Source organism: Microbacterium enclense (assembly GCF_001456955.1).
GTDB classification, from domain to species: Bacteria; Actinomycetota; Actinomycetes; order Actinomycetales; family Microbacteriaceae; genus Microbacterium; species Microbacterium enclense.
Genome location: NZ_KQ758472.1, coordinates 80,331 through 132,011 on the forward strand (window position 1 = coordinate 80,331; position 51,681 = coordinate 132,011).

At 71.2% G+C, this 51,681-nt stretch carries 50 protein-coding genes and 1 tRNA gene; 31 read left to right on the plus strand and 20 right to left on the minus strand.

What is annotated here, in order from left to right; genetic code table 11:
* Nucleotides 1-230: 230 nt before the first annotated feature.
* Nucleotides 231-2,747 (minus strand): ATP-dependent Clp protease ATP-binding subunit, encoded by a 2,517-nt coding sequence (locus tag AS029_RS12070; RefSeq protein WP_058232852.1) that lies wholly within the window; start codon nt 2,745-2,747, stop codon nt 231-233.
* Between the two features lie 73 nt (nt 2,748-2,820).
* Nucleotides 2,821-3,651 (minus strand): hypothetical protein, encoded by an 831-nt coding sequence (locus tag AS029_RS12075; RefSeq protein WP_058232853.1) that lies wholly within the window; start codon nt 3,649-3,651, stop codon nt 2,821-2,823.
* A 54-nt stretch (nt 3,652-3,705) separates the two neighbouring features.
* On the opposite strand from AS029_RS12075, the gene AS029_RS12080 reads away from it, so the two are divergent.
* The 4 genes from AS029_RS12080 (at nt 3,706) to AS029_RS12090 (ending at nt 6,561) form a co-directional block, all read left to right on the plus strand.
* Nucleotides 3,706-4,599, plus strand: a complete 894-nt coding sequence (locus AS029_RS12080; protein WP_082642289.1) for an EI24 domain-containing protein — start codon at nt 3,706-3,708, stop codon at nt 4,597-4,599.
* Nucleotides 4,600-4,623: 24 nt separating this feature from the next.
* Nucleotides 4,624-4,773 (plus strand): hypothetical protein, encoded by a 150-nt coding sequence (locus AS029_RS17665; protein ID WP_013585971.1) that lies wholly within the window; start codon nt 4,624-4,626, stop codon nt 4,771-4,773.
* 22 nt (nt 4,774-4,795) lie between these two features.
* Complete coding sequence (locus tag AS029_RS12085) at nt 4,796-5,899, plus strand: class I SAM-dependent methyltransferase (protein ID WP_058232854.1); 1,104 nt, start codon at nt 4,796-4,798, stop codon at nt 5,897-5,899.
* A 107-nt stretch (nt 5,900-6,006) separates the two neighbouring features.
* Nucleotides 6,007-6,561 (plus strand): hypothetical protein, encoded by a 555-nt coding sequence (locus tag AS029_RS12090; RefSeq protein ID WP_139168111.1) that lies wholly within the window; start codon nt 6,007-6,009, stop codon nt 6,559-6,561.
* A 78-nt stretch (nt 6,562-6,639) separates the two neighbouring features.
* Here AS029_RS12090 and AS029_RS12095 read toward each other — a convergent pair whose 3' ends face one another.
* Nucleotides 6,640-7,104 (minus strand): DUF3817 domain-containing protein, encoded by a 465-nt coding sequence (locus AS029_RS12095; RefSeq protein WP_058232856.1) that lies wholly within the window; start codon nt 7,102-7,104, stop codon nt 6,640-6,642.
* Between the two features lie 864 nt (nt 7,105-7,968).
* Between AS029_RS12095 and AS029_RS12100 the strand changes: the two genes are divergently transcribed.
* Together AS029_RS12100 and AS029_RS12105 are read left to right on the plus strand one after the other, a co-directional pair.
* Entirely contained in the window at nt 7,969-8,994 is a 1,026-nt protein-coding gene (locus AS029_RS12100; RefSeq protein ID WP_058232857.1) for an FUSC family protein, read from the plus strand.
* Nucleotides 8,995-9,167: 173 nt separating this feature from the next.
* A complete protein-coding gene (locus tag AS029_RS12105; protein WP_058232858.1) occupies nt 9,168-9,662 on the plus strand; it encodes a hypothetical protein in 495 nt (164 codons plus the stop codon).
* A gap of 87 nt (nt 9,663-9,749) precedes the next feature.
* On the opposite strand, the gene AS029_RS12110 is transcribed toward AS029_RS12105, so the two are convergent.
* Nucleotides 9,750-10,145, minus strand: a complete 396-nt coding sequence (locus AS029_RS12110) for a YybH family protein (protein WP_058232859.1) — start codon at nt 10,143-10,145, stop codon at nt 9,750-9,752.
* 60 nt (nt 10,146-10,205) lie between these two features.
* Between AS029_RS12110 and AS029_RS12115 the strand changes: the two genes are divergently transcribed.
* Together AS029_RS12115 and AS029_RS12120 are read left to right on the plus strand one after the other, a co-directional pair.
* Complete coding sequence (locus AS029_RS12115; RefSeq protein ID WP_228375948.1) at nt 10,206-11,210, plus strand: PfkB family carbohydrate kinase; 1,005 nt, start codon at nt 10,206-10,208, stop codon at nt 11,208-11,210.
* Nucleotides 11,207-12,133, plus strand: a complete 927-nt coding sequence (locus AS029_RS12120) for a nucleoside hydrolase (RefSeq protein ID WP_058232860.1) — start codon at nt 11,207-11,209, stop codon at nt 12,131-12,133. Before AS029_RS12115 ends, AS029_RS12120 begins: the two co-directional genes overlap by 4 nt.
* A gap of 19 nt (nt 12,134-12,152) precedes the next feature.
* Here the strand turns inward: AS029_RS12120 and AS029_RS12125 are convergent, their stop codons facing one another.
* The gene (locus tag AS029_RS12125; protein ID WP_058232861.1) at nt 12,153-12,572 is read right to left on the minus strand and encodes a hypothetical protein; all 420 of its coding nucleotides are present in this window, start codon (nt 12,570-12,572) and stop codon (nt 12,153-12,155) included.
* 63 nt (nt 12,573-12,635) lie between these two features.
* Nucleotides 12,636-12,824: a hypothetical protein gene (locus tag AS029_RS12130; protein ID WP_058232862.1), complete on the minus strand. Its 189-nt coding sequence runs from the start codon at nt 12,822-12,824 to the stop codon at nt 12,636-12,638.
* A 37-nt stretch (nt 12,825-12,861) separates the two neighbouring features.
* Here AS029_RS12130 and AS029_RS12135 point away from each other — a divergent pair, with 37 nt between their 5' ends.
* Nucleotides 12,862-13,347 (plus strand): phosphotransferase, encoded by a 486-nt coding sequence (locus AS029_RS12135; protein WP_058232863.1) that lies wholly within the window; start codon nt 12,862-12,864, stop codon nt 13,345-13,347.
* 196 nt (nt 13,348-13,543) lie between these two features.
* On the opposite strand, the gene nrdF is transcribed toward AS029_RS12135, so the two are convergent.
* The 4 genes from nrdF to nrdH are packed head-to-tail and all read right to left on the minus strand — an operon-like array spanning nt 13,544 to nt 17,394.
* On the minus strand, nt 13,544-14,518 hold the full coding sequence (gene nrdF / locus AS029_RS12140) for a class 1b ribonucleoside-diphosphate reductase subunit beta (RefSeq protein WP_058232864.1): 975 nt from the start codon (nt 14,516-14,518) through the stop codon (nt 13,544-13,546).
* A 35-nt stretch (nt 14,519-14,553) separates the two neighbouring features.
* Nucleotides 14,554-16,710, minus strand: coding sequence for a class 1b ribonucleoside-diphosphate reductase subunit alpha (nrdE, locus tag AS029_RS12145; protein WP_058232865.1), 2,157 nt, complete (start codon nt 16,708-16,710; stop codon nt 14,554-14,556).
* Nucleotides 16,692-17,132, minus strand: a complete 441-nt coding sequence (gene nrdI, locus AS029_RS12150) for a class Ib ribonucleoside-diphosphate reductase assembly flavoprotein NrdI (RefSeq protein ID WP_058232866.1) — start codon at nt 17,130-17,132, stop codon at nt 16,692-16,694. Before nrdI ends, nrdE begins: the two co-directional genes overlap by 19 nt.
* Before the next feature lie 28 nt (nt 17,133-17,160).
* On the minus strand, nt 17,161-17,394 hold the full coding sequence (gene nrdH, locus AS029_RS12155; protein ID WP_055838040.1) for a glutaredoxin-like protein NrdH: 234 nt from the start codon (nt 17,392-17,394) through the stop codon (nt 17,161-17,163).
* Nucleotides 17,395-17,780: 386 nt separating this feature from the next.
* Here nrdH and AS029_RS12160 point away from each other — a divergent pair, with 386 nt between their 5' ends.
* Nucleotides 17,781-18,986 (plus strand): MFS transporter, encoded by a 1,206-nt coding sequence (locus tag AS029_RS12160; RefSeq protein ID WP_058232867.1) that lies wholly within the window; start codon nt 17,781-17,783, stop codon nt 18,984-18,986.
* 443 nt (nt 18,987-19,429) lie between these two features.
* Here the strand turns inward: AS029_RS12160 and AS029_RS12165 are convergent, their stop codons facing one another.
* Nucleotides 19,430-19,834 carry a hypothetical protein gene (locus tag AS029_RS12165; protein ID WP_058233084.1) on the minus strand — a complete coding sequence of 135 codons (405 nt, stop codon included), beginning with the start codon at nt 19,832-19,834 and terminating at the stop codon, nt 19,430-19,432.
* Between the two features lie 72 nt (nt 19,835-19,906).
* Between AS029_RS12165 and AS029_RS12170 the strand changes: the two genes are divergently transcribed.
* The 8 genes from AS029_RS12170 (at nt 19,907) to AS029_RS12205 (ending at nt 27,180) form a co-directional block, all read left to right on the plus strand.
* A complete protein-coding gene (locus AS029_RS12170) occupies nt 19,907-20,659 on the plus strand; it encodes an alpha/beta fold hydrolase (protein ID WP_058232868.1) in 753 nt (250 codons plus the stop codon).
* 192 nt (nt 20,660-20,851) lie between these two features.
* Nucleotides 20,852-22,012 (plus strand): acyl-CoA dehydrogenase family protein, encoded by a 1,161-nt coding sequence (locus tag AS029_RS12175; protein WP_058232869.1) that lies wholly within the window; start codon nt 20,852-20,854, stop codon nt 22,010-22,012.
* Nucleotides 22,012-23,286 carry a DUF445 domain-containing protein gene (locus tag AS029_RS12180; protein WP_058232870.1) on the plus strand — a complete coding sequence of 425 codons (1,275 nt, stop codon included), beginning with the start codon at nt 22,012-22,014 and terminating at the stop codon, nt 23,284-23,286. Before AS029_RS12175 ends, AS029_RS12180 begins: the two co-directional genes overlap by 1 nt.
* A gap of 173 nt (nt 23,287-23,459) precedes the next feature.
* Complete coding sequence (locus tag AS029_RS12185; RefSeq protein ID WP_058232871.1) at nt 23,460-23,813, plus strand: gamma-glutamylcyclotransferase family protein; 354 nt, start codon at nt 23,460-23,462, stop codon at nt 23,811-23,813.
* A complete protein-coding gene (locus AS029_RS12190) occupies nt 23,810-24,868 on the plus strand; it encodes an arginase family protein (RefSeq protein WP_058232872.1) in 1,059 nt (352 codons plus the stop codon). Before AS029_RS12185 ends, AS029_RS12190 begins: the two co-directional genes overlap by 4 nt.
* The gene (locus AS029_RS12195; RefSeq protein WP_058232873.1) at nt 24,865-25,329 is read left to right on the plus strand and encodes a SixA phosphatase family protein; all 465 of its coding nucleotides are present in this window, start codon (nt 24,865-24,867) and stop codon (nt 25,327-25,329) included. Before AS029_RS12190 ends, AS029_RS12195 begins: the two co-directional genes overlap by 4 nt.
* Before the next feature lie 248 nt (nt 25,330-25,577).
* The gene (locus tag AS029_RS12200; protein ID WP_167345269.1) at nt 25,578-26,630 is read left to right on the plus strand and encodes an acyltransferase family protein; all 1,053 of its coding nucleotides are present in this window, start codon (nt 25,578-25,580) and stop codon (nt 26,628-26,630) included.
* Nucleotides 26,631-26,664: 34 nt separating this feature from the next.
* A complete protein-coding gene (locus tag AS029_RS12205) occupies nt 26,665-27,180 on the plus strand; it encodes a hypothetical protein (RefSeq protein ID WP_058232875.1) in 516 nt (171 codons plus the stop codon).
* On the opposite strand, the gene hutI is transcribed toward AS029_RS12205, so the two are convergent.
* Genes hutI through hutH form a run of 3 tightly spaced genes read right to left on the minus strand, consistent with a single transcriptional unit; the run spans nt 27,132 to nt 31,762 of the window.
* Complete coding sequence (hutI, locus tag AS029_RS12210) at nt 27,132-28,355, minus strand: imidazolonepropionase (protein ID WP_082642305.1); 1,224 nt, start codon at nt 28,353-28,355, stop codon at nt 27,132-27,134. The two genes, AS029_RS12205 and hutI, sit on opposite strands and share 49 nt — an antisense overlap.
* 32 nt (nt 28,356-28,387) lie before the next feature.
* A complete protein-coding gene (locus AS029_RS12215; protein ID WP_082642292.1) occupies nt 28,388-30,184 on the minus strand; it encodes a urocanate hydratase in 1,797 nt (598 codons plus the stop codon).
* A 39-nt stretch (nt 30,185-30,223) separates the two neighbouring features.
* Nucleotides 30,224-31,762, minus strand: a complete 1,539-nt coding sequence (gene hutH / locus AS029_RS12220; RefSeq protein ID WP_058232876.1) for a histidine ammonia-lyase — start codon at nt 31,760-31,762, stop codon at nt 30,224-30,226.
* 61 nt (nt 31,763-31,823) lie between these two features.
* Here hutH and AS029_RS12225 point away from each other — a divergent pair, with 61 nt between their 5' ends.
* Nucleotides 31,824-32,597: an IclR family transcriptional regulator gene (locus AS029_RS12225; protein ID WP_058232877.1), complete on the plus strand. Its 774-nt coding sequence runs from the start codon at nt 31,824-31,826 to the stop codon at nt 32,595-32,597.
* Between the two features lie 144 nt (nt 32,598-32,741).
* Here AS029_RS12225 and AS029_RS12230 read toward each other — a convergent pair whose 3' ends face one another.
* The gene (locus tag AS029_RS12230; protein ID WP_058232878.1) at nt 32,742-33,737 is read right to left on the minus strand and encodes a LacI family DNA-binding transcriptional regulator; all 996 of its coding nucleotides are present in this window, start codon (nt 33,735-33,737) and stop codon (nt 32,742-32,744) included.
* A 195-nt stretch (nt 33,738-33,932) separates the two neighbouring features.
* Here AS029_RS12230 and AS029_RS12235 point away from each other — a divergent pair, with 195 nt between their 5' ends.
* From AS029_RS12235 to AS029_RS12250, 4 genes are read left to right on the plus strand one after another with little or no spacing between them, the layout of a single operon-like run.
* Complete coding sequence (locus tag AS029_RS12235; protein ID WP_058232879.1) at nt 33,933-35,171, plus strand: sugar ABC transporter substrate-binding protein; 1,239 nt, start codon at nt 33,933-33,935, stop codon at nt 35,169-35,171.
* Nucleotides 35,172-35,173: 2 nt separating this feature from the next.
* On the plus strand, nt 35,174-36,307 hold the full coding sequence (locus tag AS029_RS12240) for a carbohydrate ABC transporter permease (protein ID WP_058232880.1): 1,134 nt from the start codon (nt 35,174-35,176) through the stop codon (nt 36,305-36,307).
* Complete coding sequence (locus tag AS029_RS12245) at nt 36,304-37,218, plus strand: carbohydrate ABC transporter permease (RefSeq protein ID WP_058232881.1); 915 nt, start codon at nt 36,304-36,306, stop codon at nt 37,216-37,218. Before AS029_RS12240 ends, AS029_RS12245 begins: the two co-directional genes overlap by 4 nt.
* The gene (locus AS029_RS12250; protein ID WP_228375949.1) at nt 37,215-39,164 is read left to right on the plus strand and encodes a glycogen debranching N-terminal domain-containing protein; all 1,950 of its coding nucleotides are present in this window, start codon (nt 37,215-37,217) and stop codon (nt 39,162-39,164) included. Before AS029_RS12245 ends, AS029_RS12250 begins: the two co-directional genes overlap by 4 nt.
* Nucleotides 39,165-39,489: 325 nt before the next feature.
* Here the strand turns inward: AS029_RS12250 and AS029_RS12255 are convergent, their stop codons facing one another.
* Nucleotides 39,490-39,966, minus strand: a complete 477-nt coding sequence (locus AS029_RS12255; RefSeq protein WP_058232882.1) for a YbaK/EbsC family protein — start codon at nt 39,964-39,966, stop codon at nt 39,490-39,492.
* A gap of 222 nt (nt 39,967-40,188) precedes the next feature.
* Here AS029_RS12255 and AS029_RS12260 point away from each other — a divergent pair, with 222 nt between their 5' ends.
* The gene (locus AS029_RS12260) at nt 40,189-41,262 is read left to right on the plus strand and encodes a Glu/Leu/Phe/Val dehydrogenase family protein (RefSeq protein ID WP_058232883.1); all 1,074 of its coding nucleotides are present in this window, start codon (nt 40,189-40,191) and stop codon (nt 41,260-41,262) included.
* A gap of 176 nt (nt 41,263-41,438) precedes the next feature.
* Here the strand turns inward: AS029_RS12260 and AS029_RS12265 are convergent, their stop codons facing one another.
* The 3 genes from AS029_RS12265 to AS029_RS12275 all read right to left on the minus strand — a co-directional run bounded on the left by AS029_RS12265 (nt 41,439) and on the right by AS029_RS12275 (nt 42,989).
* A complete protein-coding gene (locus AS029_RS12265) occupies nt 41,439-41,777 on the minus strand; it encodes a histone-like nucleoid-structuring protein Lsr2 (RefSeq protein WP_058232884.1) in 339 nt (112 codons plus the stop codon).
* 89 nt (nt 41,778-41,866) lie between these two features.
* Nucleotides 41,867-42,613: an acetolactate decarboxylase gene (locus tag AS029_RS12270; RefSeq protein WP_058232885.1), complete on the minus strand. Its 747-nt coding sequence runs from the start codon at nt 42,611-42,613 to the stop codon at nt 41,867-41,869.
* 28 nt (nt 42,614-42,641) lie between these two features.
* The gene (locus tag AS029_RS12275) at nt 42,642-42,989 is read right to left on the minus strand and encodes a histone-like nucleoid-structuring protein Lsr2 (protein WP_058232886.1); all 348 of its coding nucleotides are present in this window, start codon (nt 42,987-42,989) and stop codon (nt 42,642-42,644) included.
* Nucleotides 42,990-43,158: 169 nt separating this feature from the next.
* On the opposite strand from AS029_RS12275, the gene AS029_RS12280 reads away from it, so the two are divergent.
* The 7 genes from AS029_RS12280 to AS029_RS12310 all read left to right on the plus strand — a co-directional run bounded on the left by AS029_RS12280 (nt 43,159) and on the right by AS029_RS12310 (nt 51,178).
* Entirely contained in the window at nt 43,159-44,649 is a 1,491-nt protein-coding gene (locus AS029_RS12280; protein WP_058232887.1) for an amino acid permease, read from the plus strand.
* Nucleotides 44,650-44,883: 234 nt separating this feature from the next.
* Nucleotides 44,884-45,939: a permuted SH3 domain-containing protein gene (locus AS029_RS12285; RefSeq protein WP_058232888.1), complete on the plus strand. Its 1,056-nt coding sequence runs from the start codon at nt 44,884-44,886 to the stop codon at nt 45,937-45,939.
* Nucleotides 45,936-46,775 carry an ABC transporter ATP-binding protein gene (locus AS029_RS12290; RefSeq protein WP_082642293.1) on the plus strand — a complete coding sequence of 280 codons (840 nt, stop codon included), beginning with the start codon at nt 45,936-45,938 and terminating at the stop codon, nt 46,773-46,775. The genes AS029_RS12285 and AS029_RS12290 overlap by 4 nt, the downstream gene beginning before the upstream one ends.
* Entirely contained in the window at nt 46,775-48,070 is a 1,296-nt protein-coding gene (locus AS029_RS12295) for an ABC transporter permease (protein ID WP_058232889.1), read from the plus strand. Before AS029_RS12290 ends, AS029_RS12295 begins: the two co-directional genes overlap by 1 nt.
* A gap of 132 nt (nt 48,071-48,202) precedes the next feature.
* Entirely contained in the window at nt 48,203-48,982 is a 780-nt protein-coding gene (locus AS029_RS12300; RefSeq protein ID WP_058233087.1) for an ABC transporter ATP-binding protein, read from the plus strand.
* On the plus strand, nt 48,964-50,550 hold the full coding sequence (locus AS029_RS12305; RefSeq protein ID WP_058232890.1) for a hypothetical protein: 1,587 nt from the start codon (nt 48,964-48,966) through the stop codon (nt 50,548-50,550). The genes AS029_RS12300 and AS029_RS12305 overlap by 19 nt, the downstream gene beginning before the upstream one ends.
* Nucleotides 50,551-50,749: 199 nt before the next feature.
* Complete coding sequence (locus AS029_RS12310) at nt 50,750-51,178, plus strand: VOC family protein (RefSeq protein ID WP_058232891.1); 429 nt, start codon at nt 50,750-50,752, stop codon at nt 51,176-51,178.
* Nucleotides 51,179-51,257: 79 nt separating this feature from the next.
* Here AS029_RS12310 and AS029_RS12315 read toward each other — a convergent pair.
* Nucleotides 51,258-51,333: transfer RNA gene (locus AS029_RS12315), tRNA-Ala, on the minus strand.
* Nucleotides 51,334-51,681 lie beyond the last annotated feature (348 nt).

Genomic DNA, 51,681 nt, shown 5'->3' on the forward strand with positions numbered 1-51,681 from the left:
CCGGTGTGCCGGACTCCGGAGCGCACAGTCGAAACCCCCGCCGAAATTACCCCGCAGCCTCACCGCACGCCGACCTCTCCGGAGCCCGGCCCACCCCGCCCGCCCGAACGCAGAAACGCACGGCCCCCGCCCCGCCCCGCATACCCCGCCCGGCAGAAACCCCGCCTTCGCCCCGCACGAACGCCGAAACGCCCCCGGCGCCGAAGCACCGGGGGCGTCGAGCAGTCGCGTCAGGCCGCGAGCGCCGCGGCCGAAGCCCGCACGATGACGCGCGAGCCGTCGGCATCCACGTGCACCCGGCCCCCGTCGCTCAGCTCACCCGAGACGAACAGGTCGGCGATGCGGTCGTCGACCTCGCGCTGGATGACGCGGCGCAGCGGCCGCGCCCCGTACTCGGGCTCGTAGCCGACCTCGGCGAGCCGGTCGACGGCCGCCTCGGTGACCTCGAGCGAGATGCCTCGCGCAGCCAGCCGCCGCGCGGAGGCCCCCAGCAGCAGCCGCACGATCTCGCGCAGCTGCGCCTTCTCGAGCTTGCGGAACAGCACGATGTCGTCGATGCGGTTGAGGAACTCCGGCCGCATCGCCTCGCGCAGCTTGGCCATCACCCGGTCGCGAAGGTCGTTCTCGGCGAAGTCGCGCCCGGTCGTGGTGAAGCCGATGGCCCCGGAACGGGATGCCAGCACCTCGGCGCCCAGGTTCGAGGTCATCACGATGACGGTGTTGCGGAAGTCGACCGTGCGCCCCTGGCCGTCGGTGAGGCGTCCGTCGTCGAGCACCTGCAGCAGCAAGGTGAACACATCGGGGTGGGCCTTCTCAATCTCGTCGAACAGCACGACCGCGTAGGGGTTGCGGCGCACGCGCTCGGTTAGCTGGCCGGCCTCGTCGTAACCGACGTATCCCGGAGGGGCCCCGATCAATCGTGAGACGGTGTGCCGCTCGCCGAACTCGCTCATGTCGAAGCGGATCACCGCGCCGTCGTCGTCGAAGAGCGACCCCGCCAACGCCTTGGCCAGCTCGGTCTTGCCGACACCGGTGGGTCCGAGGAAGAGGAACGATCCGACCGGACGGTTCTCATCGCCCATGCCCGTGCGGTTGCGGCGCACGGCCTTCGCCACGGCGGCCACCGCGTCATCCTGCCCGATGACCCGGGCGTGCAACTCGGCCTCGAGCTCGGCCAGGCGACCCCGCTCGGTGGCGGTGAGGCGAGCGACGGGGATGCCGGTGGCCCGGCTGATCACCGCGGCGATCTCGGGCTCGTCGACGATCGCGGCAGCTCGGGGGCCGGCCGTCGCCTCCTCGAGCTGCGTCTGCACCGCGCCGATCTCGTCGCGCAGTCGCGACGCTTCTTCGTAGTGCTCGCCCGACACGGCGGCGTTCTTCTGCGCTTCCAGCGTCGCGAGTCGTTCGATCAGCGACGACGTGTCGACCGACACGCCCAGCCGCAGCCGCAGCCGCGCCCCGGCCTGGTCGATGAGGTCGATGGCCTTGTCAGGCAGCACGCGGTCGGGCAGGTAGCGGTCGCTCAGCTCCACCGCGGCACGCAGGGCATCGTCGGTGTAGCTGACGGCGTGGTGCTGCTCGTACGCCGCGCGGAGCCCTCGCAGGATCTCCACGGCATCCGGGATCGACGGCTCCCCCACGCGCACGGGCTGCAGGCGCCGCTCCAGCGCCGGGTCCTTCTCGATCGTCCGGTACTCGCGCAGGGTGGTGGCACCGATCAGGTGCACGTCACCGCGCGCCAGTCGGGGCTTGAGGATGTTGCCGGCATCCATGGATCCGTCGCCGCTGCCGCCCGCGCCCACGAGGGTGTGCACCTCGTCGATGAACACGACGAGGTTCTCGGATGCCGATATCTCGTCCATCGTCTGGGTGAGGCGTTCCTCGAAGTCGCCGCGGTAGCGTGCGCCCGCGAGCATCGCGGCGAGGTCGATCGCAACCACGCGGGTGCCCCTCAGCTGTTCGGGCACCTCGTTCGCGACGATCGCCCGCGCGAGCCCTTCGACGACGGCGGTCTTGCCGACGCCCGCCTCACCGATCAGCACGGGGTTGTTCTTGGTGCGGCGGCTGAGGATCTCGATGGTCTGCTCGATCTCGTCGGCCCGGCCGATCACGGGGTCGAGCTCGCCCGCGGCGGCACGGGCGGTGAGGTCGGTGCCGAAGCGGTCGAGGTTCGGCGTGGCGCTCGCGTCCTGCGTGGACGGCTCGGGCTCACCGACCACGGTCTCGCGCACGCCCTGGGTCAGGGCTTCGGCCGTGACCCCGGCCTGCGCGAGGATCTGCCCCGCGGGTGCGTCCTGGGCGAGCACGAGGGCTAAGAAGAGGTGGTCGGGGTCGACGTAGGTCGAGCCGGCGGCTCGGGCGACCTGGAACGCGTGGAACAGTGCGCGCTGAACCGACCCGGTGACGACGGCGCCGTCGACGTGCGCCGGGGCGCCCGCGGCCGGCAGGCGGCTCTCGGCGGCGCGGGCGATGGCGGCGGGATCGGCGCCGAGGCGCGCGACGGCGTCCTTCGCGGGTGAGCGGCCGACCAGCACGTGCAGCACGTGCAGCGCATCGAGTTCGCGCTGGCCGCGGCCGAGGGCGTATCGGCCGGCCTCTTGCAGCGCTTCCTGCGTGCGGGCGCTCAGGAACCGGCTGAGGTCGATGGAACGCTCGGCGCGCGCCTGCTCACCGGCCAGGTAGCGGGCGAGGAACTCGTCGAACGACTGGGCGCCGTCTCCGGCGCCGGGGGTGACATCTTCGGGCAATTCCGTCTCCTGTGATACGTGAACGGGGCACCTTGAGTGCATCCGTATCAAGTTCAACGCCCGCGAACCCCACCTATTCCCGCAGGCCCGGATCGGGCTCGTTCCACAGCTCGACCGTCTGCACCACCCAGAACACCCCGAACAGCGCGAGAGCGACCGACTCCCCGACGAGCACCACCGGGAACCCCCCACGTCCCGCACCCGTCACGATCCCCACCGCCAGCAGGACCAGCGTGAGGATGATCCCGACAGCGACGGCGCCGTAGGCCATGCGAAGCGCCCCACGCCGACGCCCACCGGGGTGCGGGCGCCACGCGGCGAGAGCCGCCACCGCCGCGACGACGACGAAGAACGTCACCGCGGCGACCTCGTGCGCCCGCGCGAGGAAGCTCTCGGGCGACACCACCGCCCAGCCGATCGCGCCGAGCGTGAGCGCGACGATGACCCCGATCGTCAGCACCACCCCGCCGCCGGCGGTGCCCTGCACCCGCGCGAGGACGCCCGCGACCACCGCCCCCAGCAGGACGATGGATGCCACGGCCGCGCCGTTGTTGATCACGGCGGCGCGCACGTCGGGCGGCACGCATCGCAGCACCGGTTCGCAGACACCCACGGCGATCGTCGTCGGGAGGTAGGCGATGGCCAGCGCGAGGACGGCGGCGACATCGAGCAGCCCCTGCTCGACGCTGCGCCCCGACAGGGCGAGCAGCGCGAGCGCTATGGCGCTGAGCGCACCGGTGAAGGCCGGTCCCGCCGGTCCGTAGTAGGCGGCGCTGATCGAGGGAAGCGGCGTCCCCACCGCCAGCTCCATTCCGACAGCCACCCCGACGAAGACCGTCGCGCCGATGAGAGCGAGGCGCACGTAGCGGTACGTGCGCTGGGTCGAAGTCGTGCGGACGCGCATACCCGCATCCTGACATCCCCCTCCGACAGCGGCCGCGCCTGCGACACTGATTCCATGCGGGAGTTCTTCACGGGAGCAGGGATGCTCGTACGCGGGCTCGGCCAGTGGCGACGCACGCCCGGCGCGATGGCGCTGGGGCTCATCCCGGGCGCGGTGGTCGGCCTCGTGTTCGGTGGGGCGCTGGTGGCCTGGGGTTTCGCCTTGCCGGATCTCGTCGACGCCTGGACGCCGTTCGCCGACGACTGGTCGCCCGCGTGGGCGGGACTGTTGCGGACGGCCATCGGCGTGGCGTCCTTCGGCGCGGCGGTGCTGCTCGTGATCGTCTCGTTCACCGCTGTCACGCTCGTGATCGGAGAGCCGTTCTACGACCGCATCTGGCGCGCGACCGAGCGCAGCGCCATCGGCACCGTGCCCGACACCGACTACGGCTTCTGGCGCGCCGTCGGCGACAGCGTCCGGCTCATCCTGCGCGGCATCCTGGCGGCCGTGGCGGCGTGGGCGGTGGGGCTCATCCCTCTCGTCGGCGGCCCGCTTGGTTTCGTCACCGGTGTGACGCTCACCGGCTGGCTGCTCGCCGACGAACTGACCTCGCGCGCCCTGTCGGCCCGCGGACTCGATCGGCGCGCCCGGCGCGCGATCATCTCCGCGAACCGCGCACGCGCCCTGGGCTTCGGTGTCGCGACACAACTGTGCTTCCTGGTGCCGCTCGGGGCGGTCGCGGTCATGCCCGCCGCCGTCGCGGGCAGCACGCTGTGGGCGCACGCCGCCCTGCGGCTCGCACCCGCCGGCACCTCCGCGTCGCGTGCCGACGGTCGGACGCTCACTGCCGGCGATGATGACCCGACGCCGGCACCCCGCCTCAGCGACACCCCGGCGCCGCCCCGCACCGCCCCCGTGGTCGAGCGATCCGCCCCGCCCGCGAACCGACCGGCCGACTCGGCACGATAGCCTGGAGCGACCGAAGGGATCCTCATGTTCATCGTCTCGCTCATCCTGTTCGTCGGCGGAATGCTGCTGACCGGCCTGTCGTTCTCGCTCGCCGCTCCCGCTCTGTTCTTCGCGCTCGGCATCATCCTCGTCTCGGCCTCGCTGGCCCTCCCCTTCCACTTCGGCACCCGCTAAACGCGCCGCCTCGGTCGAGCCGGTGCCCTTCTCGTTCGACGCGCTCCGCCGCCGCCCCGACCTCGAGGGCCCGGAGCTGCCGGCCGTCGACGCCGCCGACCGGCTGATCCTCGACGAGTCCGCCGACGCCCGCGCGCACCTCGCGCCGGGCGATCTGGTCGTCGTCGGCGACGCATACGGCGCGCTCACCCTCGCCTCAGCGGATGCCGGTGCTCGCGGCATCCGCGTGCACCAAGACGAACTGCTCGGCGAAGAAGCCCTCGCCGCCAACGCCGACGACACGGGGCTGACCGGCACGTTCCAGTCGCACGGGTTGGACGCCGCTCTGCTCGAGGGAGCCCGGGTCGTCCTCCTGCGCCTCCCCCGCTCGCTTCGCGCGCTCGACGACATCGCAGGACTCATCGCCCTTCACGCGGCGCCCGATGTCGTGGTCTTCGCCGGAGGGCGTCTCAAGCACATGAGCGTGTCGATGAACGACGTGCTCCGCGCACGGTTCGACCGCCTCGACGTCACGCACGCCCGCCAGAAATCCCGCGTGCTCATCGCCCGCGGGCCGCGAGACGGCGCCGCGCCCGTGCCCGAAGAGGCCGAGGTCGACGGCATCCGCGTTCGCGCTTTCGGCGGCGCATTCGCCGGCGCATCGATCGACATCGGAACGCGTCTGCTGGTCGCCCACCTTCCCGAACCGCGCGGGGGTACTGCCATCGACCTCGCGTGCGGCACCGGCGTGGTCGCGGCGGCACTGGCCACACGGCATCCGTCCCTTCGCGTGATCGCGTGCGATCAGTCCGCCGTGGCCGTCGCCTCGGCCCGCGCCACCGCCGACGCGAACGGTGTCGCCGACCGCGTCACGGTGGTGCGCGATGACATCCTGCGCACGAGACCGGATGCCAGCACCTCCTTCATCGCCCTCAATCCGCCGTTCCATGCGGGGGCCGCCATCGACGAGCGTCTCGCTCCCCGCATGTTCGCCGATGCGGCGCGGGTGCTGCAGCCGGGCGGAGAGCTGTGGACCGTGTGGAACTCGGCGTTGCAGTACCGCCCCGCGCTCGAACGCCTCGTCGGACCGACCCGGCAGGTCGCGCGTGACCGCAAGTTCACCGTGACGGTGTCGACGAAGCGCTGACTCGCGCGTTGGTGCGCCTCGCGCACGGGAAGAGCACGCCTCGCGCGCCCCATGGCGCCGACCCCCGGTCGGGCGTAGATTCGCAGACGTCCACAGGGAGGTGCGACATGCGGATGCGCACGATCGCCGCGGCGCTGGGCGGCATCGGCGTGGTGAGCGCGTTGCTCGGGGCGGGCCCGGCGGCCTCCGCCGAGATCCCTCACATGCCCCTGTCCGAGAGCATCTCCTCGCCCCTGCTCGTCGACTGCTCGAGCATGACCGTCAATGGCCGCGGCTACGCGCAGCTCCACGGCATCGCGCTGTGCGGTGCCGACACGATCCCGCTCGATCAGCCGCTGCGCGTCGAAGCCGTCGGCGGCGAGGAGTGCGGAACGGCCTCCCTCACCGTGACCAGTCGCGGCGGGGGGCTCGCCACGATCGCGTGGCGCGTGGCATCCACCTCGGGACCCATCGTCGACGTCGAGCTCGACGCGGCGTTCTCGGGCCGAGCGGGAGGCACCATGCGGCGTTTCTCGGTGCGCGAACCCACGCCGCACGCGGCCGGTGCCACGGTCGCCTTCCTCGGCGTCGGCCGGGCGACCGCGACGATGTCGGGCACGGTCGAGACCTTCGCGGCCACGTGCCGCATCGCCCCGGCCAGCGTGCGCGTGCACCTGCGCTGAGCCCCGCCGCCCAGCCGGGCCTCCTCGTGCCGCAGGCCGGGGTTCGTCGGTCGTATCGGGTGGGCCGGGAGCCTCGGCTCAGCCCTTGCCGCCGGGCGGGCCCACGATGAGCAGCACCACGAACACCAGTGCCACCACGGCGACGAGGGCCCCGGCGAGCGCCCACGGTCGCCGCAGGAAGAACCGCAGCAGCCGGTCGATCGGCCGCCGGTCGCGCGGGTCGGCGGTCTCGTCGAGCCGCCAAGCACCGCGAAGGCGTCCGGTGCGGTGCAGCCAGATCTCGGTCGGAACCGTCGCGTAGGGGATGACGGCGCTGACGATCGCGAGGGCGGCCGGGCCGAGGCCCCACCGCTGATTCAGCGCGACGAGCACGGCGGTCGCGCCGTACGCGAGGAACACGAATCCGTGGATGCCGCCACCGATCGTCACCGCGACGGGCAGGTCGGCGACGGCGCGCAGGATCAGCCCGCCGATCAGCAGCGTCCACGAGACCGCCTCGGCGATCGCGAGCGTGCGGAACAGGTTCAGGGGCGTGCGGAACACGTCACTCCTCGGCTCGGGGTCGGGCTTCCCACCCTACGCAGGCGCGTCGTCGCGCCCCGGCCGCTCGCCTCGACGTCGAGGAGTCACTCGATGGGCTGGTCGTCCTCGTCCAACGACGGGTCGGAGCGCTCGCCCTCGGCGGCCGTGGACGTGTCGGGCTCCGGGCCCGGCTCGATCGGGGGCTTCTCGCGTTCGGCATCCATCACCCCACTCCATCAAGAACCTCGGTCGGATGCCACATCCTTGACGCGCCGGGCGCACCTCGCGACCACCGGTCACCGTCGCTCCGGCCCGCGGCCCGCTCGCGGCGCTCGCGGGCCGCGCTCCGGAGAAGCGTGATGCGCTGCGGCCCCATGCTTCAGGCCGGCCGGGGCGCGACCCCGCTTCTCCGGAGCCCGGCACAAGTCTCGTCCCCTCAGCGGACCCCGGCCCGTCGCCCTCTGTCACTCGACTACCGCGCCCGCTCGCAGCCCCGCCCCTCAGCCCCGCCCCGCAGTCCCGCCCCGCAGCCCCGCCCCGCAGCCCCGCCCCGCAGCCCCGCGCCGGAGTCCCGCCCCGCAGTCGACCGGCGCCCGCGCCGGACTCCGGAGAAACCTGCCGCGCAGCCGCCGTTTCCCGTGGAAGCCCAGGCATCAGCCCCGTTTCTCCGGAGCCCGGCACCAACCTGACGCGGCGCCAACCCCACCCCCCGGCGCGACCCGCCCGCCGCAGACCGACCCCGCGCACCGGCCCGCCACCCCGCCGCGTACCTCAACCCCACCCGCCACCCGGCCCCGCCCCCGCCCACCGCCCGACCACGCGCACCTGACGCCCGGCCCAGGCCCGGCCCCGCGGCCCGCCGTTGCGCGCGCGTAAGGTGGACGGGTGGCGGAATCCCGGGGGCGTGTGTGGACCGGGGTCATCCGCGTGGGACCGCACCGAGGCGATCACCGCGTCGCCGTGCGAGCCGTGCTGAGCGTCGGCGTCCCCCTGCTGACGCTGCTGCTCATCGGACGGCTCGACCTGAGCGTCTACGCCAGCTTCGGCGCGTTCGCCGCTCTCTACGGACGTACCGACGGCCCCCGCGCCCGCGTGCGGATGCAGGCCACCGCCGGCGCGATCCTCGTCGCCTCGATGCTCGTGGGTACGGCGGTGTCGTTCCTGGCCTTTCCCGCGCTCGTAAGCGTCGCCGTGGTCGCCGCCCTCGCCGCCGCCGTCACGTTGTTCGCGTACCGGGCGCAGTGGCATCCGCCCGGCGCGTTGTTCGCGGTCTTCGCGGCCGGCGCGACCGCGAGCTTCCCCGCGACGGCCGCCACGTTCGCGACGGTGCTGATCGTCGGCGGCGTGAGTGTGCTGTGGAGCCTTCTCGTGACGACGGTCTTCGTGCTTTTGCGCCGCGGATCGTGGGCGCGTCCGAGACGGCCGCGTCCACCGATCGGGCCGGTCGCGTGGGAGATGACCGCCACCGTCGGCACCGCCGCGCTGCTGGCGGGCGTCGCGGGTGTGCTGCTCGTCGGCACGCACTGGTACTGGGCGATGGTGGGCGCGGTGGCCGCCGTGGGCGGGGCGCACGTCACCGCCCGGCTGATCCGCGGCGTGCAGCGCCTGACCGGGACGCTGCTCGGTGTGCTGATCGCGGCCGGGCTCCTCGCCCTGCAGCTTCCGCCGTGGCTCGTCATCGTCGTGGCCGTCGCGCTGCAGGCCGGTGCCGAGCTGTTCGTCGGCCGCAACTACGGCATCGCGATGCTGTTCATCACCCCGCTCGCCCTGCTGATGGTGTCGCTCGCCTCACCGGTCGCGCCCGTGATGCTGCTGCGCGATCGGGTCGTCGAGACGGTCATCGGTGTCGCCGTCGGCACGGTCGTCGCGATCGTCTCCGCCCTCCTGCGGCGCCGCTCGCCGCACGGGTGACCCCGCCGCGACGCGGCGGCGTCGGCCGCGTGGATGAGACCCACGGCCTCGGCGCCGCACGGGTGACCCCGCGACGGCCCCGGCGCCGCACGGGTGACCCCGCCACGGCCCCGGCGCCGCACGGATGACCGCGCCACGGCACGGCGGCGTCGGCCGCTAGGGTGACACCCGACATGAACGACACCGCCTCCGCCGCTCGCCCCCGCCTCGGACACGACGCCGCCGAACGCATCAGCGCGGGATGCTACGGCGCCCTCGTCTCGGCATCCACTCTCATCGGTCTCGACGACGCCGACCTGAGCGACGTCATCGCGGTCGTCGCGCTGACGAACATCGTCTACTTCGCCACGCACGTCTTCGCCTACTCCCTCGGCGACACGTCGTCGCAGCGCCCGTGGCCGATCGTCCGTCATCACCTCGCGGTCGGGGCGCCGATGGTGTCGGTGACGTTCCTGCCGCTGCTGCTGGTGGTAGTCCTGTTCGCGGCGGGCGTGGGGCTGCAGACGGCGCTGCTGTGGGGTGTGGGCGTGGCGATCTCCTACCTCGTCGTCGTCGCCACCGCCGGCGCGCGTCTGCGGGGATACTCGCCGCTGGTCGTCGTGCTCACGGCCGTCGGGGCGGCCGTGATCTCGGCGCTGCTCATCGTGGCGAAGCTGCTGCTGCACTGACGTGCGGGCACGGAACCCGCCGGGATCCCGGATGCCGACCCGGCGGGCCCTTGTCCGTCTTCCCACGGCGGCGCGGCCGCTCCCCGCTCAGATCGCCGTCGTCGTGTGATCACCGTGGCGGTGGACGATCCGCCAGCCGTCCTCCTCGCGGCGCCACACATGCGTCACCCGCACGACGAACTCGCGCGGCTCGGCGCCGTCGACCGACAGCACGCCCCGTTCGCGTCCCGCGGTCATCGCCCAGCCGTCCGAGACGAGCACCCTGTCGTATTCCGGAACCAGCGCGCCGCCGCGGAACCGCCGCGCGACCGCCTCGAGCGTCGACGCGACCTCGGCCGCCGTCAGCGCGCGCGTGCCGAAACCGCCCATCAGCGTGGCGTCGTCGGTCGTGGTCCACAGGGCCGCGAACGGGCGCGGATCGCCGTGCCCCATGGCATCCAGGGCCTCCGCCACCGCCCGCAGCGCATCGTCGAAGTCGGTCACGCCTCACATCATCCCGTGTCGCCGCCCCCGGCACGGGCCCTCGTGACAGGGTGGATGACCGTGACCCCCTCTCCCCCGGCTCCGGCCTCCGAACCGAACCGGGCCCCCGCCCCGGCGCCGACCCCCGCCCCGGCCCCCACCGTGGCCCCGGCCCCGGCCTCCGAACCGAACCGGGCCCCCGCCCCGGCGCCGACCCCCGCCCCGGCCCCCACCGAGGCCTCGGCCCCGGCACCCGAACCGCGCCTCACCGTCGTCGGCGCCATCAACGTCGACCTCACCGCCCGTGTCCAGCGCGCCCCCGCCGCGGGCGAGACCGTCGCCGACGGCGTGCTCCAGCGCGGACCCGGCGGCAAGGGCGCCAACCAGGCGGTCGCCGCGGCCCGGCTCGGAGCCGCCGTGCGCCTGATCGGTGCCGTGGGCGACGACGCCGAAGGCCGTGGCATCCGGGATCGCTTCGAATCTCTCGGGGTGGATGCCACCGGAGTCCAGACCACGGATGCCGCCACCGGAACCGCGCTCATCGTCGTCGATGCGACGGGTGAGAACTCGATCGTCGTATGCGCGGGCGCGAACGCGGCGATCGACGCCGACGCGCTCAGCGTCGAGCACGGCGCCGCAGTGCTCCTGCAGTTGGAGGTGTCGGATGCCGTCGTCTCGGCCGCCGCGCGCGCCGCGGGGTTCCTGGCCCTCAACGCCGCCCCCGCGCGTCCCCTCCCCGATGGCGTGCTCGAGCGCTGCGACCTCGTCATCGTGAACGAGACGGAGTACGCGCAGTTGCCCGAGGTGCACGGCGCGCCGCTCCTGTGCGTCACGCTGGGGGCCGACGGGGCCCGGCTGTACCGCCACGGTGAGCTCGTGGCATCCGCCCCCGGGGTCGCCACGACCGTCGTCAACACGGTCGGCGCGGGAGACGCGTTCTGCGCCGCGCTGGTCGTGGGGCTGCTGCGCGGCGACTCCGAGGCCGACGCCCTGGCCCGCGCCTGCGCCGTCGGGGCCGCCGCCGTCGCCGACGACGCCTCGCAGCCCGCGCTGCAGCCCCTCGACGCCTACGAGGTGACCCCGTGAGCCGCCGCCCGATCCTCGTCGACTGCGACACCGGCATCGACGACGCCCTCGCGCTGGCCTACCTGTTGGCCGAACCCGCGGTCGAGATCGTCGGCGTCACGACGGTCTCCGGCAACACGGATGCCGCCCGCGCCGCGGCAAACACCCTGTCGCTGTTCGAGCTGGCCGGTGAACACGACATTCCCGTCGCCGTCGGCGCGCACGACTTCCGCGGCCGGGCGTACGCGGGCGGCGCGCCGCACGTGCACGGCGACGACGGTGTCGGCGGTATCGCACTCACCGCCGCGGCCCGCGCCCACGATGCCCGCGCGGCCGTCGAGCTGATCGATCACCTGGCGGCACGGCATCCGGATCTCACCGTGCTCGCCCTCGGTCCCCTGACGAACCTCTCCGCCTACGCCGAGGCGCCCGGCGTCGCCCGTTTCGACCGCCTCGTCGTGATGGGCGGCGCGTTCGCGCACTCGGGCAATGTCACGGCCTGGGCCGAGGCGAACATCCACAACGACCCCGAGGCCGCGGCCGTCGTCTTCGCGCAGGAGTGGGACACCACCCTCGTGCCGCTCGACGTCACCATGACGCAGACACTGGATGCCACCGACCTCGTGCGCCTCGAAGCGATCCCGGGCGCGCTTCCGCAGGCGTTGGCCGCGATGCTGCCGCTCTACCTCGACTTCTACGCCGGCCGCGTCTTCCCCGACCGGCGCTGTGCGCTGCACGATCCTCTGGCGGCGATGGTGGCTGCCGGTTCCCTGCGCGGAGTGAGCGTCGCGTCCGGTCAGGTCGACGTGCGGCTCGAGCGCGGCGAGCGGGGGCGCACGGTGTCGTCTCGCGGCTCGTCGACGCAACGGTGGGTGCGCGGCATGGAGGGCTCGGCGGTGGAGCTGCTGCTCGCGCGGTTGGAGGCACGGGAGTGGCCGGGGTGACCCTCGACGCGGCCGGTTCCTAGGGGCGCGTGACCTCGACGACCTGCGTGTCGTCGAACTCGGGGAACGAGACGGTCGCCTCGACGGGGACGGTGTCGCCGACGCGCTCGGCGGAGAAGATGTGCGTCGTCGCCGCGAGGTCGGCCGTGCACACACCGTTGCTCGACGTCGAGAACGAGACGACGAGCGATTTCCCGTCGTTGTCGAACGCCGACGCAGTCGGAGGACAGCTGCTGCTCCCCCAGGTCACGACCGCGATCGATCCGTCCGCCTGCAGGTGGACGGCGGGCTTCAGATCGAGACCGTCCACCGGGATGCCGCTGGGCACGCCCGGCGTTCGCGAGTCCGCGACACCGGCGGCGGAACAGGCCGTGAGGACCGCGGCGAAGGCGACGAGCGCGGAGACCGCGACGTATCGGCCATAGCGTCCGGTGATCATGTGCTCATCTTGGCGCACCCGCCGGGCACGCGCGCGGGGAGCACGGGCCGCTGTCCGCGAACGTCACCGTGTCGGCGGGTCGCCCTCCGCACGACGGAGCCGCCGCTTCACCCACGCCGTCATGCGGTCGGTGTGCCGGTCGGTGAACTCGTTCGACAGCGCGAGCGCTTCGGCGCCGACATCGGCGCCGGCGTTGATGGCCTCGATCGACCGGAGGGCCCGGCGCTCCTGCTCGTCGGCGTCGCGTTCCATCTCTTCAGCGTAGGAGGCGAAGAGCTAGCCTGGGCCGATGTCCGCCGCCTTCCCCGCCCGGGATGCCATCGACGAAGCGCTCGTGAAGGCGCTCGTCCGCGAACAGTTCCCGGAGTGGGCGGGGCTTTCGGTGGCCGCGGTTCGGGAGTCGGGCAACGACCACCGCACGTTCCACCTGGGCGACGGACTGGTCGCCCGCCTGCCCGCCGATCTCGGATTCGTCCCGCAGGTCGCGAAGGAGCAGAAGTACCTGCCGTTCCTGGCTCCGCACCTTCCGGCGCCCGTTCCCACAGTCGCCGGCGTCGGGCGAGAGTCGTCGTTGTTCCCGGCCCCGTGGTCGGTATACGGCTGGCTCGATGGCATCCGCCCCGACGCCGTCCGCGTGCGGGACGATGCGGCGCTCGCCGAGTCATCCACTGGACTCAGTTCCGCGGGGCGGCGCGGCGCGTCTCCCGCGACGTGCTCGACCTCGACGATGCCACGTGGGCGCGCGGCGCGGGCTGGACTCTGTAGAAGGGGCTGATCATGCTGACCAACGTGACCACGGGTGAGCGGGAGTTCGCCGAGCGGGTGCTGGGTGAGGTGCTTGCTCGGCGATGAGGGGCTCGTCGACGGACCGATCGTCGTGTCGCGTGTGGAAACCGCTGAGGGCGCGCGAAAACGTAGGACCCGTCCGCGCGATCACGCGAGGACGGGTCTGCCGGAGGACGTTCAGACGCTCAGAAGTCCCAGTCGTCGTCCTCGGTCGCCTCGGCCTTGCCGATGACGTACGACGAGCCCGAGCCGCTGAAGAAGTCATGATTCTCATCAGCGTTGGGCGAGAGCGCCGAGAGGATCGCCGGGTTCACGTTCGTCACGGACGACGGGAACATCGCCTCGTAGCCGAGGTTCATCAGCGCCTTGTTGGCGTTGTAGTGCAGGAACTTCTTGACGTCTTCGCTCAGGCCGACCGAGTCGTAGAGGCTTTGCGTGTAGTGCACCTCGTTGTCGTAGAGCTCGTACATCAGCGAGAACGTGTAGTCCTTGAGGTCCTGACGGCGGGCCTCGTCGACGGTCTCGAGACCACGCTGGAACTTGTAGCCGATGTAGTAGCCGTGCACGGCCTCGTCGCGGATGATGAGGCGGATGAGGTCGGCCGTGTTGGTGAGCTTCGCGCGGCTCGACCAGTGCATGGGCAGGTAGAAGCCCGAGTAGAACAGGAACGACTCGAGCAGGGTCGAGGCGACCTTGCGCTTGAGCGGGTCATCGCCACGGTAATAGTCCATGACGATGCGCGCCTTCTTCTGAAGGAACTCGTTCTCGGTCGACCAGCGGAACGCCTCGTCGATCTCCTTCGTCGAGCACAGGGTCGAGAAGATCGACGAGTAGCTCTTGGCGTGCACCGACTCCATGAACGCGATGTTCGTGTAGACGGCCTCCTCGTGCGGGGTGAGCGCGTCGGGGATGAGCGAGACCGCGCCGACCGTGCCCTGGATCGTGTCGAGGAGCGTGAGCCCCGTGAACACGCGCATGGTGAGGGTCTGCTCCTCGGGAGTGAGCGTGTTCCACGACTGGATGTCGTTCGACAGCGGCACCTTCTCGGGCAGCCAGAAGTTGTTCACCAGACGGTTCCAGACCTCGAGGTCTTTGTCGTCTTGGATGCGGTTCCAGTTGATGGCCTGCACGTGGTTCAGCAGCTGCAGCTTCTCAGCCATGAGTGTCCTTTGTGGGAAGAGTCGGGATCAGCGGGTCAGAGCATGCACGAGACGCACTCGGTCATGTCGGTGCCCTCGAGCGCCAGCTGACGGAGGCGGATGTAGTAGATGGTCTTGATGCCCTTGCGCCACGCGTAGATCTGCGCCTTGTTGATGTCACGCGTGGTGACAGTGTCTTTGAAGAAGAGCGTCAGCGAAAGGCCCTGGTCGACGTGCTGCGTCGCGGCGGCGTACGTGTCGATGACCTTCTCGTAGCCGATCTCGTACGCATCCTGGTAGTACTCCAGGTTCTCGTTCGTCATGAACGGCGCCGGGTAGTAGACGCGACCGAGCTTGCCTTCCTTGCGGATCTCGATCTTCGAGGCGATCGGGTGGATCGAGCTCGTCGAGTTGTTGATGTACGAGATCGAGCCGGTCGGGGGCACCGCCTGCAGGTTCTGGTTGTAGATGCCGTGGGCCTGCACCGAGGCCTTCAGCTCACGCCAGTCGTCCTGCGTGGGGATCTGAATGCCGTCGAACAGCTGCTTCGTCTTCTCGGTCTCGGGTGCCCACACCTGCTCGGTGTACTTGTCGAAGAACTCCCCCGACGCGTAGGTCGAGTTCTCGAACCCGTCGAACGAGGTGCCGCGCTCGATCGCGAGGCGGTTCGAGGCCCGCAGCGCGTGGAACAGCACCGTGTAGAAGTAGATGTTCGTGAAGTCGATGCCCTCTTCGGAGCCGTAGTGCACGTGCTCGCGAGCGAGGTAGCCGTGGAGGTTCATCTGGCCGAGGCCGATGGCGTGCGAGCGGTCGTTGCCGTCTTCGATGGAGCGCACCGAGGCGATGTGGCTCTGGTCGCTGACCGCGGTGAGGGCGCGGATCGCGGTCTCGACGGTGAGGCCGAGGTCACGGCCGTCCATCGCCAGGGCGATGTTCATCGAGCCGAGGTTGCACGAGATGTCTTTGCCGATCTCGGCGTAGGACAGGTCTTCGTTGTAGGTCGTGGGCGTGTTGACCTGCAGGATCTCGGAGCACAGGTTCGACATGTTGATGCGACCGGCGATCGGGTTGGCCTTGTTCACCGTGTCTTCGAACATGATGTACGGGTAGCCCGACTCGAACTGGATCTCGGCGAGGGTCTGGAAGAACTCGCGCGCGTTGATCTTCGTCTTCTTGATGCGGGGGTCGTCGACCATCTCGCGGTACTTCTCGGTGACCGAGATGTCGCCGAACGGCTTCTTGTAGACCTTCTCGACGTCGTACGGCGAGAAGAGGTACATGTCTTCGCCGTTCTTGGCGAGCTCGAACGTGATGTCGGGGATGACGACACCCAGCGAAAGCGTCTTGATGCGGATCTTCTCGTCGGCGTTCTCGCGCTTGGTGTCGAGGAACCGCAGGATGTCGGGGTGGTGGGCGTTGAGATACACCGCGCCCGCTCCCTGGCGTGCACCGAGCTGGTTGGCGTAGCTGAAGCTGTCTTCGAGGAGCTTCATGACCGGGATGATGCCCGACGACTGGTTCTCGATCTGCTTGATCGGCGCACCCGACTCGCGGATGTTCGACAGCAGCAGGGCGACGCCGCCGCCGCGCTTCGACAGCTGCAGAGCGGAGTTGATGCCGCGGGCGATCGACTCCATGTTGTCTTCGATGCGCAGCAGGAAGCACGAGACGAGCTCGCCGCGCTGGGCCTTGCCCGCGTTGAGGAAGGTGGGGGTGGCCGGCTGGAAACGGCCCGAGATGATCTCGTCGACGAGCTGGACGGCAAGGCGCTGGTCGCCGTCGGCCAGCGCGAGGGCGGTCATGACGACGCGGTCTTCGAAGCGCTCGAGGTAGCGCTTGCCGTCGAAGGTCTTCAGCGTGTAGCTCGTGTAGTACTTGAACGCGCCGAGGAAGGTCTCGAAGCGGAACTTGGCGCCGTACGCGCGGTCGTTGAGCTCCTGGATGAACTCCATCGAGTACTTCGCGAGCACGGTGGGCTCGTAGTACTCCTTCTCGACGAGGTAGTCGAGGCGCTCCTTGAGCGAGTGGAAGAACACGGTGTTCTGGTTCACGTGCTGCAGGAAGTACTCGCGTGCCGCGCGCTTGTCGGCGTCGAACTGGATCTTGCCGTCGGCGTCGTACAGGTTCAGCATCGCGTTGAGGGCGTGGTAGTCCAGCCCCTCGAAGCGCGCTTCGGTCTTGAAGTCCACGTCGGTCAGCTCAACTTCCACCATCGTTCCAATCCCTCGTTGACCCGTTCGACATCGTCGGGGGTCCCGAAAACTTCCAGCCTGTACAGGTGCGGCACCGCGCACTTGCGCGCGACGATGTCGCCGGCGAGGCAGAACGCGTCGCCGAAGTTCGTGTTTCCTGCGGAGATCACTCCGCGGATGTTGCGTCGGTTCCGCTCCTCGTTGAGGAACCGGATGACCTGCTTGGGGACCGCGCCCTTCTCGACGCCCCGGCCGGCACCCCCACCGTAAGTGGGGGTGACCAGCACGAAGGGTTCGTCGACCTCGAGGGGCGGGTCTGTCGGCAACAGCGGAATGCGCACGGCCCGCTTGCCGAGTTTCTCGATGAAACGCGCGGTGTTACCCGACACGCTCGAGAAATAGACCAGCAGCGGAGCCTGGGTCGCCGACATGACAGCGCTCATGACAGGGGTCTGAGAGCCTGTCTCGGGATCAGGCGAGGCGCGACGCGAGCTCGTCGATCTTGTCGGGACGGAAGCCCGACCAGTGGTCTTCGTCGGTGATGACGACGGGTGCCTGCAGGTACCCGAGCGACTTGACCTGCTCGAGCGCCGACGGGTCTTCGGACAGGTCGAGCACGTTGTACTCGATGCCCTTCGAGTCGAGTGCGCGGTAGGTCGCGGTGCACTGGACGCAGGACGGCTTGGTGTAGACCGTGATCGCCATGTCGTTCTCTCTCTCCCCTGGAAATTCGTCATCCGGGCGGGCAGGGCTCGCCGGGACCTCAATACTACATATGGGTGCGGACATCGGAAGGCACCACAAGGGGTAGTAGTTACATCAGTGTGATTTTCCACCGTCTCTCCCCATGTACAACACAGGTTGTCCACGATTTCATCCACAGATCGCCCCCCTTCCGGCGTCGTGTTAACAGGCAGGATTCCGCGGTTGTCGGAGCGTCTGCCGCTCGTTGTCCACAGATCGGACGCTAGACGGGGGTTCCGACATCGCACAGGCCGCCGATTTCACCGACCGGCGTGTCGCGGCGTGTCGCGGCATCCGGTGTCCGACGCCCAGAAGCGGGTGTCGGAGGTCGGCGGTAGCGTGGTTCGGTGGCCGGCTACCGCGTACTCCTTCGAACCCCTGGCGTGGGGCGCATCATCGCCGCGCAGCTGACGGCACGCTTCCCCAACGGCATGACGAGCCTCGCCGTGCTGCTGCACATCGAGCACGTGACCGGTTCGTACGGCGCGGCGGGTCTTGTGCTCGCGGCCACCAGCATCGGTCAGGCCATCGCCGGCCCCGTCACCAGCCGGTGGATGGGCATCTGGGGCATGCGGCGCGTGCTCACGGTCACGCTGCTGGTGTGCGCCGCCGCGATCGCCACTCTCGCTCTCATCGAGATGCCCCTTCCGCTGTACATGGCCCTCGGCCTCGTCGCCGGCCTGTCGACTCCCCCGATCCAGTCGGCGGTGCGCACGATCTACCCCAAGATGGTGCCGTCCACACAGCTGACTCCCCTGTACTCGCTCGACGCCTCGCTGCAAGAGATCATCTGGGTGCTCGCGCCCGTGGTCATCACCCTCGTCGCGACGCAGGTCGGCACCGTGCCGGGCCTGTTGCTGGTGGTGCTGATCCTGCTGGGCGGGGGCGCGTGGTTCATCCTCAGCCCCGAGGTGGGCCGGGTCCGCATCCCGCGCAGTCGCCGCGCGCTCGGGCGCGTGCTCGCCAAGCCGCCCGTCATCCTCGCCACAGCGACCGGCTTCCTGCTCATCGGCGCCTGCGCGGCCGTCGAGGCCGGTGTCGTGGCCACCTTCGACCACGGCGGCCTCGAGGCGGGCCTCATCCTCGCCGTCTTCGCCGTCGGCAGCCTCGCCGGCGGCCTGTCGTTCGGCCACATCCCTATCGGCCCGTGGGCAATGGCGCGCCGCTTCGCCATCGTCGCGCTCGGTCTGTCGCTGACCATCGTGTCGCTGAACGCGTGGTGGCTGGGCGCCACCCTCCTCGTCGCCGGCGCCGGCATCGCTCCCGCCCTGGCCGTGATGTTCGCCATGACCTCGGCGAGCGTGCGCTTCAGCGAGACGGCCGAGGCGTACGGCTGGATCGGCACCGGTCAGCTCATCGGCGCCGCCGCGGGCTCCGCCGTCGCGGGCTTCCTCGTCGACGGCGTCGGCCCCACGGGCGCGTACATCGCCGCCGCGGGGTTCGCGGTCGCCGGGTTCATCGTCTCGGCCGTCTTCGTCCGCGGATTCCCCGACCTCCGTCACCGCGACGCGAGCCCCATTCCCGACACCGAGCCCGTCGAGACCATCACCTGATCCCGGATGCCGGTGGGCCCGGCATCCACGTCGTCCACGGCACGGGGCGCCCGCGCACGCCCCCGACCGCGCACGCCCCCGACCGCGCACGCCCCCGGCCGCGCACGCCCCCGACCCCTCGGCACGGTCACCGCGGCAGGGTTTGGGGCGGATTCGGCACCTCGGGGCGGAAAATACCCGCCCCAAACGGCAAACCCCGCCCCAAACCACTCCACCGACGTCGCCGCCGTCGACTCCGCCCGTCACCCCGCAGGGTTTGGGGCAGAATCTGCGCCTTGGAGCGGATTTCGCACGGTTTGGGGCGGATTCGGCACCTCGGGGCGGAAAATACCCGCCCCAAACGGCAAACCCCGCCCCAAACCACTCCACCGACGTCGCCGCCGGACTCACCGCCGGCTGCACCACAGCCCGCGCCTCCGCCCGAACGGCCGGCTTCGCGCGCGTCAGTGCGCGCGGCGCAGCAGCTCCAGCACGGCGAGCGCGTAGGCGTCGGCCGGCGCGGGGTGATCGAAGACCAGCGTCGACCCGCCGATCGAGATCTCGACCTCGTACGTGTCCGACAGGCGGCGCAGTGACCGGAAGGTCGCGCGCAGCATCTCGCGCAACTGCGACTCCGACGGCAGCCACAGCGCGTCCTCGGTGGCGACGGAGTCGAGCGCCCACTCCGTCGTGCCGTTGAACGCGAGGATGCGCCCGGTCGGGTAGTCGCGCGGTTCGACGGTCATGTCGCTGACCGTGAAGACGTCGGCCTCGAACTCCGGCTCGTCCAGCTGGAAGCGGTCGCCGGATCGCGGATGCCACACCAGTCCCGCCGTGCGCAGAGCCAGGGCCATCTCGGTCGAGATCATGGCATCCATTCTGGCGGGCATCCGACGTCGCGGGTCCGTCACGCTCCACTCGGCGACGCGAGAATGGATGCCATGCCCGCACCCGTGACGCTCCCCTTTCTGACGTGGGGTTCCCCCGGCGGCCCCCGCGCCCTGCTCGCCCACGGCCTCGGATCCGACGGCGCCCTCATGTGGCGGTACGGCACCGCCCTGGCCGACGCGGGCTGGCAGGCCGTGGCCGTCGACCTGCGCGGGCACGGGGTCGCCCCGCGCACCCTCGATTACTCGATCGCCGCGTACGCCGCCGACCTCGCGGCCACGACGCCCGACACCGACGGACCGTGGGATGCCGTTGTCGCGCACTCGCTCGGCGGGGCTGCGGCCACCGTCGCGGCGGCCGCACGACCGGGCTGGACGCGGCGGCTCGTGCTGATCGACCCGGCGATCGCGTTGTCCGACGACGATCGCGAGGTCGTTCGCGTGGGCCAGGAGCAGGCGTTCGCCGACCCCAGCGTCGAGGCGGTGCGCACAGCTCACCCGACCTGGCATCCGATCGACGTGGAGCTCAAGGCCCGCGCCACCCGGCGTGCGAGCCGCTGGGCGGTCGAGCAGACCAGCCTGCAGAACGCCCGGTGGGACGTCCGCGCCGAGGCCGCAGCGCTCACGGTGCCGACCCACGTCATCGGCGCCGACCCGTCGGTGCACTCCATCTTCACGGGCGAGCTCGCCGCCGAAGTGCTGCGCAACCCCGCCGTCACCATGGGCGTGATCGAGGGTGCCGGACACTCGCCGCACCGCGACCGCCCCGAAGCCGCTGTCGCGGCGCTTCTCGACGCGCTGCGGTGAGGCGGGCGGGGCGTCGCTGAACGGGCGCGCGACGCGGCCGCCGCCGGCTCGCTGCGGCGTTGCGGGCGGCCGGGACGCCGGACCCGCGCAGGATCGCCCCATCTCGCCGCGACCATCGGAGAGAAGTGACCGTCTCCGCGCGTCGTGTCACCCCCGGGCGCGATGTCGGAGGTCGCGCGCAGAATGGATGCCATGACCTCGTTCGATCCGGCTCGGTATCTGCCCGACGACCTGCTGGCGCGCATCCGCGAGCGGGCGGCCGTGCACGACCGCGAGAACACCTTCCCCCACGACGACCTCGACGAGCTGCGGGCCGCGGGCTATCTCGGCATCCTCGTTCCGCAGGCGGCCGGCGGCGCCGGGCTGAGCCTCGCCGAGGCGTCGCTCCTGCAGCAACGCCTCGCGGGCGCGGCGCCCGCGACGGCGCTGGCGGTCAACATGCACCTCGTGTGGACGGGTGTGGCGAAGGTTCTGCGCGACCGCGGCATCGACGACCTCGCGTTCGTCGACGAGGCCGCCGGGGCCGGCGAGGTGTTCGCCTTCGGCATCAGCGAGGCCGGCAACGATCTCGTCCTGTTCGGCAGCGACACCGTCGCCGAGCCCGACGGGCGGGGCGGGTACTCCTTCACCGGAACGAAGATCTTCACGTCCCTCTCCCCCGTGTGGCACCACCTGGGTGTGCACGGGTTGGACTCCACCTCGCCCGACGGGCCGAAGATGGTCTTCGCCTTCGTCGACCGGAGCGACGCGGTCGTCACGCGCGACGACTGGGACACCCTCGGCATGCGTGGCACGCAGAGCCGCACGACCGAGCTCCGCGGAGCGCACGCCGCGGCCGATCGCGTCATCCGCAGGATCGACCCCGGTCCGCAGCCCGACCCGCTGGTTTTCGGTATCTTCGCGGTCTTCGAGATCCTGCTCGCCTCGGTCTACACCGGCATCGCGCGGCGCGCGCTCGATCTCGCGGTCGACGCCGCCACCTCGCGCCGGTCCAAGAAGACGGGCACCACCTACGCGAACGACCCCGACATCCGCTGGCGGGTGGCCGACATGGCGCTGGCCTACGAGGCGCTGCCGCCGCAACTGGCCGCGCTGGCGCGCGACGTCGACGACCTCGTCGACCACGGCGGGCGGTGGTTCTCGCTGCTGTCGGGCGTGAAGTACCGCGCCGTCGCCATGGCGAAAGAAGTCGTCGACGACGCCATCCTCGTCGGGGGCGGTGCCGCCTACTTCACGCAGAACGAACTCAGCCGCCTGTACCGCGACGTGCTGGCCGGCATGTTCCACCCGTCCGACGCCGAATCCGCGCACTCGACGGCCGCGGCGGCGTGGCTCGGACCGGTGACCGGCTGATGGCCCGCACTCCCACGGCCGCGCTGAGCCCAGCCGATCAGCAGCGCCGCCGCGCCCTGCGCGTCATGAAGGGCGTCGCTCTCGGCGCGCTGCTCGGGATGGCGATCGTGTTCGCCATCTCCTTCTCGCTCCAGCGCGAGGTGGAGTGGCTGCAGTACGTCCGGGCGGCGGCCGAGGGCGGCATGGTCGGCGCTCTCGCCGACTGGTTCGCGGTGACGGCGCTGTTCCGGCATCCCCTCGGGCTGCCCATCCCGCACACCGCGATCATTCCGCGCCGGAAAGACGAGATCGGTCGGCAGCTCGGCGAATTCGTCGAGACGAACTTCCTCGAGGGCGATGTCGTGCGCACCAAGCTCGAATCGACGCCGCTGTCCGCCCGCGCGGGCGCCTGGCTCGCCGATCCCGCGCACGCCGACCGCGTCGCCGCCGAAGTGGCCACGCTGGCGTCGAGCGTCCTGACCGCGTTGGATGACGACGACGTGCAGGGCCTCATCGAAGATCTGGCGCGCGAGCACCTGCTCTCGCCCGACTGGGGGCCGTCGATCGGCGGGTGGCTGGAGCGGGTGGTCGACTCCGGCGCCCATCACGGCGCGGTCGACCTCGCGCTCGACAACATCGGCGTCTGGCTCGGCAACAACCGCGACACGTTCCAGGGTCTGGTGTCGCGGCGTCTCCCCGCCTGGGTGCCGGGCGTCGCCGCCCGCCTCGTCGATGACACCGTCTACCGCGAGGCCGTGCAGTTCGTCGACGCCGTGCGCGCCGACCCGCGCCATCAGGCGCGCGGCGCCATCGACGGCTACCTCACGCGCCTCGCCGACAACCTGCAGCACGACCCGGCGACGATGGTGCGCCTCGAAGAAGCGAAGGCGGCGGTCTTCGACAGCCCCCGCGTGCGCCAACTCGCCGCCGACGCGTGGAACACCGCCAAGACGGGCCTGTTGCGCTCGCTCTCCGACCCCGAGAGCGGTCTGCGCCGTCGGGCGTCGGCCGCCCTCGCCGAAGTCGGTTCGCGGCTGCAGCGCGATGAGGCGTTGCAGAAACGCGTGGACGGGTGGGTCATCGACGCCGCCGTGTTCGTGGTCGGCCGGTACCGTCACGACATCGCCTCGATCATCACCGACACGGTCGAGCGATGGGATGCCGACGAGACCACCGAGAAGATCGAACTCATGGTCGGCCGCGATCTGCAGTACATCCGACTCAACGGCACCATCGTGGGCGCGCTCGCGGGGCTGGTCATTTTCACCGTCGCCCACTTCACGTGGGGCTCCTGAGCGCCGAGGGCCCCGCACGCGCAGCCCCTCGCACCGGTTAGCAGGTCGAGCATTCCGTGCGGCACCGAGCTCGACGGGCCGGCGGTGGCGGCGAATCGCACATCACGGCCGGTAAGCGCAAGGCCACGCGTCGCAGTTCCCTACGGCGTGAGCGGGTGAGTACTGTGAGCCCCGTGAGCGAGGGTTCGGGGACCGGGGAGTTCCTCTTCACCTATGGGGCGCTGCAGGCGCCCGACGTGCAGCTCGACACCTTCGGTCGTCTCATCGCCGGCGACGACGACACCCTCCCCGGGTTCCGTCTCGACGATGTCGAGAGCACCGACGAACGGGGTGCTTCCACGCCGCACGGTCATCGTCGGCGCAGCCTCCGCCACACCGGCGACCCGCGCGATCGCGTCTTCGGCACCGTCTTGCATCTAACCGCGGCTGAACTCGACGCCGCCGACGAATACCTGATCTCCGACTCGCGCCGTATCCCGGTCGTCCTGGCGAGCGGGGCGACCGCCTGGGTCTACGTGGCCGCATGAGCGCCCTCCCCGTCGATCCGCTCTGGCCCCGCGCCGGCGACTGGCCCGCGCCCGCGAGTGGCCAGACCCCGGATGCCGTGCTGCTCGGCGTCCCCGCCTGGCGGACCTCGCTCTCACCGACGGGCGCCGGAGAGACGCCCGCGGCCGTCCGTGCGGCGTTGCGCCGGTACTCCCCCACCCTCATGGGCCCGCCGCCCGTCGACCTCACCGCCGCACTGCGCATCGCCGACGCGGGCGACGTCGACGAACCCGACGGCCGAGAGGGCGAGGCACGCGTGCGCGCGGCGGTCGACGCGTTGTCCGACGTACCTCTGCTCATCGCGCTCGGCGGCGACAACTCGGCGACCTACGCGGTGGCGCAGGGGCGGCGGGCTCGCGGCCTCATCACCCTCGACGCTCACTTCGACCTTCGCGACGGCGAGTCGAACGGCTCCCCCGTGCGACGCCTGGTCGCCGATGGGCTCGACCCCCGGCGGGTCGTGCAGATCGGTATCGCCGATTTCGCCAACTCCGCGGTCTACGCCCGGCGCGCCGCCGACGCCGGCATCACCGTCATCACACTCGACGAGGTGCGACGGCGCGGCATCGACGCCGTCACCGCCGAGGCCCTCCGCGTCGCGGCGGGTGTGCACCCCGCCGCCGCGTCGGACCGCCTGCCCGCAGAGTCCGAACACGCGGCAGAGACGGTGTCCGCATCGGATGGCCCGCCCCGAGCCGGCTCCGACCCGGCGGGCGCGGAGCGCGCACCCGCGTCGGGGTCGGGAGCCGCAACGGACGCACCGCTCGACGGCATCCACCCCGGCGGCATCCACCTCGACATCGATGTGGACGTCTGCGATCGATCCGTCGCACCGGGCTGCCCCGCGAGCGTCCCGGGCGGGCTCGCCGCCTGGGAGCTGCGCGCTCTGGTGCGCGGGCTCGCCCGCGACCCCGGGATCACGAGCGCCGACATCGTCGAAGTGGATGCCACGGCCGACGCCGCAGACGCTCGCACCGTGCGGCTGGCCGCGCTGTGCGTCCTCGAACTCCTCGCTGGATTGGCGGAACGACGATGATCCAACTCCTGCTCGCGCGACACGCGAAATCCGAGTGGGGCGACAGCGGGCTCGACGATCACGACCGCCCCCTCGACGACCGCGGACGCCGCGACGCCCCCGCCATGGCTCGCACGCTGCAACGCGCCGGCGTGCGACCGGCGGTTCTGCTCTCGAGCTCGGCCGTGCGCGCACGCGAGACGGCGGCGGTGTTCGCGAATGCCTTCGACGTCGACGTCACCGAGCAGCCTCAGCTCTACCTCGCCCCGCCCGACCGGCTCCTCGAGGCCGCACGCGCCAGCGGCGCCGACGAAGTCATGGTCGTGGCGCACGACCCCGGGATGAGCGCCCTGGTGTCTCGCCTCGCCGACCGTGAGGAGCGCATGGCGACCTGTGCGGTGGCGGTCTTCACCTGGCACGACGGAACGTGGGACGACGTCGACGCGACGCCGCCCGACGAGTTCGACCTCTACACGCCCTGAGCCCTCGTCACGGCGAGCCTCGACACGCCCCGCGATCCGATCTCCGTGTCCGGGCGCGACCCGGCATCCGCCCGCCCCGGGGCGCCGTCCACGCCCGGATCCATGCGGAAAGCGATCAGCGGCTCGTCATCCGCTCGACATCTGAGGCGACATCGACGCAAATCTTCGTCTGATAGAACGGGATGACGCCCGAGCGCGGTCGTCGCAACGGGCGCGCTGAGCGCATCGGACCAACCGGGGAAGTGGTCATGACTGCCGAAACGTCGCCTGCGCCCGCGCAGAGGATCGCATGGATCGATGTCGCACGCGGCATCGCGATCACCCTCGTCGTGTTCCACCACTCCATCCAGTTTCTGGATGCCACCGGCTGGCAGGTGGACGCCCTGGTGCAGGTGACCGCGATGCTGTCGACCTTCCGCATGCCGCTGTTCTTCCTCGTCTCGGGGCTGCTCGCCTCCTCCGCCATCGCGAGGTCGAGCTTCGCCTCGCTGTTCTGGAAACGCCTGGCCCTGCTGGTCTACCTCTACGCCCTATGGTGCGTCATCTGGTGGGCGTGGTTCCTGTTCGTACCCCGCCCGTTCGATCCGCAGACCTCTCCCGTCGGCGATCTGGCGACCGCGATCTACCTGCCGTGGTCGGGGCTGTGGTTCCTCTATGCGCTCATCCTCTACACGGTGGCCGCGTGGGCGCTGCGGCGACTGCCGCGCCTCGCCCAGCTCGGCCTCGCCTTCGCGGTCGCGTGTTTGTTCGCCACGGGCATCGTCACGGTGAGCTCGTCGTACACCTGGCGCTCGGTGGGAACGTATTTCGCCCTGTTCATGACCGGTGTGGTGTGCCGACAGCTCGTCGAGGCGTACGCGCGGCGCGTGACCGTGTGGTGGCTGCTGGGATCGGGCGCCGTGCTGGCCGCGGGCACCGTCGCCTTGCCCTCCCTGCCGCTGCAGGGGGTCTTCCGGGTCGCCCTGTGCGTGGTGGGCGCCGCATTCGGCGTGTCGATCGCCGTGATGCTGGCGCGGTCGTCGGTCGTGCGACGCGCCGTCGGCGCTCTCGGCTCGCGCACGCTGCCGATCTACGTGCTCAACTCTCTCCTGCTCGCGCTCGCGGTCGCGCTCCTGCCCGTCGAACTCCTCCCCGGCTGGCTCGCCACCGTTCTGCTGACCGCCGTCGTGATCACGCTGGCGCTCGTCATCCGGCGCGCGGTCGGCTCCGTCTCGGGCATCTTCACCCTCCCCGCCCCGGTGCAGCGGTTCGCCGCACGCCGGCTCCAGACCGACCGCCTCGAAACCGAACGGAGTCGCTGACATCCGCACCGCACACACCCTCCGCCGTCGGTGGGTGGCGATCATCGCCGCCCTTCTGGGTGTCGTCGCCGTGGCGGCATCCATCACCGTGCCGGCGTACGTGTTCCCCGCCGCCGCCCAGATGCCCGCCCGCGCCGACGTCATCTACGTCATCGGACCGCCCACCGCGGGACGCATCGCCCTCGCCGAACAGCTGCGCAGCGACGGTGTGGCCGACGACATCCTGATCTCGGTGCCCACCGACGGGGAGCAGTCGGCGGCGAAGCTGGCGGCCTGTCAGCGGGCCTATGTGAGCTGCGTGCACCCGGAGCCGTTCACGACGGCCGGCGAGATGTCGGCCATGAACGAACGATACGACGCGTCCGCGCGCGCGATCGTGATCACCTTCACCCCGCACGTCAGCCGCACCCGCTTCATCGCGGGGCGCTGCGCGGACGCGCAGGTGACGGTCGCCGCCGTTCCCACGTCGCTCGATCTGGGGCAGTGGATCTACCAGTTCGCCTACCAGACGGGCGGATTCGCCAAGGCCCTCATCGTCGGCTGCCCCTGAGCGGTTCCCGACCCGGGGAGCTGCCGGCCGTCCTTCCACACGCGCCGCACGAGCGGAACCCCCGGCCGGTACGCCAGGTGCACCCGCGTCGGCGCGTCGAGGAGCACGAGGTCGGCTCGCGCACCCGGCGCCACGACCCCGACATCGGTGCGCCGCAACGCCCGCGCACCCCCGGCCGTGGCCGCCCACACGGCTTCGGACGGCGTCATCCCCATCTCGCGCACCGCGAGCGCGATCATCAGCGGCATCGAGCTCGTGTAGCTCGAGCCCGGGTTGCAGTCGCTGGCGAGGGCGACGGTGACCCCGGCATCCAACAATCGGCGGGCGTCCGGATACGGCTGTCGCGTCGAGAACTCCACGCCCGGCAGCAGTGTCGCGACCGTGTCCGACGCGGCGAGCGCCGCGACGTCGGCGTCGGCGAGGTACGTGCAGTGATCCACCGCGGCGGCGCCGAGCTCGACCGCGAGACCCACGCCGTCGCCGAACCCCAGCTGATTGCCGTGGACCCGGATGCCGAGTCCCGCCGCGCGACCGGCTGCGAGCACACGCCGGCTCTGTTCGGCCGTGAACGCTCCGTCCTCGCAGAACACGTCGATCCAGCGCGCGTGGGGCGCGACCGTGGCGAGCATGACGCCGGTCACGAGGGAGACGTACTCGTCCGCGCGGTCCGCGTATTCGGGGGCGACGACATGGGCGCCGAGGAAGGTGACCTCGTCCGTCACCTCGGCGGCCAGGCGCGCAAGGCGCCGTTCGGTCGCGACGTCGAGGCCGTAGCCGGTCTTGATCTCGACCGTCGTCGTGCCCTGCGCACGGCACTCGGCGACGAGGGCGGCGAGTCGGTCCCGCAGATCGTCGTCGCTCGCCGCGCGCGTCGCGGCGACGGTGGTGCGGATGCCGCCGGCGGCGTACCGCTCCCCCGCCATGCGCGCCGCGAACTCCTCGGCCCGGTCCCCGCCGAACACGAGGTGCGTGTGACTGTCGACGAACCCGGGGATGACGGCCCGACCGCCGGCGTCGACGACGAGCGCGTCGGGGCTCGGCGGCACGGCATCCGCGGAACCCGTCCACGCGATGAGCCCGTCGTGCACGAGCACGGCCGCATCGCGCAGGGTTCCGCACGGGTCGCCGTCGACGGCGACGTTCGTCGTCAGCTCGCCGATGTTCGTCAGCAGCATCGGCCGGTCGGCGTCGGCCGCCACGGGAGCGCTCACCACATCGGCACCGTCAGGCCCCGCTCGGCGGCGACCTCGCGCGCGCGGTCGTACCCGGCATCCACGTGCCGCATGACGCCCGTGCCGGGATCGTTGACGAGCACGCGCGCAAGCTTCTCGGCGGCCAGGGCGGTGCCGTCGGCGACGCACACCTGCCCCGCGTGGATGCTGCGGCCGATGCCGACCCCGCCGCCGTGGTGGATCGACACCCACGAGGCACCGCTCGCGGTGTTCAGCAGCGCGTTCAGCAGGGGCCAGTCGGCGATGGCATCCGATCCGTCGGCCATCGCCTCGGTCTCGCGGTAGGGCGAGGCCACGGAGCCGGCGTCGAGGTGGTCGCGGCCGATCACGATCGGTCCCGACAGCTCACCGGATGCCACCATCTCGTTGAACCGCAGGCCGGCGAGGTGGCGCTCCTGGTAGCCGAGCCAGCAGATGCGCGCCGGCAGCCCCTCGAAGTGCACCTGCTCGCCGGCTTTCCGGAGCCACCGGTGCAGGGCGGCGTCCTCGGGGAACAGCTCGGCCACGGCACGGTCGGTCTTGGCGATGTCCTCCGGGTCGCCCGAGAGCGCCACCCAGCGGAACGGCCCCTTGCCCTCGGCGAACAGGGGACGGATGTACGCGGGAACGAACCCCGGGAACGAGAACGCGCGGTCGTATCCGCCGAGCTCCGCCTCGCGGCGGATCGAGTTGCCGTAGTCGAACACCGCCGCCCCGGCATCCTGGAATCCCACCATCGCCCGCACGTGCGCCGCCATGCTCTCGCGCGCCCGGCGGGTGAAGTCCTCGGGGTCGCGCGCGGCCTCGGCCTGCCAGTCGGCGACCGCCGTGCCGATCGGCAGGTACGACAGGGGGTCGTGGGCGCTCGTCTGATCGGTGACGATGTCGATCCGGATGCCACGGGCGAGAAGCTCCGGGAAGATCTCCGCCGCGTTCCCCTCGACGCCCACCGACAGCGCCTCGCCCGCGTCGCGCGCGGCGGTCACCCGGGCCACGGCGGCATCGAGGTCGTCGGCGACCTCGTCGAGGTAGCCGTGCGCGACGCGACGGTCGAGCCGCGTGCGGTCGACGTCGACGATGAGCACGGCGCCGCCGTTCATCGTCACGGCGAGGGGCTGCGCCCCGCCCATGCCGCCGCAGCCGGCGGTGAGGGTGAGAGTGCCTCTCAGATCGTCGGCGGGGATCGTCGACCCGGTGGCCGAGCCCGTCGAAGCCCCCGACCCGGTGGCTGAGCCCGTCGAAGCCCCCGACCCGGTGGCTGAGCCTGTCGAAGCCCGGCCGAGCGACCGCGCCACCGCCGCGAAGGTCTCGTACGTGCCCTGCAGGATGCCCTGCGTGCCGATGTAGATCCACGACCCGGCGGTCATCTGGCCGTACATCGTCAGTCCGAGGTCTTCGAGCCGCCGGAACTCTGGCCACGTCGCCCAGTCGCCGACGAGGTTCGAGTTGGCGATGAGCACGCGCGGCGCCCACTCGTGCGTGCGGAACACGCCCACGGGCTTGCCCGACTGCACGAGCAGCGTCTCGTCGGGCTCGAGCTCGTCGAGCGTCCGGACGATCGCCTCGTACGCCGCCCACGACCGCGCGGCCCGGCCCGTGCCACCGTAGACGACAAGGTCGTCGGGGCGCTCGGCCACCTCGGGGTCGAGGTTGTTCATGAGCATGCGCTTCGCGGCCTCGGCGCCCCAGCTCTTCGCGGTGCGCGTGGCGCCGCGCGGCGCGCGGATCACGGATGCCACGGAGGCGGGGGTTCCGGCGGCCGCGGCCGGCGCGGAGTCGAGGGTGTCGGTCATGGCGGATCTCCTTCGATCGGGGCGGGAAGCGGGCGGGGTCTATCCGGGGAAGGCGACGGCGAGGGCGGCGCGAGCGATCTCGCCCGAGGCGACGAGTTCGGTCACGGCCTCGATCTCGGGCGAGACGAAGCGGTCGGGCCCCGGGCCGGCGACGCGCGTGCGCACGAGGTCTCGCACGGCACCGGTGGCGGCGGCGGGCGTGAGCGGAGCGCGCAGATCGAGGGCGCGGCATCCGGTCACCACCTCGATGGCGAGCACCCGGGCGAGGCCGTCGATCGCGCGACGGAGCTTTCGGGCACCGGCCCAGCCCATCGAGACGTGGTCCTCCTGCATGGCGCTCGAGGGGATCGAATCCACGGACGCGGGAGCGGCGAGACGCTTCAGCTCCGACACGATGCCGGCGGCGGCGTACTGCGCGATCATGAGCCCCGAGTCGACCCCCACCTCGTCGGCGAGGAACGGCGGCAGGCCGTTGCTGCGCGCGACATCCAGCGCGCGGTCGGTGCGCCGCTCCGACATGGATGCCACATCGGCCACCGCGATCGCGAGGAAGTCGAGCACGTACGCCACCGGCGCGCCGTGGAAGTTGCCGTTCGACTCGACGCGACCGTCGACGGTGACGACGGGGTTGTCGACGGCGGACTCCAGCTCGCGCTCCGCGACGACCGTCGCGTGCGCCATCGTGTCGCGCGCGGCGCCGTGCACCTGCGGTGCGCACCGCAGCGAGTACGCGTCCTGCACGCGGGTGCATTCCGGTCCGCGGTGGCTGGCGACGATCGGGGAGCCGGCGAGGAACGCGCGCAGGTGCGCCGCCGACTCCGCCTGCCCGAGCTGCGGCCGCAAGGCCATGAGGTCGGCGGCGAACACGGCATCCGTCCCGAGCTGCGACTCGATCGAGATCGCCGCCGCCACATCGGCGGTGGTGAACAGCATCTCGAGATCGTGCAGGGCCAGCAGCAGCATGCCGAGCATGCCGTCGGTGCCGTTGATGAGGGCCAGCCCCTCCTTCTCACGCAGGGCCACGGGCTCGATGCCGGCCGCGGCGAGGGCGTCGGCGGCCGGCCGGAGGGTGCCGGACGCATCGCGCACCTCTCCCTCGCCCATCACCGCGAGCGCGACGTGCGACAGCGGGGCCAGGTCGCCCGAGCAGCCGAGGGAGCCGTACTCGCGCACGACCGGGGTGATGCCGGCGTTCAGCAGCGCGGCGTAGGTCTCGACGACGACGGGGCGGACGCCCGTGCGACCGGTGCACAGCGTCTGCAGCCGCAGCAGCATGAGGGCGCGCACCACCTCGCGCTCGACCTCGGCGCCGGTGCCGGCCGCGTGGGAACGGATGAGACTCGCCTGCAGCTGCGCCCGGCGGTCCTCGGCGATGAACGTCGTCGCGAGGGCGCCGAAGCCCGTCGAGATGCCGTAGTGCGGCTGCGGGTCGTCGGCCAGGCCCTCGATGAGCGCGCGCGTGTCGGCCACGCGCTGGAGGGCGTCGACGTCGACGTCGACCCGCATGCCGAGCCGCGCGACATCCACCACCTCGCGCGGGGTGAGGGGGCGGGTCCCGAGGGTGACGCTGTCGTTCATACGCCGATTCCACCGCGGGCGATGGCCCTCGGCGAGGGTGTTCTGGCATCCTGTGTCTGTCATGCCAGACAATCCGCGCCCGCAGGTTCCCGCCGCCGATCAGACGCTGCGGATCCTCTCGCTGCTCGCACGGCAGCCGGGACCGATGGCCGCGCAATCGATCGCCACGGCGCTGGGCATCCCCCGCTCGAGCACCTACCACCTGCTCGCCACCCTCGAACAGCACGGATACGTCGTGCACCTCCCGGGCGACCGGCGGTGGGGGCTGGGCACCGCCGCGTTCGAGCTCGGCGGCGGGTACGCCCGGCAGCAGCCCCTCGCCCGGCTGGGGCGGCCGCTGCTGGCCGCGCTGTCGGATCGCGTCGGCGAATCGGCGCACCTCGCCGTGCTCGCCGGCCGCGACGTGCTCTACATCGTCGAGGAGCGCGCCCCGCGGCGACCGGCGCTGGTGACCGACGTCGGCGTGCGTCTGCCCGCGCACCTCACCGCGACGGGCCGCGCCATGCTGGCGTCGCTCCCCCGCGAGCAGGTGCGGGCGTCGTTCCCGGATGCCACGGCCCTCACGCAGCGCCACGGCCTCGGCCCCGCCACCCCGCGCGAGCTGCGGGAGCTGCTGCGCGAGGTGCGCGCCGCGGGCTTCGCGAGCGAGAACGGCGAGGTCACGCCCGGATTCCGCTCGGTCGCCGCGTCGGTGCTCGATCACACCGGCTGGCCCGCCGCCGCCGTGGCGATCACCTGGCCGACCGACGGCTCCGAGCGGGATGCCGCGGCGTTGGCCTCCGCGGCATCCACCACCGCCGCCGAGCTCGCCCGCCGTATCGGCCGCCACGCCTGAGGCCCCTGCCGGCGGTCGCCGCTCGCTCGCGCGAGATCGCCGGTTTGGGGCAGACTCCGCCGTTCGGGGCGTAATTTTTCCGCCCCAACTGGCCGATCCCGCCCCAAACCCTCCGCAGCACGCGCAACGCACGAACGCCGCGCGTCAGCGCACGACCAGCCGCGGCTCCACCAGCACGTGCGCCGCCCCCGCCGTCGCGGCGCGCGGGGCCACGACCGTGCCGTCGCCCATCAGCAGGTCGAGGGCTCCGGATGCCACCCGCTCGGGCAATTGCTCCACGCTCGACAGCCCGAGGGCTTCGGCGGCGGGGGTGTTGTCGAACCCGACGACGGGCATGTCGGGGCGACCGGCGAGCGTGGTCGCCAGGTGCGCCCCGATGGCCAGCGAGTCGCTCGCGCACACCACGGCCGTGACGTCGGGATCGGCCAGAAGGCCAGCCGTGACGACGTCGCGTGCCGCCGACACGTTCTCCTCCACGACCCACCGCGGACCGTCCCCCGCCGTCTCGCGCCACCCCCGCTCGCGCTCGTCACCGGTTCCCGAGCCGGCGGGCCAGCCGAGGAACGCCACCCGTCCCCCACCCCGCGCCAGCGCGTGCGCGGTCGCCGCGCGCGTGCCGGCCGCGCCGTCGACGTCGACCCACAGGTGGGCTGGGGCCTCGACGTCATCCTCGCCCCAGGGCCGACCGAACGACACGAACGGGAGGTTCCGGGCGGTCAGCCAGCCGGTGCGGGGGTCGCCGTGGAACGTGCCGGTGACCACGACGGCATCCACTTCTCCGCCCTCGAGCAGGTCGCCGAGGCGGGCGATCTCCTCTTCGGGGGTGCGGGCGGCGTACAGCAGCACACGCATGTCGCGCTCCCCGGCGCGTTCGGTGAGCGCGTGCACGAAGCGGTCGAGCACGACGCCCGAGATGCCGCCGGCGTACGGGTCGAGATGGATGCCGATGGTGGAGCTGCGACGCATCCGCAAGCGGCGGGCGGCGGCGTGCGGGCGATAGCCGAGATCGGAGATGGCGGCCTCGACCCTCTGACGCGTGGCGTCGCGCACGATGTCGGGCGCGTTGAGCACGTTCGACACCGTCTGCCGCGAGACCCCGGCTGCGCGGGCGACGTCGTCTACCGTGGGCGCCTTCGCCATGTGCTGCCTCCCTTTCGCCGCCGGACGACGGGTTCGGAGCCCGTCGTCAGATCGTCAGCCTAAGCCGGGCGGCAACCGCTTGACATCGCGCCCGACCCCTTCGTACCGTTGATGGACCGTCATTTGAACGTTCAAACTGGCGGCCCTCCGACCACATGCGGAGGGGTCGCATGCCTCATCGAAGGAGAGAGACACATGACACGGCACACCGCCCGCAACCGGCTCGCCGCCGGCGCGCTTCTGGCGACCGGAGCCCTCACGCTCACCGCGTGCGGCTCGGGCTTCAACGACACCCCCGGCGAGGGCCAGGCGTCCGGCAGCGGAAAGCTCACCCTCCTTATCGGCTCCTCGGGCGATGCCGAGACCACGGCCGTCACCGACGCCGTCGCCGCCTGGAGCGAGCAATCGGGCGTCGAAGCCGAGGTGCAGACCGCCAACGACCTCCCCCAGCAGCTCTCGCAGGGCTTCGCGGCCGGCTCCCCGCCCGACCTCTTCTACCTCGCCCCCGAGGCCCTGGCGGGCTACGCCGCGAACGGATCCATCGCCGCCTACGGCGACGACCTCGCGAACAAGGACGACTTCTACCCCTCGCTCATCGACAACTTCACCGTCGACGGCACCTTCTTCTGCGCCCCCAAGGACTTCTCGACGCTGGCGCTCATCATCAACACCGACCTGTGGACGGCAGCCGGGCTCACGGATGCCGACATCCCCACGACGTGGGACCAGCTGGCATCCGTCGCCCAGCGTCTGACGGCCGACGGCCGGGTGGGCCTGGCCTTCGGCGCCGAGTATCAGCGGGTCGGTGCCTTCATGGCGCAGGCGGGTGGAGGACTCGTCACCGACGGCGCGGCCACGGCGGACAGTCCCGAGAACCTCGAAGCCCTGAACTACGTCAAGACGCACCTCAACGACGGCTCCTTCGCCTTCGCCTCCGACGTGGGCGCGGGCTGGGGCGGCGAGGCCCTCGGCACCCAGAAGGCAGCGATGGTCATCGAGGGCAACTGGATCTCCGGCGCAATGTCGGCCGACTACCCCAACGTGAACTACACCGTCGCGGAGCTCCCCGCCGGTCCCGGCGGCAAGGGCACCCTGCAGTTCACCAACTGCTGGGGTATGGCCGCCGACAGCGGCAACCAGGAGCAGGCGCGCTCGCTCGTGGAGTATTTGACGAGCACCGACCAGCAGCTGGCGTTCTCAGAGGCGTTCGGCCCCATGCCGTCCATCGAGTCGGCCGCCGACGCGTGGTCCGCGGCCAACCCCGACGCCACGGCGTTCCTCGCCGGCGCCGAGTACGCCCAGTTCCCGCCGAACATGGCCGGCGCCGCCGACGTCATCACCGACTTCAACGCACAGCTCGAGTCGCTGAAGACGGGCGACCCCGCGGCCCTGCTCAAGACGGCGCAGTCCAACCTCGAGGCCATCACGGGATAGCCATGAGCGCTCTCACCACCGCGCCCCGTCGCGCCGGGTCCCCCTCCTCGGGGATCCGGCGCGGCGAGGCCGCCGCCGGTTGGCTCTTCACCGCGCCCGTGCTCGTCATCCTGGGCGTGTTCCTGCTCGTTCCCGTGCTGATGGCGCTGTGGGTCAGCTTCTCCGACTGGACCGGACGCGGCAGCCCCTTCTCGTCGAACGTGAACTTCGTCGGTGTCGACAACTACGCCGCCGTCACGACCGGCGGCGGGCTCGCCGAACGCGACTTCGGCACGGCGCTGCGCAACAACGCCTGGTACGTGCTGCTGGTGGTGCCGCTGCAGACGGCGCTCTCGCTCTTCCTCGCGGTGCTCGTCAACCGCGCCATCCTGCGCGGGCGCGGCTTCTTCCGCACCGCGTTCTACTTCCCCTCGGTCACCAGCTCGGTGGCCATCACCGTGCTCTGGCTGTTCCTCTTCTCGGCATCCGGTGCCGTCAACGAGGTGCTGTCGTGGCTGGGCATCAACGGACCGAACTGGTTCAGCGACCCCTCCGGCGTCGTCCACAACCTCCTCGGCGCCGTGGGCATCACCAGCGGACCGGCGTTCCTCACCGGCAACACCATGCTCGGCGTCTCGTGGTGGGACTGGCTGGCGGGACCCTCGGTGGCCATGTCGGCGTTCATCCTCATGGCCGTCTTCACCACCTCGGGCACCTTCATGCTGCTGTTCATCGCGGGCCTGCAGAACATCGGCGGCGACGTGCAGGAGGCGGCGATGATGGACGGCGCCACCGGCTGGCAGCGCTTCTGGCGCGTGACGCTCCCCCAGCTCAAGCCGGTGCTCTTCACGGTGCTCACGCTCGGCCTCATCGGCACATGGCAGGTGTTCGATCAGATCTACACCGGCACGCAGGGCGGCCCCGGCAAGACGACGCTGACTCCGGCGTACCTCAGCTACTCCTCTGCGTTCCTGTCGCAGCAGTGGGGCCAAGGTGCGGCGATCGCCTTCGTGCTGTTCGTGATCATCGTGGCGCTGACGATCCTGCAGCGCTTCGTGCTGCGCGACCGCCCCGTCTCGCGGCGCCGCATCCGGCAGTACGAGGTGCGCGGCAGCGGTCCGAAGCCCGCCCCTGCCGCGAAGGGAGGCACGCGATGACCGCCACCGCGTCCCCGCAGACCACGGTGCTCGCCGAGCAACGGTTCGGCGGGCCCGAGAAGCCGACCAAGCACCGCGTGTCGCGCAGAGCGCTGGGCTGGCAGATCGGCCTGTACGCCCTGCTGATCGTGCTCGCGCTGATCTACATCTACCCCTTCCTCGTGCAGGTGGCGACGTCGTTCAAGACGGATGCCGCCGCCGCCGCCGATCCGATCTCGCTCATGCCGCAGCCCCTGTCGCTGGCCGCATACGAAAGGCTCTTCCTCAACTCGGACTTCCCCGTCTGGTTCGCCAACTCGGCGGTCGTGACGGTGTTCGTCACGGTGGGCCGCGTCTTCTTCGCCTCGCTCGCCGGCTACGCCCTGGCGCGACTGAACTTCCGTGGGCGCGGGATCATCTTCGCGGGGCTCGTCGCCGTCATGGCGGTGCCCACGGTCGTGCTACTGATCCCGAAGTTCCTCGTGATCAACCAGCTCGGCATCTACGACTCCTACGCCGGCATGATCCTGCCCCTTCTCGTGGATGCCGCCGGCGTGTTCATCATGAAGAACTTCTTCGAGTCGATCCCGCCCTCGGTCGAGGAGCAGGCGCGCATCGACGGCGCGAGCACGTTCCGCATCTTCTGGTCGGTGGTGCTGCCGATGGCGCGCCCCGCGCTCATCACGATCGTGATCCTGTCGTTCCAGGGATCGTGGAACGAGCTGAGCCACTTCGTCATCTCCACCCAGTCGCCCGAGCTGACCACGCTGACCAAGGGCGTGGCATCCCTGGCCAGCGGCCAGCTCAGTCAGGGCAGCCAGTTCCCCCTCAAACTCGCGGCCGCGGCCATCATGACGATCCCGGTCGCCGTGGTGTTCTTCATCTTCCAGCGCCGCATCATGAACGCCAGCGAAGGAGCCGTCAAAGAATGACCACCGCCCCCACCACCTCGCCCGCCGAGACGATGACCCCGGCCCCCCTGCAGCCGCTCCTGAACGACGCCCTGGTCGTGCTGCGGGCCCCCACGCAGGTGTGGTCCGACGGTTCGGGCGACATCGGCGGCGCGGCGGTGCACGGCGTCTTCCACGGCGACGTGCGCCACGTCCGCGAGCTGACGGCGACCTGCGACGACTCGGCGATCGAGTGGATCTCGACCGCGCCCGACGGCGCCTCGCGCGTGGTCTTCGGCGGCATCCTCCGCGGTGTCGACGACACCACGCCCGATCCGAAGGTGCGACTGCTGCGCGACCGCCGTATCGCCGACGGTGCCGTGAGCGAATCGTGGACCGTCGCCTCCCGGGTCGATCGCCCGATCCGCACCACCCTTCGCCTGCGCCTCACCCCGGAGTTCGCGCAGCTGCACGAGGTGAAGTCGGGCCACGCGCACGCTCGGAAGGCCTCGACCTCGATCGACGGCGCGCGGGCGACGGTGGATGCCGGGCCGCAGGGCCTCGAGCTGGTCGCGCCGGGCGCCCAGGTGGCATCCGAGGGCGCCGGACTCGACGCCGCATGGACGGTCGAGATCCCCGCGTTCGGCGAGGTCGCGGTCGGCTGGACGCTGACGCTGCGCGACGACACGCTCGTCGTCGGCTCCGCGTCGGCTCCCGCTCGATGGGATGCCGCCGCGGTCGCCGCGTCCGCTGCCGACCCGCGTCTCGCGCGGTGGCTGCGCACGGCGCTCGACGACCTCGACGCGCTGCGGCTCGTGCTGCCGGAGCACCCCGACGACGAGTTCTTCGCCGCCGGGGCGCCGTGGTTCTTCACCCTCTTCGGGCGGGACTCGATCTGGGCGGCACGCCTGGCCCTGCCGCTCGACCGCGAGATCGCGGCATCCACCCTCCGCGTCCTCGCGCGCCTGCAGGGTGCCGACGACGACGCGCAGACCGCGCAGGAGCCCGGCAAGATCGTGCACGAACTGCGCGCCTCGGCGCTCGAGATCCCCGGCGAGGGCATCGTGCTGCCGCCGAAGTACTACGGCAGCGTCGATTCCACCCCCCTGTGGGTCTGTCTGCTGGCCGACGCGTGGCGCGCGGGCATGCCCGAGGCCGAGGTGCGGCAGCTGCTGCCGACGCTCCGCGGCGCCCTCGGCTGGATCCGCGACAGCGGCGACAGCGACGGCGACGGCTTCCTCGACTACATCGACCGCCTCGGCACCGGGCTCTCGAACCAGGGCTGGAAAGACTCCGGCGATTCGATCCAGTGGCGCGACGGCCGTCTCGCCGAGGGCCCCATCGCGCTATGCGAAGTGCAGGCGTACGCCTACGAGGCCGCCCTCGCGGGCGCCGACCTGCTCCAGTACTTCGGAGAGCAGACGGACGCCGACGACATCGCGTTCTGGCGTGCGTGGGCGGCCGACCTGCGGGCGCGTTTCGCCGAGACCTACTGGGTCGAGACGGCCGAGGGCCGCTATCCCGCCGTCGCCCTCGATCGCGATAAGCGACCCGTCGACACCCTGACCAGCAACATCGGGCACCTGCTGGGCACCGGCATCCTCTCTCCCGACGAGGAGGCGCACGTCGCGTCTCTGCTGCGCGGCGAGAGCATGTCGAGCGGATACGGCATCCGCACCATGTCGTCGGACGCCGCGGGCTACTGGCCCCTGTCGTACCACGGGGGCAGCGTGTGGGTGCACGACACCGCGATCGCCGCGCACGGCATGCTCCGCGCGGGCTTGCGCGACGACGCCCGCGCGGTCGTCGATGAGCTCCTGGATGCCGCGGAGGGCTTCGCGTACCGTGTGCCCGAGCTGCACGCCGGTGATCCGCGGAGTCACTCGTCGGTGCCGACGCCCTACCCCGCCGCCTGCCGCCCCCAGGCGTGGTCGGCCGCCGCGGCGGTGGTCTGCCTGACCGCGCTCGCGCCCACTCCCGGGGCGTGAGCCCGCCGGACGGCGTCGCACTCGAGCGTCGCCGCCCGGTCCTTCCTCGGCTTCGAGGGTCGGCCGCGGCGCGCCGGTGCCGCTGCGGTGGGTGTGGGTTCGGGTTCGGCTGCGGAGTCGGGTTTGGGGCGGATTCCGCACCTCGGGGCGTGAAAATCTCGCCCCGACGCGCCGATCTCGCCCCAAACCTCAGACGGACCGCCGTGTGGATGCCCAGCCGACACGGCCACGGCTGCGACTACGACCACGGGTTTGGGGCGGATTCCGCACCTTGGGGCGTGAAAATCTCGCCCCAACGCGCCGGTCCCGCCCCGAACAGCCCCGCTCAGGCGACCCGCGACACCGCACCGCCGGTCAGGCGCACCAGCTCGTCGAAAGTCAGCGGGAACACCGTGTGCGGCGTGCCACCCGCGGCCCAGATCTCGGGGAACGCCGCCAACGCCTCATCCACGACCGTCGTCAACGGCGCCGGATGCCCGGTCGGTGCGACGCCGCCGATGGGCTGCCCGGTCGCGGTGAGAACCTGCTCCGGTGTCGCCCGACGGATGCCGCCGCGCCCGAGCCTCTGCGCGAGCGCCGCCGTGTCGACGCGGTGCGCGCCGCTGGTCATGATGGGCAGCGGCGCGTCGTCGCTCCAGAACACCAGGCTGTTGGCGATGGCGCCGACCTCGACGCCGAGCGCCGCCGCGGCGAGGGCGGCCGTCGACGCGGCATCCGGAAGCACGACGATCTTCCCGGAGATCCCCGCGGCCTCCAGGGACGCGGCGACGAGACGACTGCGGGCGGGGAGGGCGTCGGTCATGCCCGCCAGCCTAGGGGCGCCCGCCAGGTCGCACGCTCCGCCCGCGGTCATCGGCTCCGGCCCGCCGGAGGGTGTGCCGCGGCAGCCCGGCCCCGACGCCACGACCCGCCGACACCCGCCCCTCGCGTGCGCAGCCCCCGCGCGCCACAATGGAGAGGGATGTCGCGACGCTGCGGCATCCGCAGAGCGCCGCCCACAAGGCGGCCGACGACAAGGAACGCGATGACCAACGCACTGCCCCTGCCCGATTTCACCCACGAACGCGTGGAGGTGATCACGGGGCGACGCAGCGGTCTGTTCGTCGCCGTGGCGCTCCACTCCTCCGTGCTCGGCTCCGCCCTCGGCGGCGCCCGCCTGTGGACCTACCCGTCGTGGACCGACGCCCTGGGCGATGCCCTGCGCCTGTCGGCCGCCATGACGCTGAAGAACGCCGCCGCAGGGCTCGACGCCGGCGGTGGCAAGAGCGTCATCGGCCTGCCCGAGGGCACGGTGCTCGACGCCGATCGTCGCCGCGCGGCCTTCCTCGACCTCGGCGACGCGGTCGAGAGTCTGGGCGGGCTGTACCGCACGGCCGAAGACGTGGGATCGACGACCGACGACATGCTCGTCGTCAGCGAGCGCACCGCGCACGTGGTCGGTCTGCCCGACTCGGTGGGCGGCTCCGGCGAACCCGCGGGGCCCACGAGCCTCGGCGTCTACGCCTCGCTCGTCGCCACGCTCGAACGCGCGGTGGGCACCTCCGACGTCGCCGGCCGGCGCATCACCATCGCCGGCCTCGGCCAGGTCGGAAGCCGACTGGCGGAGCGCCTCACGTCGGAGCACGCAGCGCTCACGGTCACCGACGTCAACCCCGCGAAGCGAGCGCTGGCAGCCGACCTCGGCGCCGCGTGGGTCGAGCCGAGCGAAGCGCACCTCGTTCCCGCCGACGTGTTCGTACCCGCCGGTATCGGCGGTGTGCTCACCGACGACGTCATCGACGCCCTCGACGCCCGGGCGGTGTGCGGCCCGGCCAACAACCCGCTGGCCGAGCGTTCGGGTGCCGACCGTCTCGCGCAGCGCGGCATCCTGTACGCGCCCGACTTCGTCGTGAACGCCGGCGGCGTGATCTACCTCGACGGCGTCGCGAAGCAGCGCGGCACGATGGACGAGATCATGGGCCGCGTCGCGGGCATCGGCGACACCATCCGCCGCGTCTTCGACGAGGCCGAGACCCGCCGGGTCACCCCGCTCGCGGCGGCCGAGGGGCTGGCCGCCGAGCGCCTGGCCGTGGGGGCGCGCAGCTCCGCCCTCGTCTGACGCCGCGCCGGCACGCCCCGCGCCGCCCGAAGGACCCCGCCCGCCGGCGGACCATGAGCCTGCCGAGAGATCCGGAGCTCGACGCGGGAACGCAACGACGACCCCGCCTTTCGACGGGCGCGCAAAGTATGAACCGGATGCCACCACCTGCGTGGCATCCGGTTCGCTTCTGCGCGTCAGTGTGCGGCGTCGTACGCCTCGAGAACCGCCGCGGAGATGCGCCCGCGCGTATTGATGGAATGTCCGTTCTTCTGTGCCCAGGACCGCACGTCGGCGAGATCTCTCGTGGGGATGGCGCGACCGCGCGGTGTACGCCGGGGAGTTGCGAGGTGTGTTTCCGCGGTGCGACCGGCGGAGATGTAGGGCCGGAGCGCATCGCGCATCTTCTCGGCGTTCTGCTTCGACAGATCGATCTCGTACGCGCGCCCATCGAATGAGAACTGCACGGTCGCGCCATCGTCGATGACCGAGCCGTCGAGATCGTCGATTACCTGGGTGAAGTGCTTTTTCGCCATGCGCCGACCCTAAGACGCGTACCCCGACCGTTCCGTTGGATGTAATGAGAATTCACCCTCTTGTTCGCCCACGAATGTCGGAGAGGGCGTCATTCCTCCGCAGAAGCCGTGTGTCCGCCGCGGTTCTCCACCGCGACGATCCGATGGTCATCGTCATGCGTGAGTTCGGTCGTGAGGAATTCCCCGTCGCGAGGCAGCCGCAGAAAAAGATCGGCGAACGCCGAGAGGCGGAGCCGCCCCTGTCGAAGGCGCACATCCAGCACATGCCCGCCGACCATCCGATCGTCGCTGAGGAAATGCAGATGCAGACCCGCCACCGTGATGCCCTGATAGATGCGCGGCATCCAGAATCCGACGAGCGATCCCGCGCATTCACGCGTCGTGGTCTCGAGCTGCTCCGCCGCAACGTCGGCGAGGGGACGGAAAGGCGGTCGCTGGCGACGCGTGACGCGTGTCAGGACGTGCGCGAAGACACCGTCGATCCGCATCACATGGAACAGGTTGCGGCTGACGAGACGCTCCTGCACGGCCGCATCCAGACCGGGCAGGTCGAGACCGGTGACCGGCTCCGCGACGGGATCGCCGAGGCGGCAGACGTCGACGAACGGCAGGACCTCGTCGTCGGTCATCAGGCGAGGCGGGGCGTCGGCCGTGCATTCGTAGAGCTCCCCGTCGACGATGACGACCTCGCCGCCGAGCCCCTCGCAGCAGCCCACGCCGGTGTCGCCGGCCGCCCTCACATCCGCGACCGGCGACCCCTGCGAATACACACCGGCGAGAAGCGCGTCGAGCACCGCGAATTGCGTGACGGCACCCGATGCCAGTCGGACGGGCACATCCGTTCCGGACGGGTCCCGACGAAAGTCAGGAATTCGCTTCGTTGTATGCGTCGAGAACGGTCGCGGGCACACGACCGCGGTCGCTCACGGTGTGGCCGTTGGCGCGAGCCCATTCGCGGACGGCGCCGAGGTCGACGTCGCTCTGTCGACGCGCCGTGCGTCCGCGGCGCGGCGCCGAGTTGCCGCGGGATACCGAGCGAGCGGCATCCACGTAGGGAGCGATCGCCGAATAGAATTTGTCGGCATTTCGGTCGGAAAGGTCGATCTCATACGCTCGCCCCTCCACCGAGAAGGTGATCTGCTTTCCCTGACCATCCTCGAGAACGGTGCCGTCGAGGTCATCCACGAGGTGGGTAATGTGCTTCATAGCCATAATGCGTAAAAGAATACACCTCACGGAATCAATTAACGCGACATCACGAATTGTGTGTCATGATCGCGGGCGCGCGGGCGTCGACGGATAGGCAGGAGGCGCGCAAGGGACTATCCTCCGGGGGTGGTGTCCGCTCCCCGGACGCCGCCCGAGACAGAGGAAGCACCGCGTGAGCCTTTTCCGTACCAAGTCGGTGGAGCAATCCATCGCCGACACCGACGAGCCGGAGTTCCGACTCAAGAAATCCCTGACCGCGGTCGATCTGACCGTGTTCGGTGTGGGCGTCGTCATCGGTGCCGGCATCTTCACCCTGACCGGCCGCGCCGCGCACGACGTCGCGGGACCGGCCGTCGTCATCAGCTTCATCATCGCGGCCATCGCGTGCGGTCTCGCCGCCATGTGCTACGCGGAGTTCGCCTCCACCGTCCCCGTATCGGGGTCGGCGTACACCTTCTCCTACGCCTCGCTCGGCGAGCTCTTCGCGTGGATCATCGGCTGGGACCTCATCCTCGAGATGTTCCTCGGCGCGAGCGTCGTCGCGCAGGGATGGAGCGCTTATCTCGGCACCTTCCTGCAGCAGATCGGCATCGTGCTGCCCGAGGCGATCTCGTACGGCGGCGTCGTCGACCTTCCCGCGATCCTGCTGGTCCTCGTCCTCGGCGGGCTGATGACCGTCGGCATCAAGGAATCGCTGCGGGTCAACCTCGTGCTCGTCGCGGTGAAGCTCTTCATCGTGCTGTTCGTCATCATCGCGGGCATCATGTTCATCAACCCGGCGAACTACACCCCGTTCGTGCCGGAGTCGGTGCCCACCGAGTCGGCGTCCGGCCTCACGCAGCCGCTGCTGCAGTTCCTCTCGGGTCTCGAACCGGCCACCTTCGGCGTCGGCGGAATCCTCGCGGGCGCCGCGCTGGTGTTCTTCGCCTACATCGGCTTCGACGTCGTGGCCACCACGGCGGAGGAGACCAAGCGGCCGCAGCGCGACCTCCCCATCGGCATCATCGCGTCGCTCGTGATCTGCACGATCCTCTACTGCGCCGTCGCGGTCGTCGTGACGGGCATGGTCCCTTACAGCGAACTGAACCCGTCGGCGGCGCTCGCGAACGCCTTCGCCTTCCACGGCCAGACGTGGATGGCGACCGTGATCGCTGCCGGCGCCGTCGCGGGCCTCACCACCGTGGTGCTCACCCTGATGATCGGTGCGACCCGCATCATCTTCGCGATGTCGCGCGACCGGCTGCTGCCGGGCGGGCTCGCGAAGGTGCACCCGCGTTTCCGCACCCCGTGGGTCATCTCGCTGCTCGTCACCGTGATCGTGGCGGTCGTGGCGGGTCTCACCCCCATCGGCGTGCTCGAAGAGATGGTCAACATCGGAACCCTCTCGGCGTTCGTTCTCGTCTCCATCGGCGTGCTGGTGCTGCGTCGTAAGCGTCCCGACCTCAAGCGCGGCTTCCGCGTGCCGCTGAGCCCGGTGCTGCCGGTCCTGTCGGCGCTCATCTGCACGTACCTGATGCTCAACCTGTCGGTCGAGACCTGGCTGCGCTTCCTCATCTGGCTCGCCCTCGGTTTCGCGATCTACTTCGCGTACTCGCGCCGCAACTCCCGGCTGGGCACGGGCGAGTTCCTCGCCCCGCGCGTGGTCGCTCCGCCGAAGAAGTAGAAAAGGCACCGGATGCCACGACCCCGCCGCTCTCCGCGGCCGGGGTCGTGGCATCCGTCGTTCTTGGGCTCTGCTGCCACGCGTGTCCGCTGGGAGCCCCGCCGAAGGGGTGACACCCGCCGGTCGTCGTGGGCGGCAACCGCCCTCGCGGGTGAGCCGCGTCCATCGGCACCGCATCCGGCCCCCTAGGGTGGGGAGCGTTCGATGACGACGATTTCCGTTCCGGGGGGTTTCATGGGGATCGCACGCACGTGGGTCTTTCCGATTCTGCGTATCCTTCTGGTCGCCCTCGTGGCGGCCGCACTGATCAAGCTGGCGTTCTTTCCCGATCGCCCGGCCGACGCCTCGCCGGCCGTGCCCACGGGCGCGATCGTCGAGCCGCGCACGGTCGCCGCCCTCGGCACGATCACGAACGACGTCGTGCTGAAGGCCACGGTCTCGGCCGACGCGGCCGTGCCGATGAAAGCGACGGCGGCGGGCACGGTGAACAAGATCTTCGTCGCGCAGGGCGCCACCGTCGCGCAGGGCGACGTCGTCTTCGACGTCAAGGTGCCGATCGAGCGCGATCCCGCCGACAGCGTGGATGCCGAGGGCAAGCCGAAGCCGGCGATCTTCCGCTACGTCGAGGTCACGGCACCCGCGGCGGGCACGCTCAGCTCGCTCTCGGTGATCGCCGGCCAGGAGATCACGATCGGCATGACGGCCGGCACCGTGGCTCCGCCCACCTTCTCCGTGACGGGCACACTCGAGCCCGCCCAGCAGTACCGCCTGCTCGACCGGCCCACCGAAGCGTCGGTGACCATCACCGGAGGCCCCGCGGCGTTCACCTGCGGCAACCTGCGCATCACGACTCCCTTGGCCGGGAGCACGGGCTCCGACGACGCCGGCACCGGCGCGTCCGACGGCGGCGGCGGCACGGCATCGGGCGCGTCGGGCTCCGGCACGACCGCCACGTGCTCCGTTCCGGGCGACGTGACCGTCTTCTCGGGACTCGCCGCCGAGATGACCATCGCGGGCGGCCGCGCCGAGAACGTGCTCGTCGTTCCCACCACCGCCGTGCGGGGAGCCGCGCAGAGCGGCACCGTCTGGGTGACCGCGGCCGACGGCTCCACCGAGGAGCGCCCGGTCGCCCTCGGCCTCACCGACGGCACGCAGGTGCAGATCACCGAGGGGCTGAACGACGGCGACGAGATCCTCGAGTTCGCCCCCGGTGCCCTGTCGGTGCCCGACGACGGCTGCACCGTCTATCCCGACGGCTCGATGTTCTGCGACCAGGCCCCCACGTCGTGAGCCTGCTGACTCTTCGCGAGGTCACCCGCACGGTGATCCCGCCCGACCAGCCCGCGCTGACGATCCTGTCGGGGGTCGATCTCGAGATCGAGCCCGGCGATCACGTGTCGATCGTCGGGCGGTCGGGATCGGGCAAATCGACCCTGCTGAACATGCTGGGGCTCCTCGACCTCCCCACCAGCGGCGAGATCACCTTCGACGACCGCCCGGTGAAGGCGTACTCCGCCGCGAAACGCGACCGCCTGCGGGGCGCCGCCATCGGGTTCGTCTTCCAGCAGTTCAACCTGCTGCCCGGGCGCACGGCGCTCGAGAACGTGACCATGCCGCTGATGTACTCGACCGGCCGGACGTTCTGGCGCCGCAAGAGGATCGCCGCCGAGATGCTCGAGCTCGTGGGACTCGGCCACCGCCTCAGCAGCATGCCCGACCGCCTGTCGGGCGGTGAGCAGCAGCGCGTCGCGATCGCCCGCTCCCTGGTGCGCGGTCCGCGGCTCATCCTGGCCGACGAACCCACCGGCGCGCTCGACCTCGACACCGGTCAGAGCGTCATGGAGCTCATCGACGACGTCGCCGCGCGCACGGGGGCCGCGCAGGTGACGATCACGCACGACCCCACGATCGCCCGACGCGCCCGACGGCACTTCCGGCTCGACCGGGGCGTGCTGACGGCGGTCGACGACCCGACGCTCGAACCCCTCACGCGCCGCGACCGGCGCGAGATGGCCCCGGACGCCCCGGCGACCACGACCGACGAACCCCGCGACGCCGCCGACGACCTCGCCCGCCTCGGTTTCGTCTCCGCCACGGCCGCGGACCCCGAACGGACGGAGGGCTGATGCGTGCCCTCACCGCCTTCATCGGCGCCCTGCTCGAGGCGTGGCAAGAGGTGCGCGTGCACCGTACCCGCGTGCTCCTCTCGCTCGTGGGCGTCGCCGTGGCCGTGTGCTCGCTGACCACCGTCGTCGCCCTCGGCGCCATCGTGCAGCAGTCGAGCCAGGAGCTCAGCGAGCGCTCCTCGGGGCGACCCGCCACCCTGTTCGTCTCGATGTACGCCACGGGCGGGCAGCCGCTGGATCCCGACCTGGTGGATGCCGCCTGGGCCGACGTCGTGGATCGCTACGACGTGACCTATGCGAGCCGCATGCAGTCCACGACGCAACGCGTGCCCTTCCCCGACGGGGTCGTCGACGTCGGAACGCAGGCCGTGGATCAGCCCTACGGCGAGATGCACCGCGTGCAGATGCAGGAGGGCGAGTGGTTCACCCCGCTCGATGCCCAGCAGCTCGCGCCGCAGGTGATCGTGAACGAGGTCTTCTGGGACCGCATGGGACGCCCGCCGCTGGAGAGCCATCCGGTCGTGGCCCTCGGTGGACAGGGTGTGCCCGGCTCCGCCTCCGGCATCCCCTCCGGGGGCGTGCGCGCCGTCGTCGTCGGCGTCACCCCATCGCCGACCTGGGACACGTTCCCGTCGATGTTCATGCTCGCCGATCACCTGCAGGCCCTTCAAGAGGCCGCCGCCGGCGAGCGCGGATCGGGGGCGGCCGCCGCGTCCGACCCGTACGGCGGCGGCTCACCGCAGACGCAGTACGAGATGTGGGTGCCGCCGGAGCTGTCGGAGCAGTTGACGACCCTCGTCAAGCGCGATCTGGCCGGGGCGCTCGGCGACGGCACCCAGGTCGACATCAATCGTCAGGACTGGGCCACCTACGGCGACGATCCGTTCGCGGTGACCCGCACAGTCGTCATCGGCATCGCCGTGCTCGTGCTGCTGCTGGGCGCGCTGGGCCTGGTCAACATCGCGCTCGTCACGGTGAAGCAGCGCGTGCGCGAGATCGGCATCCGACGCAGCTTCGGCGCGACGGCGAGCCGGGTGTTCTTCGCCGTCATGATGGAGAGCGTGGTGGCCACGGTGGTGGCCGGCGCCGTGGGCGTGATCGTCTCGATCCTGGTGGTGCAGTCCCCCGCCGTGCGGGATCTCGTCGGTCAGGGCATGGTCAGTGACTTCCCACCGTTCCCCGTGGATGCCGCGATCATCGGTCTCGTCGCCGCGACCGCGGTCGGCGCACTGGCGGGACTGCTGCCGGCGCTCGTCGCCGTGCGCGTGAGGGTGATCGACGCCATCCGCTACTGAGATCGGAGCGCGTCGCACCGCCCCCCGAAAGAACATCAGATGTCTCCCTGTCCCTCGGCCCCACTTCGCCGATAGGTTCGAGCCGTGACCGACACCCCGCGAGACGTGCCGCAGCCCGCCCTCCCCGACGCGGTGACACCGCCCGCCACGTCGGACTCTCGGCCCGCTCTGCAGCTGCACGGCCTCGTGAAGGCCTTCGGCGGCAAGACCGCCGTCGCGGGGCTCGACCTGACCGTGCCCGCCGGATCGTTCTACGGCCTGGTCGGCCCGAACGGCGCGGGAAAGACGACGACGTTGTCGATGGCCACCGGGCTGCTCCGCCCCGACGCGGGAACGGCGCTCGTCCACGGCGTCGACGTCTGGGCGCGCCCGGTCGAGGCGAAACGGCTCATCGGCAACCTCGCCGACGGCGTCCGCCTCTTCGATCGCCTGACCGGAGAGCAGCTGGTGACCTACACCGGGCAGATGTTCGGGCTCGCCCGCGACGAGATCGCATCGCGGACCGCCGACCTCCTTCGCATCATGGACCTCGGCGAGTCCGCCGGCACCCCCGTCGTCGACTACTCCGCGGGCATGACGAAGAAGATCGCCCTGGCCTGCGCGCTCGTGCACGCGCCGCGTCTGCTCGTGCTCGATGAGCCGTTCGAGTCGGTCGATCCGGTCTCCGCCGCCAACATCGAGGACATCCTGCGGCAATACACCGCGTCGGGCGGCACGATCATCGTGTCGAGCCATTCGATGGATCTGGTCCAGCGCATGTGCGACCACGTCGCCGTCATCGCGCAGGGCCGGCTGCTGGCATCCGGGACCGTCGACGAGGTGCGCGGCGCGCAGACGCTGCAGGACCGCTTCATCGACCTCGTCGGTGGCCGCCACCACGCGGAGGGCCCGCAGTGGTTGCGACAGTCCTGAGGATCAGGTTCCGCACGCTCGGCAACATCCTCGGGCGCAGCCCCGGGCAGCTGGTCGGTTTCCTGTTCGGCATCATCGGTGCGCTGTGGGCGCTGGGAACGACCGGGATCGCCCTCTTCTTCGCGGGCACCCTCGGTTTCGACGTCGCCCGCGCGGCCGTCGTCGCGTTCGGCGCGCTCGTGACGCTCGGGTGGGTGATCGGGCCCATCTTCGCCGCGGGGATCGACACCACCCTCGATCCCGCGCGGCTGGCGCCGTTTCCGCTCACGACGAGCCAGATGATGCTCGCCATCACGGCCGGGGGCCTCACCGGCGTTCCGGGGATCGCCACGACGATCGGGGGACTCGCGACCTTCCTCGTGTGGTGGCGCGAGCCGCTCGCCGCCCTCGTCGCGGTCGTGTGCGTGCCGCTCGGCGTTCTCATCTGCGTCGTCGCGTCGCGCACCGTGGCGACGCTGGCGGCGGGGATCGGCGGCGGACGCCGCGGTCGAGAGATCGTCGGCCTCGTCGGCTTCACCCTGCTGATCTTCGCCAGTCCCCTGTTCATCGGCATCACCAACTCCCTCGAGACCAGCGAGGGCCTGAGCGGTCAGCTGCAGCGGCTCGTGGCGGCCCTCTCCTGGACGCCGGTCGGCGCCGCCTGGGCCGTGCCGGGAGACCTCGCGACGGGCGCGTGGCTTCCGGCCCTCGCCAAGTTCGTGATCGCCCTCGCCACCCTCGCCGTGCTGTGGCTGCTGTGGAACCGGAGCCTGGCGGCATCCGTCGTCGCTCCCCCGGCGCGCTCGTCCGCGCGCCGTCGAGCCGGGTCGCTCGGGTGGTTCGGCATCATGCCGTCGACGCCGGTCGGGGCCACATGGGCACGTTCGCTGACGTCGTGGACGCGGGACTTCCGCTACCTGCGCCAGCTCATCATCGTGCCGTTCGCGCCGATCCTCGTCGCCGTTTACGCGAGGGGCGAGTTCGACGGACCGTTCTTCGCCGCGTCCGGCCTGCTCGCCGGCTTCTTCGCCGGAGTGCTCGCGTACGCCGACGTCTCGTACGACGGAACGGCGTTCGCCACCGTGATGCAGACCGGCATCCGCGGCCGCGACGATCGACTCGGCCGCATGCTGGGGGCGGCGACGGTGAGCGTGCCGCTCGTGCTGGTCGTCGACATCGCGACCCTCGCGATCGCTCAGCGGTGGGATCTTCTGCCCGCGGTGGTCGGCGGGTCGATGGGGCTGATCCTCGTGGGCTGCGGCGTGTGCGCCGTCACCTCGGCGATCCTCGTCATCCCGACGCCGGCCCCGGGCGACTCGCCGTTCAAGCGCGTACCGGGCTCGACGTTCACGATGACGTTGGCGTTCTTCTTGTGCTGGCTGATCGCCGGCGCTCTGGCGCTACCCGCTGTCATCCCCTCCCTCATCGCCGTCTTCGGCGGGTCCTCCACCGCGGGGTGGATCGCGCTGGGCATCGGCGTGGTGTGGGGCGCGGCCGTCTTCGCGCTCGGCGTGGTCATCGGCGGCCGTCGCTTCGACCGCGGGGCGCCCGCTCTGCTGGCGCAGTTGAAGACCTTCCAGGGCATGTGAGGCGGATGCCACGGCCTCGCCGCTCTTCGTCGCGCGGCGCCCGGGTCGAGAGGTTTGCCGAGAGCGCCCGGCTCTGAGACGTGTGCCGAGACACCCCCGGCTCTCGGGTGTTCGCCGGATGACCCCGGCTCCGGGGTGTTCGCCGGGCGCCGCCGGGTCTAGGGTGGGGCCACTCCTCCCCCGATCGAAGGATGCCTCGATGTCGACCTCGCTCGTCGTGTACCTCTCGTTCGCCGGCTCGGCCCGCGAAGCGATGACGTTCTACCAGTCGGTGTTCGGGGGTGAGCTCGCCCTCCACACGTTCGCCGACTTCGGCATGACCGACGCCCCCGCCGAGGGCGTGATGCACTCCGAGCTGCGCGCCGACGGCTTCACCGTCATGGGCGCTGACGCCTTCACGGAGCCCGCCGGCGGGTGGGGCAGGGGCCGCATCCACGCCGCCTTCATGAGCGACGAGACCGAACGAGTGCAGGGCTTCTACGACCGGTTCGTCGAACGTGGCGCCGAGATCGTCGCGCCGCTCGAGAAGCAGGTATGGGGCGACCTCTACGGCGAGCTGACCGACCCCTGGGGCGTCGCCTGGATGTTCAACATCGCGGCCCCGGGAGGCTGGGCCGAGAGCAGCTGACGACCCTCTGCTGACCGACGCGGCGCCGTCCGCGAGAAGACGAATGTCCCGCGGCACGTGCCGCGGGACATTCGGGTGGTGGTGGACCTGAGGGGATTCGAACCCCTGACCTCCTCGATGCGAACGAGGCGCGCTACCAACTGCGCCACAGGCCCGGAAACCTCGTAAACACTATCACGCCCCGACGGAGCGACATGACGCGGGGAGCCCTCCCGGTGGACCGCATCGACCTCGCGCGCTCGTCCGCCGCCCGCAGCCGCGTGTGACCATGGCGATCGTTCAGGCCGCTCTGCCGATGACTTGCGGCGTGTGTACGCCGATCGAGGGTCCCGAGGAGCACAAGGCGCAAGTCACGAGAGAGTGGAGCCACGCGAGGGGGAAGCCACGCGAGGGGGAAGTCACGCGAGGGCGAAACCTTGCGAGAGCGAAGTTACGCGAGAGCGAAGCCACGCGAGAGCGAAGCCACGCGAGAGGGAAGCCACGCGAGAGGGAAGCCACGCGAG

Excerpts from the sequence above, each read along its gene's own strand:
- AS029_RS12075 (WP_058232853.1), bottom strand. The coding sequence starts at position 3,651 with ATGCGCGTCCGCACGACTTCGACCCAGCGCACGTACCGCTACGTGCGC.
- AS029_RS12080 (WP_082642289.1), top strand. The coding sequence starts at position 3,706 with ATGCGGGAGTTCTTCACGGGAGCAGGGATGCTCGTACGCGGGCTCGGC.
- AS029_RS17665 (WP_013585971.1), top strand. The coding sequence starts at position 4,624 with ATGTTCATCGTCTCGCTCATCCTGTTCGTCGGCGGAATGCTGCTGACC.
- AS029_RS12090 (WP_139168111.1), top strand. The coding sequence starts at position 6,007 with ATGCGGATGCGCACGATCGCCGCGGCGCTGGGCGGCATCGGCGTGGTG.
- AS029_RS12105 (WP_058232858.1), top strand. The coding sequence starts at position 9,168 with ATGAACGACACCGCCTCCGCCGCTCGCCCCCGCCTCGGACACGACGCC.
- AS029_RS12125 (WP_058232861.1), bottom strand. The coding sequence starts at position 12,572 with ATGATCACCGGACGCTATGGCCGATACGTCGCGGTCTCCGCGCTCGTC.
- AS029_RS12130 (WP_058232862.1), bottom strand. The coding sequence starts at position 12,824 with ATGGAACGCGACGCCGACGAGCAGGAGCGCCGGGCCCTCCGGTCGATC.
- AS029_RS12135 (WP_058232863.1), top strand. The coding sequence starts at position 12,862 with ATGTCCGCCGCCTTCCCCGCCCGGGATGCCATCGACGAAGCGCTCGTG.
- nrdF (WP_058232864.1), bottom strand. The coding sequence starts at position 14,518 with ATGGCTGAGAAGCTGCAGCTGCTGAACCACGTGCAGGCCATCAACTGG.
- nrdE (WP_058232865.1), bottom strand. The coding sequence starts at position 16,710 with ATGGTGGAAGTTGAGCTGACCGACGTGGACTTCAAGACCGAAGCGCGC.
- nrdI (WP_058232866.1), bottom strand. The coding sequence starts at position 17,132 with ATGAGCGCTGTCATGTCGGCGACCCAGGCTCCGCTGCTGGTCTATTTC.
- nrdH (WP_055838040.1), bottom strand. The coding sequence starts at position 17,394 with ATGGCGATCACGGTCTACACCAAGCCGTCCTGCGTCCAGTGCACCGCG.
- AS029_RS12165 (WP_058233084.1), bottom strand. The coding sequence starts at position 19,834 with ATGATCTCGACCGAGATGGCCCTGGCTCTGCGCACGGCGGGACTGGTG.
- AS029_RS12170 (WP_058232868.1), top strand. The coding sequence starts at position 19,907 with ATGCCCGCACCCGTGACGCTCCCCTTTCTGACGTGGGGTTCCCCCGGC.
- AS029_RS12175 (WP_058232869.1), top strand. The coding sequence starts at position 20,852 with ATGACCTCGTTCGATCCGGCTCGGTATCTGCCCGACGACCTGCTGGCG.
- AS029_RS12180 (WP_058232870.1), top strand. The coding sequence starts at position 22,012 with ATGGCCCGCACTCCCACGGCCGCGCTGAGCCCAGCCGATCAGCAGCGC.
- AS029_RS12190 (WP_058232872.1), top strand. The coding sequence starts at position 23,810 with ATGAGCGCCCTCCCCGTCGATCCGCTCTGGCCCCGCGCCGGCGACTGG.
- AS029_RS12195 (WP_058232873.1), top strand. The coding sequence starts at position 24,865 with ATGATCCAACTCCTGCTCGCGCGACACGCGAAATCCGAGTGGGGCGAC.
- AS029_RS12200 (WP_167345269.1), top strand. The coding sequence starts at position 25,578 with ATGACTGCCGAAACGTCGCCTGCGCCCGCGCAGAGGATCGCATGGATC.
- hutI (WP_082642305.1), bottom strand. The coding sequence starts at position 28,355 with ATGCTGCTGACGAACATCGGCGAGCTGACGACGAACGTCGCCGTCGAC.
- AS029_RS12215 (WP_082642292.1), bottom strand. The coding sequence starts at position 30,184 with ATGACCGACACCCTCGACTCCGCGCCGGCCGCGGCCGCCGGAACCCCC.
- hutH (WP_058232876.1), bottom strand. The coding sequence starts at position 31,762 with ATGAACGACAGCGTCACCCTCGGGACCCGCCCCCTCACCCCGCGCGAG.
- AS029_RS12225 (WP_058232877.1), top strand. The coding sequence starts at position 31,824 with ATGCCAGACAATCCGCGCCCGCAGGTTCCCGCCGCCGATCAGACGCTG.
- AS029_RS12230 (WP_058232878.1), bottom strand. The coding sequence starts at position 33,737 with ATGGCGAAGGCGCCCACGGTAGACGACGTCGCCCGCGCAGCCGGGGTC.
- AS029_RS12235 (WP_058232879.1), top strand. The coding sequence starts at position 33,933 with ATGACACGGCACACCGCCCGCAACCGGCTCGCCGCCGGCGCGCTTCTG.
- AS029_RS12240 (WP_058232880.1), top strand. The coding sequence starts at position 35,174 with ATGAGCGCTCTCACCACCGCGCCCCGTCGCGCCGGGTCCCCCTCCTCG.
- AS029_RS12245 (WP_058232881.1), top strand. The coding sequence starts at position 36,304 with ATGACCGCCACCGCGTCCCCGCAGACCACGGTGCTCGCCGAGCAACGG.
- AS029_RS12250 (WP_228375949.1), top strand. The coding sequence starts at position 37,215 with ATGACCACCGCCCCCACCACCTCGCCCGCCGAGACGATGACCCCGGCC.
- AS029_RS12255 (WP_058232882.1), bottom strand. The coding sequence starts at position 39,966 with ATGACCGACGCCCTCCCCGCCCGCAGTCGTCTCGTCGCCGCGTCCCTG.
- AS029_RS12260 (WP_058232883.1), top strand. The coding sequence starts at position 40,189 with ATGACCAACGCACTGCCCCTGCCCGATTTCACCCACGAACGCGTGGAG.
- AS029_RS12265 (WP_058232884.1), bottom strand. The coding sequence starts at position 41,777 with ATGGCGAAAAAGCACTTCACCCAGGTAATCGACGATCTCGACGGCTCG.
- AS029_RS12275 (WP_058232886.1), bottom strand. The coding sequence starts at position 42,989 with ATGGCTATGAAGCACATTACCCACCTCGTGGATGACCTCGACGGCACC.
- AS029_RS12285 (WP_058232888.1), top strand. The coding sequence starts at position 44,884 with ATGGGGATCGCACGCACGTGGGTCTTTCCGATTCTGCGTATCCTTCTG.
- AS029_RS12295 (WP_058232889.1), top strand. The coding sequence starts at position 46,775 with ATGCGTGCCCTCACCGCCTTCATCGGCGCCCTGCTCGAGGCGTGGCAA.
- AS029_RS12310 (WP_058232891.1), top strand. The coding sequence starts at position 50,750 with ATGTCGACCTCGCTCGTCGTGTACCTCTCGTTCGCCGGCTCGGCCCGC.